Below are 55,077 nucleotides of genomic sequence, written 5' to 3'. Positions count from 1 at the left end.
TACGCGGTGCGCATGGCACGCCAGTCCACCGGGCGCCGCAAGGTGCTCTCGATGTACCGCAGCTATCACGGCTCCACCGCCACCGCGATCTCGCTGACGGGCGACCCTCGGCGCTGGGCGAACGACACGGTCGACAACGGCTCGGTGCGCTTCTTCGGCCCGTACCTGTACCGCTCCCCGTTCCACGCGGAGACCCCGGAGCAGGAGTCCGAGCGCGCGCTCGCCCACCTCGAGCAGACGATCCAGCTCGAGGGCCCGCAGACGATCGCGGCGATCATCATCGAGACCGTGGTCGGAACGAACGGCGTGCTGATCCCGCCGCCCGGATACCTGCAGGGCGTGCGCGAGCTGTGCGACCGCTACGGCATCGTCTACATCGCCGACGAGGTCATGGTCGGCTTCGGCCGCCTCGGCGAGTGGTTCGGCATCGACGCGGTGGGCGCGCAGCCCGATCTCATCACCTTCGCGAAGGGCGTGAACTCGGGCTACGTGCCGCTGGGCGGCGTGGTGATCAGCGACCGCATCGCGAAGGCGTTCGACAACGTCCCGTTCGCCGGCGGTCTCACCTATTCCGGCCACCCGCTCGCCTGCGCGGCCGGCGTCGCCACCTTCGAGGTGTTCCGCCGTGACGGCATCCTCGAGCGCGTGCGCGACCTCGGCGAGCGCGTCGTCGAGCCGACGCTGCGCTCCTGGGTCGAGAAGCACCCGAGCGTGGGCGAGGTCCGCGGGCGCGGGCTGTTCTGGGCGATCGAGCTGGTGCGCGACAAGGAGACCCGCGAGCCGCTGGTGCCGTTCAACGCGTCAGGGGCGGATGCCGCGCCGATGGCGGCTTTCGCCGCCGCCGCGAAGAAGGCCGGCGTCTGGCCGTTCACGCACTTCAACCGCGTGCACGTCGCTCCCCCGCTGGTGATCTCCGAGGAGGAGCTGGTGCGCGGCCTCGCCGCGATCGACGAGGCGCTCTCCGTCGCCGACGAGCACACCCGCTGAATCCTGCCGGATGTGCCCGGAGCCGCGCGCCCGGGCACATCCGGCGTCGCCGCGCAAGGGGCGTGACCCGACGATCTTCCCGCTGCACACTGGGTGATCCAGAGGTGAGCGCCATGGACGATGGTCCGGTCGTGGGGACGGCGGAAGGCCCGATCCGGGGACTCCGGCGTGCCCACGACCTGGCCTTCCTCGGCATCCCGTTCGCCGCGGCGCCCGTCGGCCCTCTGCGCTTCCTCGCCCCGCAGCCGGTCGAACCGTGGACCGGGATCCGCGACGCGACCGCCTTCGGCCCGACGCCGCAGCGGCGGGAGGAGCCGGGAGCGCTCATCCCCGAGCCGAGCGTGCCCGGTGCCGAGATCCTGAATCTCAACGTCTTCACCCCCGCGCTCGCGCCCGCTGCGCTCCCCGTCCTCGTGTGGATCCACGGCGGCGCCTACTCCGCCGGGTCTGCCATCGGCCCCTGGTACGACGGCCGGACCTTCACGCGAGACGGCGTCGTCACGGTGACCGTCTCCTATCGTCTGGGGTCGACGGCTTCGGTGTCATCGACGGCGCGCCCGACAACCGCGGCGTGCGCGACTGGCTGGCGGCGCTGGAGTGGGTGCATCGCAACATCGCTTCCTTCGGCGGCGACCCCGGGCGGGTGACGGTCGCAGGGCATTCGGCCGGCGGCGGCGCCGTGCTCACGCTGCTCGGGATGCCCGCCGCGCAGCATCTGTTCCAGGCGGCGATCTCGTTCTCCGGGGCGCTCGCCGACATCCCGCGCGAGATCGCGGAGCAGCGCAGCGTCCGCCTCGCCGAGCTGGCCGGCGTCCGCCCCGACCTGCGGGGGTTCCGCAGCACGAGCGAGCGCCGGCTCACCCGGCATCAGTACGAGGCGGGCCTGCTGGGCAAGAGGGGCCTCGCCGCCCTGCTCAGCCCGCTGCACGACGGGGTGCCGTGGGGTCCGGTGATCGACGGCGACCTGATCGCTCAGCCGACCGTCGAGGCGATCGCCGCGGGCATCGGCGCCGGCAAGCCGCTGCTGATCGGCGCGACGGACGACGAGTTCACCACGGCGCTGGAGACCGCCCCGCGGATCCTGCGGCACCTGCCGCGTCGCTTCACCCTGCCTCTGCTCGCGCGCGAGGGGTCGCGCCGCCGCAGCTGGCTGGCGGCGAACCGCGTGCCACGGCGGGATTCGATCGGCCTGCTCGGGCGCTTCGTCGCCGACGAGGTGTTCCGCTCCCTCGTCGTCAACGTCGCAGAGGCACGCGCCGGCGAGGCGACCTGGGCGTACCGGTTCGCGTGGGTGTCTCCCGTCCTCGGCTGGTCGTGCCACTGCCTCGACGTGCCGTTCTGGTGGGACGTGCTGGACTCCCCGCGCGTCGCCCGCATCGCCGGCCCGCACCCGCCGCAGCGCCTCGCCGACCTGATGCACGCGACGGCGGTCGCGTTCGTGCACCGGCACGATCCGGGCTGGCCGTCCTGGCGGAGCGAACCCGGCACGGCCCGGGTGTTCGGCGCCGACGACGGACCGCAGCTGACCTCGACCGAGTACGACGGCGCCCTGCCGCTGGTGTGACCGGCTCAGTCCGCCGCGTGCACCCGCTCCCCCTCCACCCAGGTGCCGAGCACCCGGGTGAGGCCGATCTCATCGGCCGGATGCGCGAACGGGTCGCGATCGAGCAGCGCGAGGTCGGCGAGCATCCCGACCGCGATCGTGCCGGTCTCGTCGAGGTGATTCACCCGCGCAGAGCCGGCCGTGTACGCGGCGAGCGCGGTGCCGAGGTCGATCGCCTGCTCGGGCAGGAACGGCGGATAGTCGCCCTCCCACTCGCTCGGCGCCGACCGGCGGTTCACGGCGACGTGGATCGCAGCCATCGGGTCGGGCGTCGACACCGACCAGTCGCTGCCGGCGGCGAGCGCGGTGCCCGCACGGAGCAGATCTCCGAACGGGTACTGCCAGGAGGAGCGCTCCTCTCCGAGGAACGGGATGGTGAGCTCGACCATCTGCGGCTCCAGCGTCGCCCACAGCATCTGCATGTTCGCCGCCACGTCGAGCGCCCTGAACCGCGGGATGTCGTCGGGGTGCACGACCTGGATGTGCGAGATGTGATGCCGGTTGCCGCTCGGCCCGTTCGCGAGGAGCGCGGCCTCGACGGCGTCCAGGCACTCGCGCACCGCCCTGTCACCGATCGCATGGAAGTGCAGCCCGAAGCCGTGCGCGTCCAGCCGCCTCGCGGCCTCCTTCAGCAGCTCCGGCTCGACGAAGGAGATCCCGTCGTCTCCACCCGGATGCCCGTGCCCGTCGCAGTACGGCTCGAGCATCGCCGCGGTGAAGTTCTCGGCCACGCCGTCCTGCATGATCTTCACGCTGCGCGCGCGGAAGCGCCCCGCGGTCCCTGAGGCCCGGCGGGCGACGATGTCGTCGATCTGCTCGAGTCCGCGCGAGCGGTCCCACCACAGCGACCCCACCACGCGCCCGGTGAGCGCCCCGGACGACCCCGCACGGAGGTAGGCGGGCAGCGGATCGCCGGCGTCCCCGTACTCGGTGCCCACGATCGCGTCCTGCCAGGCCGTGACCCCGAAGGAGTGCAGGTGCTTCTGGCCGAGCAGCAGGGCGTCCACGAGGCGCTCGGGCGGCTCGGGCGGCAGCAGCCGGTTCACGAGCCCCATCGCACCCTCGTGCAGCGTGCCGCTCGGGTTCCCGTCGGCGTCGCGCTCGATGCGGCCGTCCGCCGGATCCGGGGTGCCCCGCGTGATCCCGGCGAGCGCGAGCGCCCGCGAGTTCACCCAGGCGCCGTGGCCGTCGCGGTTGGGTAGGAAGGCGGGCCGGCCGGGGACGACGGTGTCGAGGTCGGCCGCGGTGGGCGTGCCGCCCGGGAACGCCGACATCTGCCAGCCGCCGCCGAGCACCCAGGCGTCGTCGGGATGCTCCGTGGCGTACGCGGCGATGCGGGCGAGGTACTCGTCCCGCGTGGACAGGGCCGCGAGGTCGCAGCGCAGCATGTCCAGCCCGCCCCAGACGGGGTGGACATGCGCGTCCTGGAACCCGGGCACGAGCATCCGTCCCTCGAGGTCGACGACCTCGGTCCGTGGTCCGATGAGATCGCTCAGGTCGTGGCCGACGGCGCTGATCCGGCCGCCGCTCACGGCGACGGCCGCCGCGGTGCTCCGGGCTGCGTCCGAGAGGAAGGCACGGCCCCCTCGCCGGCCCCCGGTGAAGACGATGTCGGCGTGGGTCATGTCATCCTCCTGCCATGGTGCGGGCGATGTCGGCGGCGGAGTCCCCCGCCCGCTTCAGCACCAGCGCGACCAGTGCCAGCGCCACGAGCGTGAGCAGCAGCATGATCGTGGACACGGCGGCGATCTCCGGCCGCAGTCCGGTGCGGACCGCGCCCAGGATGTACACGGGCCACGGCGTGGTGCCGGCGACCGAGACGAACGCGGCGATCACGGTGTTGTCCAGGCTCAGCGTGAACGAGAGCAGGAAGCCGGCGAGCACCGCGGGCATCGCGAGCGGCAGCGTCACCCGCCGGAAGGTCGTCAGCGGCGGCGCGTAGAGATCGGCGGAGGCCTCCTCCAGCTGCGCGTCGAGTCCGAGGAGCCTGGCCCGGACGAGATAGGACACGATCGCGACCGAGAACAGCGAGTGGCCGACCACGAGCCGCACGATGCCGTTGCCGAACAGCCCGATCCCCCAGTCCTGGCCGAGCGTGACCAGCCAGGGAAGCAGCGCGACGGCGTCGACGATCTCCGGTGTCACCGACACCAGCAGCAGGAGGGCGAGGAACCACCACACCCACTTCCCGGGGTTCCGTGCCATCGCGATGCCGGCGAGGGTGCCGAGGATGCTCGCGAGGATCGCCGCGATGAAGCCGGTCTGCACCGACACGAGCACGGCGCCCCTGATGACGTCGTTCGTCACGATCGCCGCGAAGGAGTCGAGGCCGGCATCCGTGAACGAGGTGAGCAGGCGTCCGGTGTTGAACGAGTACGCGACGACGACCGCGATCGGCAGGAACAGGAACACCAGCACGGCGATGCCCCAGATGAGGAATCCGAGGTCTCCGCGGGAGCGGGGGCTCTTCGGCCTCGTCGTGCTGCGTGCGGTGACGATGGCGCGCGTGTCGGCGGCGGTCATGCGGCACCTCCGCGGGCGAGAGGAGCGGGGTCGATCACCACGCGGTTGCGCAGCCGGAACGGGACGCCGGCCAGCCACACCAGCGCGAACGCCACGGCGGCGGTCAGCATGACGATGAGGATCAGCATCACCGCCATCGCGGAGCCCAGAGCCCAGTTCTGCGCCGTCTGGAACTGGATCGCGACCATCTGCCCGATCATGTTGCCCTTGGCGCCGCCGAGGATCGTGGCGGTGATGTAGTCGCCCATCAGCGGGATGAAGACGAGCAGGATGCCGGCGACGACGCCCGGCCGTGCGATCGGCAGGGTCACCCGGAGGAAGGTGCTCCATCTGTTCGCGCCGAGGTCCTTCGACGCCTCGCGCAGCGCGGGGGCGACCCGGTCGAACGCGACGAACAGGGGCAGGATCATCAGGGGCAGGTAGTTGTAGATCACGCCGAGGAGGACGGCGGGACGCGTGTAGAGGATGTCGAGCGGTCCGAGTCCCAGGCCCTGCAGGATGCCGGACAGCCAGCCGTTGGGCGCCAGGATGATCTGCCACCCGATCGTGCGGACGAGGAAATTGGTCCAGAACGGCACCATGACCAGGGCGACGAGCAGCCCGCGGCGGGACGGCGGCGCCTTCACCGCCATCCAGTAGGCCACGGGTCCGCCGATGGCGAGGCAGGCGAGGGTGCCGACGATGCCGATCCAGAGCGTGTTCTGGAAGGTGGCGAAGAACGTCGGCGTGAGCACCTCGAGGTACCGGTCGAAGGACAGCACGTCGTTCGCGTGGGTGCCGAAGATGCCCGGCTTGTAGCCGAAGCTGAACCAGACGACATAGCCGACCGGGATGACGAAGAAGAACAGCAGCCACGCCCAGGCGGGGAACGCCAGGGCGATGCCGGCCTTCCTACGCACCCGCGGCCGCCTTCACCTTGTTGTAGATCTCGACCACGCGGGTGAGGGCGTCGGTGACTTCGCCCTCCTCCATCGTCTCGAGCTGCTCCGGGGTGAAGAACACCATGTCCAGCAGCGGGAGCCCGGCGTCGACGGCAGCCTGCTCGATGTCCGCGACGCCGGTGTGGTAGCCGATGTAGTCCAGCTCCTGAAGGGACACCGCCGGGTCGAGCACGTAGTCGATGAAGGCGTGCGCCGCCTCCGGGTGCGGGGCGCCGACAGGGATCGCCCAGTTGTCCATCCAGATCTCGGTCTTGGGTCCGGGGAGCACCCACTGCCACCGCTCGGGCTCGCTGCTCTCCATGATGCCGAGACGCACGTCGCCGTTGTAGGCCTGCATGAGCACGTGCGAGACCTGCTGGATCGCGCCGCCGCCCGGGTACGAGTCGAACGCCTCGATGTGCGTGGCGAGCTTCCCGACGAGGAACTCCTCCGCGGCGTCGAGGTGAGCCGCGTCGGTCGTGGTCCACGGGATGTCGTTGGCCCAGAAGTAGGCGCCCGTGAGCTCGCTGGCGTCGTCGAGCATCGTGGTCTTCCCGCTGGCCTCGTTCTGCGCGGCGTCGAGGAAGTCGGCCCACGTGGTGAGCTCGCGGGTGATCACGGTCTTGTCGTAGACGAAGCCGGTCGTTCCCCACGCCTTGCAGATCGAGTACTCGTTCTCCGGATCCCAGGCCCGGCCGACGAAGGCAGGGTCGAGGTTCGCGAAGTTCGGGATGAGGTCGCGGTTGAGCTTCTGCAGCAGCCCGTTCTGCACCATCTGCTGGATGTACACGCCGGTGGGCACGACGATGTCGTAGCCCGCGCTGCCCTTGGCTGCGGTGAGCTTCGCGATCATCTCCTCGTTGGAGTTGAAGGAGGACAGCTCGATCTTGGGGCCCTGGTCCTTCGTGAACGTCTCGAGCACGTCGGGGCTGTCGTAGTCGCCCCAGGTGTAGATGGACAGGCTCTTCTCCAGCGCTCCGCCCGTCGCCGCGGGGGCCGGGGAGCCGCCCCCGCCCGGCGTGCAGGCGGTGAGGATCGCGGCGGCGGCGCCGGCGGCCGCGACGCCGAGGAATCCTCGGCGGGAGAGCTCGCGGCGGAGGAACGGGACGGCCTCGCTGCTGGCGAGGATGCGGATCGAAGGCTCGGACATCGTTGTCTCCAGGGTCGTTTCGGGTGGACGGGTCAGGCGGCCGGCGGGGCGACGTAGCCGGCGTCGGTCGCGGCTTCGTCGGCGGGGAAGAGCAGGACGTTCGCGGAATCCCACGAGCAGACCACGGCGTCGCCGACCGACAGCGGCGGCGCCTCGGGTGTCGGGCGGCGGACGATGAGGCTCCGGTCCTCGCCGATCCGCACCAGGTACTGCATGGTCTCACCGAGATGGGCGACGCCGATGACCGTGCCGCGGGCGGTGTTGACGGATGCGGGCGCGACGGCATCCGCCGACCCTTCGGCCGCGATCCGCACGAACTCGGGACGCACGGCGGCCTGCCCGCGGGTGGCCCCTGCGAGTTCCGCAGCGGTCGCCCGGACGACCGACTCCGCTGCTTCGACGGCTGCGCCGTCCGCCGACACGGGGCCGGTGAAGAAGTTCTGCTGGCCGACGAAGGCGGCGACGTAGGCCGACGCGGGACGCGCGTACACGGTGTCGGGGTCGGCGATCTGCTCCACGACGCCGTGGCGCATGATGGCGATGCGGTCGCTCATGGACAGCGCCTCGCCCTGGTCGTGCGTCACGAAGACGAAGGTGATGCCCAGACTCGACTGCAGGAGCTTCAGCTCCAGCTGCATCTCCTCGCGGAGCTGCCGGTCCAGCGCTCCGAGCGGCTCGTCGAGCAGCAGCACGGCCGGCCGGTTGACCAGCGCGCGCGACAGCGCGATGCGCTGCTGCTGACCGCCGGAGAGCTGCGTCGGTCGGCGATCGGCGAGGTGGCGCATCTGCACGAGGTCCAGGGCCTCCGCGACCCTGGCGCGGATCTCCGACTTCGGGGTCCGGCGCTGCTGCAGGCCGTACGCCACGTTCTCGGCGACGCTCATGTGCGGGAACAGCGCGTACGCCTGGAAGACGGTGTTGACCTCGCGGCGGTACGGCGGCAGGCCGAGCACGCTGCGCCCGGAGATCCGGATGTCGCCGGCATCCGGCTGCTCGAACCCCGCGATCATCCGAAGCGTGGTGGTCTTGCCGCACCCGGAGGGCCCCAGCAGGGAGAGGAACTCGCCGGGCTGCACGTCGAGGGTCACGTCGTCGACGGCCGTGGCCGAGCCGTATCGCTTCGTCACCGCGTCGATGCTGACGCCGCCGGTGATGTCGGGCATGGAACCTCCCCATCGAGATCACTGCGTCCCTGCCGGGAACACTGGGAAGTCTTGCACAGGATCAGCGCCAGGTACAGCGGATACCGAGGCGAGGTGATCAAATCGCAACGGTTTCCGTTGCAATTCCGACAGACGGCTTTCGATTATCACCGAGAACCGGGAGATCGGCGACGCCCGCGGGACTCAGACGAGGAAGCCGCGCAGCAGCGCCTCCGACCCGGCGAGGTGATCCCGCATCGCCGCCTCGGCCGCGTCGGGGCGGCCGGCGAGGATCGCCGTGACGATCTGCTCGTGCTGCTCGCCGGAGTGCTGGATGTTGCGCGGCATCAGGGGGAACGTGTCCAGCAGGGCGTTCACGGCTGCCCTGTTCTCTGCCACCAGCGCCACCAGGGAAGGGATGCCCGCAGCCTCTGCGATGGCCAGGTGCAGCAGCGTGTCGAGGCGGCGATACTCGTCGGGCCCCGCCGGAAGCGCCGCCTCATGCCGCGCCCACAGGTCGGCGCGGATCGCGGCATCCAGCGGCCGGCCGGCAGCTGCGCGCGCCGCGCCGGTCTCCAGCACCCGCCGCAGCCCCAGCACGTCATCGAGCTCGGCCGGATCCACCGCTCCCCTGCCCGACGGCTGCGGCAGCGGATCGGCGACGAAGGTGCCGCCGTACCGGCCCCGCCGCGGCAGCAGGTAGCCGGTGTCGGCGAGCTCCCTGATCGCCTCCCGTACGGTGTCGCGGCTCACGCCGAACGACGCCGCGAGCTCGCGCTCCGGCGGGAGGGATTCCCCCGGGGCGACGATGCCTAGGCGGATGGTCTGCACGAGACGCGCCACCGCGTCCTCGAGCGCGTTGCCCCGCCGCAGCGGGCGGTAGACGGCCCGGCGCACCTCGAGGAGGTCGCCGTCGCCTTCGGGGTTCTCCTTCATCCCTTCACCTTGTCACGACGGCGATGCCCCTCACAGCGGCGTGACGTAGGCGTTCGTGATGCCGCCGTCCACAACGAAGGCGCTCGCGGTGATGAAGGACGAGTCGTCGGAGGCGAGGAAGGCGACGGCGGCGGCCAGCTCCTCCGGCTCCGCGAAGCGCCCCATCGGCACGTGCACCAGGCGACGCTGAGCCCGCTCCGGGTCCTTCGCGAACAGCTCCTGCAGCAGCGGCGTGTTCACAGGGCCCGGGCAGAGCGCGTTCACGCGCACCCCCTGGCGGGCGAACTGGACGCCGAGCTCACGTGACATCGCGAGCACCCCGCCCTTGGACGCCGTGTAGCTGATCTGCGAGGTCGCGGACCCGAGGAGCGCGACGAACGACGCCGTGTTGATGATCGAGCCACGCCCGGCGGGCACCATGTGACGAAGCGCCGCCCGGCTGCACAAGTACACGCTCTTGAGGTTCACGTCCTGCACACGATCCCAGGCCGGCAGCTCGGTCGTCTCGATGGAGTCGTCGTCCGCGGGCGAGATGCCGGCGTTGTTGAACGCGATGTCGATGCGGCCGAACTCGGCGGCGACACCGTCGAAGAGCGCGTCGACCATCCCCTGGTCGGCGACGTTCACCGGACGGAACGCGCCGCCGACCTCGGCCGCAGCGGCCTCGCCGGTGACGGGATCCAGGTCGGCGATCACGACGAAGGCTCCCTCGGCGGCGAACCGCTTCGCCGTGGCGAAGCCGATGCCGCTGGCGCCACCGGTGATGATGGCGACGCGGTCCTTGAGGCGCTGGGTCAGGTCGATGGTCATGTGTTCCTCCGTGACGGGGTGTGAGCGGGCGGGGACGACGCGATCAGGGTGCATCGGTCGCGAAGAAGACGTTCTTGGTCTCGGTGAAGTGCTCGGCGGCATCAGGGCCGAGCTCGCGCCCCAGGCCCGACGCCTTCATGCCGCCGAAGGGCGTCGCGTAGCGCACCGAGGAGTGCGAGTTCACCGAGAGCACGCCGCTCTGCACGCCACGCGCCACGCGGACGGCACGCCCGAGGTTCTCGGTCCAGATCGACCCGGCGAGCCCGTACATCGTGTCGTTCGCGAGGCGGATCGCATCGGCCTCGTCATCGAAGGGCATCACCGCGACGACGGGCCCGAACACCTCCTGCTGCGCGATGCGGTCGCCGGGGCTCGCGAGCACGACCGCAGGCGCGAACCAGAAGCCGTCGCCCTCCGGGGCGCTGCCGCGGAACGCGATGTCGGCCCCGTCGAGGAACGACGACACCGTGTCGCGGTGCCCCGCCGAGATCAGCGGTCCCATGTCGGTGTCGGTGCTCGACGGGTCGCCCACCCGCCACGCGGCGACGGCCGGCTCGAGCAGCTCGAGGAAGCGGTCGTACACCGAGCGCTGCACCAGCAGGCGGCTGCGGGCGCAGCAGTCCTGGCCGGCGTTGTCGAAGACCGACCCGGGCACCCCGGCGGCCGCGCGCTCGAGATCGGCATCGGCGAACACGATGTTGGCGCTCTTCCCGCCGAGCTCGAGCGTCACCGGCTTCAGCGCACGCGCGCAGCCGGCGGCGACCTCGACGCCGACCTCCGTCGACCCCGTGAACACGACCTTGCGGACGTCCGGATGCTCGACGAGCCGCTGCCCGACGACGGAGCCCGAGCCGGTGACGACCTCGAGGAGCCCCTCGGGCAGTCCTGCTTCGAGGGCGAGCTCACCGAGACGGATCGCCGTCAGCGGGGTGAGCTCCGCCGGCTTCAGCACCACCGCGTTTCCCGCGGCGAGCGCAGGGGCGAAGGCCCATGCCGCGATCGTCATCGGGAAGTTCCACGGCACGATGACGCCGACGACTCCGTACGGATCGTGGAAGGTCACGTCGAGACCGCCCGCCACGGGGATCTGCCGCCCGGAGAGCCGCTCGGGGTCGGCAGAATAGTAGTTCAGCACCTGTGCGACGTGGGCCGCCTCCCAGCGCGCGGAGCCGATCGGATGTCCGGAGTTCTGCACCTCGAGCTGCGCGAGCTCCTCCGCCGCACCCTCGACGACGCGCGCGAACGCGCGGAGCGCATCGGCCCTGGCGACCGGCGCCAGCGCCGCCCACCGGCGCTGCGCCGCGACGGCGCGCGCGATCGCGGCATCCGTCGTCTCGGCGTCGGCTCGGGCGACGTCGCGGATGGCGGCCCCCGTCGAGGGGTTGATGACCGTGAACGCGCTCATCGCGCACCTTCCTTCCGTCGTGCGGCGAACGCACGGGCCTGTGAGACGAGATCCTCGAAGAGACGGCGATCCTCGCCGTTCTCCTCGGGATGCCACTGGACCCCGACGAGGTGTCCGCCGGAGGTGTCGACGAAGGCCTGCACGAGACCGTCGTCCGAGCGTGCGGCCGCGACGAGACCGTCGCCGAGGCGGTCGATGCCCTGGTGGTGATAGCTGTGCACCCGCACGTCACCCTCGCCCAGCACCTCGGCGAGGGCAGTGCCGGGCGAGACGGCGACCTGGTTCTCGGCGAAGACGCCTCCGCCGATCCGGTAGCGCTCGGTGCCGAGCGACTCAGGCAGATGCTGCTGCAGCGTGCCGCCGCGGGCCACGTTGACGAGCTGCAGGCCGCGGCAGATGGCCAGCACGGGGATCCGCCGCCGCTCGGCCGCGCGGAACAGGGCCAGCTCCCAGGCGTCGCGGTCGACCCGGGCGGGGTCGGTGAGCGGATGCCGCTCCTCGCCGTACAGCTCGGGGGCGACGTCCGCCCCGCCGGTGAGGATGAGGCCGTCCATGCCGGCGATCGCGGCGTCGGCGGCATCCGGATCCTGCGGGGGCAGGAGCAGCGCGATGCCGCCTGCCGCGGTCACCCCGGTCAGGTACTGCTCGGGGAGGAACGCCGCCCTGACGTCCCACACTCCCTGCTGCGCCCGTTCCAGGTAGGTCGTGACGCCGATCAGCACCGCGGATTCAGAGTCGTTCGAAACCACGGACCCGCTCCCAGTCGGTGACGGCGGCGTCGTACGCCTCGAGCTCGATGCGCGCCTGGTTCAGATAGTGGTCGACGACGTCGTCGCCGAACGCGGCTCGCGCGATCGAGGACTCGCCGAACAGCTGTGCGGCCTCCCGCAGCGTCGTCGGCAGGTGCTCCACCCCCGCCTCGTAGGCGTTGCCGGTGAGCCGCTCCGGCAGGGGCAGCTCGTTCTCGATGCCGTGGAGCCCGCCGGCGATGATCGCGGAGATGCCGAGGTACGGGTTGACGTCGCCGCCGGGCACCCGGTTCTCGACGCGCAGGGCGGAGCCCTGCCCGATCACGCGCAGCGCGCAGGTGCGGTTGTCGATGCCCCAGGCGATGCCGGTCGGGGCGAAGCTGCCCTTGGCGAAGCGCTTGTAGGAGTTGATGTTCGGCGCGTAGAGGAGGGTGAACTCCCGGAGCGTCGCGAGGATGCCGGCGATCCAGTGCTCCATCAGCGGGCTGAAGCCGTGCTCGCCGTCCCCGGCCATCACCGGCGTGCCGTTCGCGTCGCGCAGCGAGAGGTGGATGTGGCAGCTGTTCCCCTCGCGCTCGTTGAACTTGGCCATGAAGGTCAGCGCCTGCCCGTGCTGTCCGGCGATCTCCTTCGCGCCGTTCTTGTAGATCGCGTGCTGGTCGGCCGTCTCGCGCACCTCCGCGTAGCGGAACGCGATCTCCTGCTGGCCGAGGTTGCACTCGCCCTTCACGCCCTCGCAGTACATGCCGGCTCCGTCCATCCCGTTCCGGATGTCACGCAGCAGCGGCTCGAGGCGGGTGGAGGCGAGGAGGTTGTAGTCGACGTTGTAGTCCGTGGCCGGGGTGAGCCCCTCGTACCTGCGCGCCCAGGCGTCGCGGTAGGTGTTGTCGAAGACGATGAACTCGAGCTCCGTGCCGGAGTACGCGGTCCAGCCGCGCTCGGCGAGGCGGTCGCGCTGCCGGTCGAGGATCGCGCGCGGCGAGGGCCCGACGGGTTCGCCGTTCTGCCAGACGAGATCCGCCATCACCAGCGCCGTCCCGTCGAGCCAGGGGATGCGGCGGAGGGTGGCGGCGTCGGGGCGGAGGACCATGTCGCCGTACCCGCGGTCCCAGCCCGACATCGCGTATCCGTCGACGGTGTTCATGTCGACGTCGACCGAGAGCAGGTAATCGCAGGCCTCGGCCCCGTGGTGCAGGATGTCCTCCTGGAACAGCCGCGCGGATACCCGCTTGCCCACCAGACGTCCCTGGGCGTCGGCGAACGCCACGATCACCGTGTCGATCTCGCCGGCGGCGATGCCCGCGTCCAGCTGCTCGATGCTCAGGTTTCCCGACATCTCTCGCTCCCGTTCTCGTGCGGTGAAGCGATCGATCGACCGGCTTCGCCCTCAGAGTAGAACACCTCGACGTTTAAAGGTAGACGAAACCACCATTGAATGTCACAATCATGCCCAGGGTGCACCCGGCGCCTGCAAGCATGCGAACGGAGAGCGGATGTCTGAGCAGAAGAGCGAGTCCCGCAAGGTCGCTGGGGCGACCTATACACGTGCCGGCAGTGAGTACTTCGAGAAGCGGACGCTGAAGCGGTCGGCCGGAGTGTGGGGCCTGTGGGGCCTCGCCGTCGCCGCGGTCATCTCCGGGGACTTCTCCGGCTGGAACTTCGGCATCGACTTCGCCGGCTTCGGAGGGATGCTCATCGCCTTCGCGATCCTCGTGCTCATGTACTACGGCATGATCTTCTCGATCGGCGAGATGGCGGCTGCCATGCCGCACACCGGCGGGGCGTACTCGTTCGCCCGGTCGGCGATGGGACCGTGGGGCGGCCTCGTCACCGGGGCCGCCGAGACGATCGAGTACGTGGCGACCACCGCGGTGATCGTCTACTTCTCGGCCTCCTATGCGAACGGCATCACGAGCGAGCTGCTCGGCCTGGAGCTGCCGGGATGGGCGTGGTACCTCATCCTCTACGCCGTGTTCATCGCCCTGAACTCGGCGGGAGCTGCGATCTCGTTCCGGTTCGCGATCGTCGTCTCCGTGATCTCGATCGCCATCATCCTGGTGTTCTCCGCGATGGCGGCCTTCTCGGGAGCCTTCAGCTGGGACGCCCTGTGGAACATCGTCCCCGACGAGGGCCAGTCGGCCTTCCTGCCGCACGGCGTGCTGCCGATCCTCTTCGCACTCCCCTTCGCGATGTGGTTCTTCCTCGGCATCGAGGAGCTGCCGCTCGCGGCCGAGGAGTCCCACGATCCGATCCGCGACATCCCGCGCGCCGGCCTCTGGGCCCGGGGCACGCTCATCGTGACCGGCCTCCTCGTGCTCTTCCTGAACACCGGCATCCTGGGCGCCGAGGCCACCGGCGTCGCCGGAGAGCCCCTGCTCGACGGCTTCCGCGCCATCGTGGGTGACCAGGTCGCAGCCGTCCTCGCGCTGTTCGCACTGATCGGCCTGCTCGCGTCGCTCCAGGGCATCATGTTCGCGTACGGCCGCAACATGTACTCGCTGTCGCGCGCCGGCTACTACCCGCGCTTCCTGTCCCTCACCGGCACGCGCCAGACCCCCTGGGTCGCGCTCGTCGTGGGCGCCGCCATCGGCTTCGTCGCGCTGATCGTGCTCGATGTGCTCGCGGCCGTGGACGCCGAGGGCGCCGGCACCGTGGCCGGCGCGATCGTGCTGAACATCGCGGTGTGGGGAGCGGTGGTCGCCTACGGTCTGCAGCTGATCTCGTTCATGATCCTGCGCCGGAAGTACCCGAACGTGGAACGCCCCTACCGCAGCCCCTGGGGCATCCCGGGAGCGGTGATCGCCCTCGTCATCTCCGCGCTCATCTTCCTCGGATTCCTCCTGAACCCGACATTCGGCCCGGCGATCATCGCGATCGCGATCGTCTACGCGGTGATCCTCATCGGATTCGGCCTGTTCTTCCGGCACCGCCTCGTGCTCTCCCCCGAAGAGGAGTACGCCCTCTCCGGCGGCGAGCACGGCGATCCGCAGGCCGAAGGCTACGACGCCATGGAGGACGAGGTCTTCGACGGCGGGAAGTGACCGGCGGGAGCGCGACTACTTCGAATCGAAGTCGAAGGCCTTCAGCAGCTCGACGACGGCCTTGTCGCGCTCCTCCCCGCCGTGCTCGAACATGTGCGTCACGTGCGTGCGCAGATGGTTCTCCAGCAGCAGCCGGTTCAGGGATTCCAGGGAGCGCTGGATGGCACGCGACTGCGTGATGATGTCCATGCAGTACTCCTCGTTCTCGATCATCCGCGCGACGCCGCGCATCTGACCCTCGAGGATGCTCGTGCGGTGCAGCGCGCGCTTCTTGATGTCTTCGATCACGGGATCGAGCGTACTCTCGACCGCCGGGCTCCGGCCGGGCGCGGCCCGCGTGAAAGGATGACGTCATGCCGCGAACACCGATGGCGCAGCTCAGCCCCGCCGATCAGGAGCGCCTGCGCGCGCTCCGGCGCATGAAGGCGGTCGCTCTCGGTGCGCTCGGCGCGATGGCCATCACCTTCGTCATCGCCTTCGCGCTCCAGGAGCGCGTCGAGTGGCTCGCCTATCTGCGGGCCGCCGCGGAGGGCGGCATGGTCGGCGCCCTCGCCGACTGGTTCGCGGTCACCGCGCTGTTCCGCCGGCCGCTCGGGCTCCCGATCCCGCACACCGCGATCATCCCGAGCCGCAAGGACGAGATCGGCCGCACGCTCGGCGAGTTCGTCGAGACCAACTTCCTCGCCGCCGATGTCGTGCGCACCAAGCTATCGAACACCGCCATCGCGCTCCGCGCCGGCGAATGGCTCCGGGAGCCCGCGCATGCCGAGCGCGTCGGCACCGAGGGCGCCGCCGTCGCCGGCGCTGTGCTCAACGCGCTCAGCGACGACGACGTCCGCGATCTCATCACCGACCTCGCCCGCGAGCACCTCGTCGCCCCGGAATGGGGACCGCCGGCCGGAGCGTGGCTCGCCAAGATCGTCGAGGCGGACGCCCACCACGGAGCCGTCGACCTCGCCGTGGACTCCATCGCGACCTGGCTGCACCACAACGCCGAGGCCTTCTCCGGCCTCATCTCCCGGCGGCTCCCGTCCTGGGTGCCGAAGCTCGCGCACCGCTTCGTCGACGACACCGCCTACAACGAGGCGGTGCGCTTCGTGCAGGCCGTCCAGGCCGACCCGCGGCATCCGGCCCGCCTCGCGATCGACGGCTACCTCGGCCGCCTCGCCGACAATCTCCAGCACGACCCCGCGACGCGGGCGAAGCTCGAGAACGCGAAGGCCTCGCTCTTCGACAGCCCCCGTGTCGGCGCCCTGGCCGCCGAAGCCTGGAACACCGCCAAGGCAGGCCTGCTCACGGCGCTGGCCGACCCGGAGAGCGGCCTGCGCCGCCGGGCGGTCCAGGCCCTGCAGGAGGTCGGCGAGCGCCTGACCACGGATGCCGCGCTGCAGCACCGCGTCGACACCTGGGTGTCGGATGCCGCCGTCTTCCTCGTCGACCGGTACCGGCATGACATCGCCTCGATCATCACCGACACCGTCGAGCGGTGGGATCCGGCGGAGACCACCGAGAAGATCGAGCTCATGGTCGGACGCGACCTGCAGTACATCCGCCTGAACGGCACCGTCGTCGGCGCCCTCGCCGGTCTCCTCATCTTCGCCGTCGCTCACAACCTCATCCCCGGATGATCGTCCGCCGCGCTCGCACCTGAGCCCGCGCCGGGTTCCGCAGACCGACCGGGAGGCGGTCCGGGCGCAGCCGCTTATGCAACGTTGGAGATAACCCTTGCACCTCAGTTCTACATCGTTGTAGATTCGCGGCGACGGCTCATGGCCGAGCCCGAATCTCCGTCCGACGTCGAACAGGAGCATCATGCCCCGCACTCCCCGCACCTCGATCGCCCTGGCCGCCGCCGGCGCCATCGCGATCGGCTGCCTCGTCCCGGCCCCTGCCTGGGCGAAGCAGCCGACCGTACAGCCCGAACCCCCGCAGTTCCAGGACGTCACCGTCCACGACCCCTCGATCGTCACCTCGGGCGACGACATCTGGGCGTTCGGCTCGCACGGCGCCTCGGCGCACACGACCGACCTCATCGACTGGGAGCAGTACACCGTCGACCTGTCGCAGAACGCCGACAACGCCCTCTTCGAGGACATCTACACCGAGCTGGCCGAGACCTTCGAGTGGGCGCAGACCAGCACGCTGTGGGCGGCGGACGTCATCCGGCTCCCCGACGGGCGGTTCGCGATGTACTACAACGCCTGTGAGGGCTCCTCCCCGCGCTCCGCGCTCGGCCTCGCCACCTCCGACGCGGTCGACGGTCCGTACGAGAACCAGGGCATCCTCCTGAAGTCGGGCATGTCGGGAGAGTCCGAGAACCCGGGCGAGGTCTACGACGCCCGCATCCACCCCAACGCCGTCGATCCCGACGCGTTCTACGACGCAGACGGCGGCCTGTGGATGGTGTACGGCTCTTACTCCGGCGGCATCCACATCCTGAAGCTCGACCCGGAGACGGGCGAGCCCCTCCCCGACCAGGGCTACGGCACGCACCTCGTCGGCGGCAACCACAGTCGCATCGAGGCGCCGACCGTCCAGTACGACGCGGAGAGCGGCTACTACTACCTCTACCTGTCCTTCGGGGGTTTGGACGCCGGCGGCGGGTACAACGTCCGCGTCGCCCGCTCGACCTCACCCGACGGGCCCTACCTCGACGCCGAGGGCAATGACATGGCGGAGGTGAAGTCCGACCCGGACCTGCCGCTGTTCGACGACGCGACGATCCAGCCCTACGGCGTCAAGCTCATGGGAAGCCACGTCTTCACCCACGAGCTCGGCGACGCGGGCGATGCGAACGGCATCGGCTACAACTCACCCGGACACAACTCCTGGTACCAGGACCCCGAGACCGGGCGCATGTTCCTCGTGTTCCACGCGCGATTCCCCGGCAGCGGGGAGTATCACGAGGTGCGGGTGCACCAGATCTACATCAACGAAGACGGATGGCCGGTGATCTCCCCGCAGCGCTACGCCGGCGAGACCGCCGGCAAGGTCTACCGCGCGGATGTCGTCGGAGACTGGCAACTCGTGAACATGGGCAAGGACATCACCGCGGTCCCCGCTGCGTCCTCCGACATCTCCCTCACGAAGAGCGGGAAGATCACCGGTGCCGCCGCGGGCAGCTGGACCCTCGACGATGTGAACGCCGCGACGCTCGTCATCGACGGCGAGACCTACAAGGGCCGGTTCGTGCCGGTGTGGGACCCGGCCCTGGAAGCCTGGTCGACCGGGTTCACCGCCCTCTCCGCACACGGCGTCAGCGTGTGGGGACGCAAGGTGCCGACGCTCAGCGATGCGGATGCCGTCGCCGCCGTGATCGCCGCGCTGGAGCTGGGCGACACCTCCGCCGTCACCGGCGATCTCACGCTGCCGACCGAGGGAACGGGCGGCACCACGATCACGTGGACGTCATCCGACCCGGCGGTCGTCGGAGCCGACGGCACCGTCCTGCGTCCCGCGATCGGCGCCGCCGACGCGCACGTCACGCTCACCGCGACCGTCGCTTCCGGTGGCATCGCGCAGACGGCATCCTTCGAGCTCACCGTCCTCGCCCGCACGCCCGGCGTCCTCAGCGGCTCCTGGTCGTTCGAGGGAGACCTCGCCGACGGCGCGGGGCTGCACCCGGCCGCGACCCCGACCGGGGCGCGCCTGGACACCCCGGGCGGCACGGCCGCCTTCGCGGCCGACGGCGTCTCCGGCAGCGCCCTGCACCTCGACGGCTCGACCGGCGTGCGCCTGCCGGACAGCCTCATCCAGGGCTCCGAGTACACGGTCAGCCTGTGGCTGCGCCCCGACCGGCTCACCACCTACACGACGGCCTTCTTCGGCGCCGCGGGCCTCGAGTCGTGGGTCAGCCTCGTGCCACAGGGGCACAGCGGCGTCGGCGGCTCGACGATGCTCTGGTCCGGCACCCGCTGGTACGACGCCGGCACGGGGCAGACTCTGCCCGTCGGCCAGTGGTCGCATGTCGCGTTCGTCGTCGACGGCGGCTCCGTCGTCGTCTACGTCGACGGCGTGAAGCGGTTCCAGGGCACGGGGTTCCCCGACGTGTTCTCCGCAGCGGGAGCGCAGTTCGGCATCGGCGTGAACTGGTGGGACGCGCCGTTCGCGGGCGACGTCGACGAACTGAACGTGTGGAGCACGGCCCTCACCGCTCAGGACGTCGCGGAACTCGCCGAGCGCTGACGAGGCGACGGTGTCGCGGCCTGCGATTCAGCGGACCGCGACGCCGTCCTTCCAGACCTGCTCGACGAGCGGCACGCCCGGACGATAGGCCAGGTGGATGCGCGTCGGCGCCTTGAGCAGCACGAGATCGGCACGGGCGCCCGGCGCGATGACGCCGATGTCATCGCGCCGCAGCGCCCGCGCTCCCCCGGCCGTGGCGGCCCAGACCGCCTCGGCCGGCGTCATGCCCATGTCGCGCACCGCGACGGCGATGCAGAACGGCATGGACGACGTGAAGCTCGACCCCGGGTTCGTGTCGCACGCGAGTGCGACGGTGACCCCCGCGTCGATGAGACGCCGCGCGTCGGGATAGGGCTGACGGGTGGAGAACTCGACCCCCGGCAGCAGCGTGAGAACGGTGTCGGAGGCGGCGAGCGCCTCGACATCGGCGTCCGTCAGGAACGTGCCGTGGTCGATGGATGCCGCGCCCAGCTCGACCGCGAGCTGAACACCTGCACCGGGGCCGAGCTGGCTGGCGTGCAGTCGCGGTGCGAGCCCGCGGGCGATGCCCGCCTCGAGCACGCGCCGGGACTGCTCCACCGTGAACGCCCCGGTCTCGCAGAACACGTCGATCCATTTCGCGTGCGGCGCGCAGGCGTCGAGCATGGCTCCGGTGACGAGGTCGACGTACTCCTCGGCCCGGTCCGAGTACTCCGCGGGCACCACATGCGCACCCAGGAACGTGACCTCGGGCGTGACCTCGGCCGCGAGCCGCACGAGGCGCTCCTCGGTCTCGAGGTCGAGCCCGTAGCCGCTCTTGATCTCGACGGTCGTCGTGCCCTGCGCGAGCATCTCGTCGAGGAAGCCGCGCAGCCGGGCGCGCAGCTGGTCGTCGGTGGCGGCGCGCGTCGCCGCGACGGTGGAGCGGATGCCGCCGGCGGCATACTTCTGCCCCTGCATCCGCGCCTCGAACTCGGCGGCACGGTCCCCGCCGAAGACGAGGTGGCTGTGACTGTCGACGAAGCCGGGGATGACCGCGCAGCCGCCGGCGTCGTCCGTCTCCTCGGCGTGCGGCGCATCCGCTGCCGCACCGACCCAGGCGATGCGGCCGTCCTCCACGAGCACGGCCGCGTCGTGGAGGATGCCGCACGGGTCCGCCGGGGAGCCGACGTTCGTGGTCAGCTCCCCGATGTTCGTGATCAGCACGGTGCTCACAGCATCGGCACCTTGAGGCCGCGCTCGCGGGCGATGTCCTTCGCGTGCTCGTAGCCCGCGTCGACGTGACGCATGACCCCCGTGCCGGGGTCGTTGGTCAGCACGCGCTCGATCTTCTCGCCGGCGAGGGCGGAGCCGTCGGCGACGGTGACCTGGCCGGCGTGGATGGAGCGGCCGATGCCGACGCCGCCGCCGTGGTGCAGCGACACCCAGGAGGCACCCGAGGCCGTGTTCAGCAGCGCGTTGAGCAGCGGCCAGTCGGCGATCGCGTCGGAGCCGTCCTTCATCGCCTCGGTCTCGCGGTACGGCGAGGCCACAGAGCCGGAGTCGAGGTGGTCGCGGCCGATCACGATCGGCGCCGAGAGCTCGCCGGAGGCGACCATCTCGTTGAACTTCAGGCCGGCGAGGTGGCGCTCCTTGTAGCCGAGCCAGCAGATGCGGGCGGGAAGGCCCTCGAAGTGGACCTTCTCGCCGGCCTTCTCCAGCCAGCGGTGCAGGGCCTTGTCCTCGGGGAAGAGCTCCGCGATCGCGCGGTCGGTCTTGCGGATGTCCTCCGGGTCGCCGGAGAGCGCGGCCCAGCGGAACGGGCCGCGACCCTCTTCGAACTGCGGGCGGATGTACGCCGGGACGAAGCCGGGGAACTCGAAGGCCCGGTCGAAGCCGCCGAGCACGGCCTCCGCGCGGATGGAGTTGCCGTAGTCGAAGACGGCGGCGCCGGCGTCCTTGAACGCGACCATGGCCTCGACGTGCGCGGCCATGGACTCGCGCGAGCGCCGCGTGAACTCCTCGGGGTCGCGCTCGGCCTCGGCCTTCCAGTCCTCGACCGAGACGCCGATCGGAAGGTAGGCCAGCGGGTCGTGCGCGCTGGTCTGGTCGGTGACGATGTCGATCGGCACGCCACGGCGGAACAGCTCGGGGAAGACCTCGGCCGCGTTGCCCACGATGCCGACGGACAGAGCCTCGCCGGCCTCCTTCGCGGCGACGGCGCGGGCCACGGCCTCGTCGAGGTCGGTGTAGTAGACGTCGAGGTAGCCGTGGTCGACGCGGCGGGCGAGACGGGTCTCGTCGACGTCGACGATGAGGCAGGCGCCCTCGTTCAGGGTGACGGCGAGCGGCTGCGCGCCGCCCATGCCGCCGGCACCGCCGGTGAGCGAGAGGGTGCCCTTGAGGGAGTCCCTGCCGAGCGACTGCGCGACGGCGGCGAAGGTCTCGTAGGTGCCCTGCAGGATGCCCTGCGAGCCGATGTAGATCCACGAGCCGGCCGTCATCTGACCGTACATCATCAGCCCCATCTCCTCGAGGCGGCGGAACTCGGGCCAGTTCGCCCAGTCGCCGACGAGGTTGGAGTTCGCGATGAGCACGCGCGGAGCCCACTCGTGGGTGCGGAAGACGCCGACCGGCTTGCCGGACTGCACCAGCAGGGTCTCGTCGGGCTCGAGCTCGTCGAGCGTGCGGACGATCGCGTCGTACGCCTCCCAGCTGCGGGCGGCCTTGCCGGTGCCGCCGTAGACGACGAGGTCCTCGGGGTGCTCGGCGACCTCGGGGTCGAGGTTGTTCATCAGCATCCGCTTGGCGGCCTCCGCGCCCCAGCTCTTCGCGGTGCGGACGTTGCCGCGGGCGGCGCGGATCGTACGGGTCTCAGTGGTCTCAGGCATGTGCGTGCTCCTTTGCGATGCGGGCGATGGCGCCGGACTGCACGAGCGCGGTCACGGCCTCCATGTCGGGAGAGAGGAATCGGTCGGGGCCGGGGCCGGCGGCCACGGTGCGGACGAGGTCGCGGACGGCTCCGGTGGCGGGGCCGGCCTCGAGGGGCGCGCGCAGGTCGAGCGCGCGGGCGCCGGTGAGGATCTCGATCGCGAGGACGCGGCCGAGTCCGTCGATGGCGCGACGGAGCTTGCGGGCGGCGGCCCAGCCCATCGACACGTGGTCCTCCTGCATGGCCGACGACGGGATCGAGTCGACGGATGCCGGGACGGCGAGGCGCTTCAGCTCGGACACGATGCCGGCGGAGGCGTACTGGGCGATCATCAGGCCGGAGTCGACGCCGACCTCGTCGGCGAGGAACGGCGGGAGGCCGTGGTTGCGCGCCGGGTCCAGCGCGCGGTCGGTGCGGCGCTCGGACACGGAGGCGACGTCGGCGACCGAGATCGCGAGGAAGTCGAGGACCGCGGCGACCGGGGCACCGTGGAAGTTGCCGTTCGACTCGATGCGGCCGTCGACGGTGATGATCGGGTTGTCGATCACGCTGGCGAGCTCACGATCGGCGATGGTGGCCGCGTAGCCGGCCGTGTCGCGCGCCGTGCCGTGCACCTGGGGTGTGCAGCGCAGCGAGTACGCGTCCTGCACGCGGCCGTCCTCCGGGCCCTTGTGGCTGTGCACGATCGGGGAGTCGGCGAGGAAGGCGCGGAGGTTCGCTGCGGATGCCCCCTGCCCCACCTGCGGGCGCAGCGCCATGAGGTCGGCGGCGAAGACGGCGTCGGTGCCGAGCTGCGACTCGATCGACATCGCGGCGGCGATGTCGGCGGTGATGAGCAGCTCGTCGAGGTCGTGCAGGGCGAGGACGAGCGTGCCGAGCATGCCGTCGGTGCCGTTGATGAGCGCGAGCCCCTCCTTCTCGACGAGAGTGAGCGGCTCGATGCCGCAGGCTTCGAGCGCCTCGGATGCCGGGACGAGCTCGCCCGCGGCGTCGCGGACGTCGCCCTCTCCCATGGTCGCCAGGGCGATGTGGGCGAGCGGGGCGAGGTCGCCGGAGCAGCCGAGCGAGCCGTACTCGCGGACGATCGGCGTGATCCCCGCGTTCAGCAGCGCGGCGTAGGTCTCGACGACGACCGGGCGGACGCCGGTGCGGCCGGACGCGAGCGTCTGCAGGCGCAGCAGCTGCAGGCCGCGCACGACCTCGCGCTCGACCTCGGGGCCGGTGCCGGCCGCGTGCGAGCGGATCAGGCTGGCCTGCAGCTGGCGGCGACGGTCGGGAGCGATGAAGGTGGTGGCGAGCGCGCCGAAGCCGGTGGAGACGCCGTAGTGCGGGTTCGGGTCGGCGGCGAGGCCGTCGATGACGCTGCGGGTCTGCGCGACGCGCTCCAGCGCCTCGGCGGCGATGACGACAGGGGCGCCGTGCCGGACGACGGCGACGACGTCGGCGTGGCTCAGGGGCGCGGCACCGACGAGAACGGAGGGCAGATCAGTCATGATTAGATTCCACACCCCGGGGGTCGCGCGCAACAGCGGATCATGGCAACCTTTGTCTGTGATCCCAGACATTGCGGATGCGGCGGCCGCGAGCACCGGTCAGGTCCCCGCCGCCGAGAACACGCTGCGCATCCTCCGGTACCTGGCGGGGCGCCCGGCGCCCGTCGCGGCCTCGGCGATCGCGCGGGAGCTCTCGCTGCCGCGCTCCACCGTGTACCACCTCCTCACCACGCTGTCGGTGCACGGCTTCGTCCTCCACCTGAAGGAGGAGCGCCGCTGGGGGCTCGGCACCTCGGCCTTCGAGCTCGCCGGCGGCTACGCCCGCCAGCAGCCCCTCGCCCGCCTCGGCCGACCCCTGGTCGCCGCGCTCTCCGACCGCCTGGGTGAGAGCGCCCATCTCGCCGTGATGAGCGGCGGCGACGTGCTGTACATCGTCGAGGAGCGCGCCCCGCGGCGCCCGGCCCTCGTGACCGACGTCGGCGTGCGCCTGCCCGCGCATCTGACCGCGTCCGGGCGCGCGATGCTCGCCGCCCTCCCCCGCGAGCAGGTCAGGGCCCTCTACCCCTCCGCTTCCGCCTTCCCCGACCGCACCGGCCTCGGGCCGCGGAAGCCGAGCGAGCTGCGGGAGCTGCTGCGCGAGGTCCGCGCCCGCGGCTACGCGATCGAGGACAGCGAGATCGCCGACGGGCTGCGCAGCGTCGGCGCGGCCGTCCGCGACCACGCGGGCTGGCCCGTGGCCGCGGTCGCCGTGACGTGGGCGGACGACGCGCTCGACGAGGTCCGGCTCGCCGACGCGGTGCGCGAGACCGCAGCGGTGCTGGAGTCTCGCCTGAAGCGCTGAGCGGGATCGTCGCTCAGCCGTCGAGGCTCGCGGCCAGGACGGCGGCCTCGGTGCGGCTGCGCAGGCAGAGCTTGCCGAGGATGGCGCTCACGTGGTGATCGATCGTGCGCACCGAGTTGTGCAGTCGGGCGGCCATCTCGGCATTCGTCAACCCGTCGCGCAGCAGCGCGAGCACCTCGCGCTCCCGCGGCGTCAGCACGGCGAGGGGGTCGCCCGCGCGGGGTGCGCTCCGCCGAACCTCCTCCGTGATCCTGGCCACCCGAGCGACGCTGTGGGGGGACGACGCGCGCGCTGCGGCGAGCCGGAGTGCGGCATCCGCCTCGTCCCAGCGGCCGAGACCTGCGAGCAGTGCACCGAGAGACGCCTGGCAGTGGGCATACAGGAAGCCGGGTCCGGCCCAGTGCCCCATCCCGAGCTGCGTCTCCGCTTGGGCGAGCCACTGGCGGGTGCGCTCGAGGTCGCCGGTGCGCTCGCAGGCGGTCGCCAGATCGCAGACGACCTCGACCGAGGTCAGGGCGCTCCTGGCCTGGCCGCTCACGATCATCGCCATGGACTCGTCGAGGCCGGTCATGCCCTCCTCGACCCGTCCGCGGCCCACCCGGGTCGTGCCGAGATCGGCGAGCAGCTTCGCCTCGAGGTCGAGGCTGCCGGCCTGCCGGACGTCCGCCAGCGCGGCGATCCCCTCCGCCTCGCGCTCGCCGCCATCGGGGAGGAAGCAGGCCGGGAGCGGGAAGGCGGCCAGCGCGCGTTCGACCGCTCCGCCGCCGCCGGCCGCTGCCGAGCGGGCGCGCGCGAACCAGCCGTTGGCGACGTGCACCCGATCGAACGCGAAGAACTGCAGGCGCCCGAGGAACGTCGCAGCGACCGCCGCGCGCGGTTCCTTCTGCTCGGCGAGACGCAGGTAGCTGTCGGTCAGCGCCTTCTCCGCCGCATCCGTCCGCTCGGTGAACGCCAGGCAGACGCCCTGCGCGAGCAGCCGCTCCTCCGGTGCCACGGCGGTTTCGGCCTCCGCGACCTGCGCGGCAGCCGGGAAGTCGAACCGGTTGAGCGCGGCGTCGAGCGCCGGCCAGTCCGGTCCTCCGAAGAATGCGGGCATAGGCACATCCTGGCACCTGCCTGCCGGCATCCGCAGATGGGCAGAATCACCGATGCGCGCCGCACCGGGACGCGCGACCCTGGTCGGACCGGACGAGGACCGAGAGAGGGTTCGATCATGAGCACGACGATGTTCCACGCCGCCGGCGGGTACGAGCTGCTGATGGGCCGCTTCCTGCCCACCCTGGCGCCGGCTTTCGCGGACGCCGCGGGCGTGAGTGCCGGGCAGGACGTCCTGGACGTCGGATGCGGCCCTGGGGGCCTCACGGCGGAACTCGCCGCACGGGTCGGTGCCGGCCGCGTCGATGCGATCGACCCTTCCGCGCCGTTCGTCGCGGCGTGCCGCGAGCGGGTGCCCGGAGCGCGCGTCGTCGAGGGAACCGCCGAGGACCTCCCGTACCCCGCGCATCGCTTCGACACGACGCTGGCGTCTCTCGTCGTGGGGTTCATGACCGATCCCCGGCGAGGCGTTGAGGAGATGACGAGGGTCACCCGCACCGGCTGCGTGGTCGCCCTGTGCTTCTGGGACGTGCGGCGGATGCAGGCGCTCGGCCGGTTCTGGGCGGCGGCCCGTGCGGCGATCGACGCTGCGCCGGCCGACCGCTCTCTCGTCGGCGCGAGGGAGGGCGAGCTCGAAGGCCTTCTCTCCGGCGCGGGCCTCGTCGGCATCCGCTCCGGGGAGATCGAGGCGATCGCGGGCTATCGCGATCTCGACGACCTCTGGTCCGGCTACACCGCCGGCGTCGGTCCCATCGGCCAGTACGTCAGCCGTCTCTCCGACGCAGAGCGGGATCGGGTCCGGGATGCCGTGGCGGCGGGCTTCGACGATCCCTCGGCTCCGTTCGAGCTGTCCGCCGTCGCATGGTTCGCGGTGGGGCGGGTGCCGGCCCACCCCACCGCGTAGCCGATTCTCAGGAACCGCGGTGCGTGGGCTCTCCGGCGCGGTGATCAGCGGGGTCGAGCACAGCCGCGGCCCCCTCCTCACCCTCGGAGATCACCGCGTCCTCCTCGAACGACATCCGGAGGTTGCGGCGGAAGAACCGCGTCAGCGCCAGCAGCACGACGACGCCGGCCACCAGCCAGATGGCGCCGTACGTCATCGCGTCCGTCGCGAGGTTCACCCAGAGCAGGAGCGTGAGCGCGACGCCGATGACCGGGAGCACGATGTTGCGGATGATGTCGCCCGCGCTCCTGACCTCCCGGCGACGCACGGCGAAGTGGACGATGACGGTCACGTTCACGACGGTGAACGCGATCAGCGCGCCGAAGTTGATCAGCGAGAAGATGAAGTCGAGGTCTGCGAACGCGGCTCCCAGCGACACGATTCCGACGAAGATGACGGCCACAGACGGCGTGCGGAAGGTCGGGTGCACGAAGGAGAAGAGGCGCCCGACCGGACCCGTGCCGTTGCGGCCCATCACGTAGAGCATGCGCGACACGCTCGCGTGCGAGGCGAGGCTGGATGCGACCGCCGCGGCGACGGCCGCCGACACGAAGAAGATCTGGAAGACGATCCCGCCGACCGAGTTCGCGATCTCCGGCAGGGCCGTGCCCTCGAAGCCGGCGTCGACGGGGAACAGCGACTGGGTGAACCAGGCGGCGACGAAGAAGATGGCGCCGCCGAGCAGCAGGGCCAGGACGATCGCCTTCGGCACGACGTGCGTGTCCCTGGCCTCCTCCGTGTACATCGTGATCGCGTCGAAGCCGATGAACGAGAAGCACACGATGGTGGCCGCGCCGACGACCGCCATGACCTGCACGCTGGTCTGCCAGAACGGCGCGAGGCTGAACGGCGTGCCGTTGCCCGCTCCCTGCGTGAGAGCGGACCAGGCGAGCACGATGAACACCCCGATGAGCACGATCTGGAAGATGAGCAGAGTGGCGTTGACCTTCGAGGTCGAGGAGATGCTCCACAGGTTCAGCAGGGTGATGGCGGCGACATAGACGACCACCCAGATCCAGCTCGGCACGTCAGGGAAGAACGACTCGAGGTACTGCCGGACGAGCAGCGCGTTCACGAGCGGGAGCAGCAGGTAGTCCAGCAGCGCCGTCCAGCCGACCAGGAAGCCGACGTTCGGGTGGATCGTCTCGGACGCGTAGGTGTACGCGGATCCGGCCGACGGGTAGACCCGGGTCATCCGGCCGTAGCTGATCGCGGTGAACAGCATCACGACGAGCGCGAAGACGTAGGCGAGCGGCACGACACCGCCGGAGGCCTCTGACACGTAGCCGAAGGTGTCGAACACGGTCATCGGCGTCATGTAGCCGAGTCCGAGACCGACGATGGCCCAGAGGCCGAGCGAACGTCGAAGGGTCGGGTGGGCAGAGGCAGAGCCTGGAGTCATCGTTGATCCTCAGGGTGGAAGTGACGGGAGACTGCGACCCTACTGCCTCCGGGCCGCCGCCGCACGTGCCGTATTGGACAGATGTTCATCATTTTTCGCCGGTCTGTATACACCGGTGCTGTCTGTTCAACGTGCTGCTGCTGGCGTGGCCGACCGTCCTCGGCATCCGCGGAGACCGGGCGCACAGGGACGTGCGGATCCCGCCGGGCGGATTCGCGCGGGCTCGTGAACAGCGACGGAGGACCCACGAGAAGAGCCCCCGGGCTTCGCTCGGGGGCTCTTCTCTTTCGGTGGACCTAAGGGGATTCGAACCCCTGACCTCCTCGATGCGAACGAGGCGCGCTACCAACTGCGCCATAGGCCCTTGAACCTCAACTACGTTATCACGCCGGAGAGGCAGCTCGCGCCGCGCCGGTCACCCGGCGGCGCGGCGGGCGAGGAGCTCGCGCACGTGCGCCTCGATCTCGGCGTCGTCGACGAAGCCCATCTTGGCGTAGGGGGTCGAGGCGGCGGGGGCGGGCAGCTGCACCGGCTCCGGCGGTGCCATCCTCTCGGCGCGAGCCCGGAGCTCGGCGAGGCGTGCAGCCTTGCGAAGCTGCTCCTGCGCGTCCCTCTCGGCGAACGCGGTCTGCGCCCGCGAGCCGGCCATCGAGACGAGCGGTTCCGGCAGAGGCCTCGGCGTCCAGGTGGCGCTCCCCTGGTCGTGGAGTTCGGGGGCGACGCGCGGCGCGGCCGGTGCCTCCCTCATGACCGGTCGGCGCATGGCGCGCGCCGCCACGGACGCCATCCGCTGGAGGGTCGCGCCTGCGAGCAGCACCGCAGCGCCGCCGACCCAGATCAGGGTCTGCGTCCCGGCTGCGATGAGCTGCCAGACCCCGAGCCCCGCGAGAGCCAGTCCGACGACGAGGATGCCGGTCGCGGCGATCCGCACCCGTCGCCGGGCACGCGCCTGACGCACGACCGGGTCCGCCCGCGTCGCGGCGAGCTCGGCACGGAGCCTGGCCAGCTCAGCCGCCTCCTTCTCGGACTGCACCTTCTTCGCCAGCTTCTGCTGGGCGAGCGCGGTGCGGGCGTTCAGCTCGAGGCGCACCTCTCCCGGCGTCTCACTGGTCTCCGCGAGCACCCGCAGCGCCTGATTCAGGCGCACGGCGTTCCGCTCGGCCGCGTTGTACTGGAAGCGCCCGCGCCAGGACGGCAGCAGATAGAGCATCCACAGGAGCACGGCGACGAGGACGATCACTCCCCCGCTCAGAACCGGCCCATCCATACCGACAACGGTAAGGGAACACGGGGCACGGCCGGGGACGACGGGTCGCGTGTCGCGGCGCCCGGTGCTTCCCGGTTCAGATCGCGAGCCGGTCGGCGGGCGGGATGGTCGCTGCGTCGGGCGGTACCTGACCGCTCAGCCAGCGTGCGAGCACCCCCTGCGGCACGTCCTCCGTCGTGAGGGCGAAGGCATAGTGGTCGCGCCAGTCGCCGTCGATGTGGATGAACCGGCGCCGCAGGCCCTCGTACCGGAAGCCGAGCTTCTGCACGACGCGCAGGCTCGCGGCGTTCTCCGGACGGATGCAGATCTCCATGCGGTGCAGCCCGTACTCGACGAAGCACGCGTCCGTCGCCATCGCGACGGCCGTCGGTGTGATCCCCCTGCCGGCGAACCGCTCGCTCACCCAGTAGCCGATGGTCGCCGAGCACAGCGAGCCGCGGGCCACGCCCCAGACGTTGAGCTGCCCGGCGATCTCCCCGTCGTACTCCATGACGAACGGGTACCCGGCGCCGTCGCGGTACTGCTGCAGCAGGCGCTTGATGCTCAGGCGCATGTCGAAGGAGACGGCCCCGTGCGGGACCGTCGCCTCCCAGCGCTGGAGCCAGGCCCGGTTGGTCAGCAGCTCATGCTGCAGAGCGCGGGCGTCCCGCGTGCGCACGAGGCGCAGTTCGACCGGCCCGTGTCGCATCCCCGCTCCCGTCTCCATCCGCAGACCCCGTCACGCGTCCGCAGGCTACAGCCGAGCCGCGAACTCCTTGAGCCAGGGACGGAGCTCGGCGCCGAGATCCTCCCGGTCGGAGGCGAGTTGCACGATCGCCTTGATGTAGTCCACGCGGTCGCCGGTGTCGTATCGACGGCCGCCGAAGACGACGCCGACGACGCCGGGGCCGTCGGGCGCTGCGGCCAGCTCCTGCAGCGCGTCGGTCAGCTGGATCTCGCCGCCCTTGCCGGGCTCCGTGCGCTCGAGGATCTCGAAGACGGATGCCGGCAGCACATAGCGGCCGATGACGGCGAGGTTGGACGGGGCGTCCTCCTGCGCCGGCTTCTCGACGAGCCCGGTCACCCGCACGGCGTCCGAGCCCTCGATCGGCTCGACGGCGGCGGCTCCGTACATGTGGATGCTGGACGGATCGACCTCCATGAGGGCGATCACGGCGGCGCCGGTGCGCTCATGCTCGGCGATCATGTCGGTCAGCAGCGGGTCGCGGTCGTCGATGAGGTCGTCGCCGAGCAGCACGGCGAAGGAGCTGTCCCCGACGTGCGTGCGCGCGCGCAGCACGGCGTGGCCGAGTCCCTTCGGCTCTCCCTGACGGACGAAGTGGATGTCGGCGAGATCGCTCGACTGGACCACACGGGCGAGGCGGCCGGTGTCGCCCTTCTCCGAGAGCTTCACCTCGAGCTCCGGCACGGAGTCGAAATGATTCGAGATGGCGTTCTTGTTGCGCCCGATGATCACCAGGATGTCGTCGATGCCCGCCGCCACCGCCTCCTCGACCACGTACTGGATGGCGGGCTTGTCGACGACGGGGAGCATCTCCTTCGGCATCGCCTTCGTCGCGGGCAGGAATCGCGTACCCAGCCCCGCTGCGGGAATGACAGCCTTGATCTTGTGGTCGCTCATCCTCTCAGCCTACCCGTGGCGGTCCCCCGTAAACTCGGAGCCATGTCGAATGACGTAGAGCACGCCAAGCGCGCCCTCCGCGCGGAACTCCGCGAACGGCGGGCCCTGCTCTCCGAGGCGCAGCGGGAGGCCGCGGCGAACGCCATCGCGGCCCGGCTCGACGAACTGGTCGACGCCACGGGTGCTCGCTCCATCTCCTGCTTCCTCTCCACCACCACCGAGCCGGGCACGAGGGGATTCGTGGACCGTGCCGTGCGCCGCGGCATCCGCGTGCTCCTCCCGATCACCCGTGCTGACGGCCTGCTCGACTGGGCGGTCGCCGGCGACGGCGACGACGTGATCGAGGGCATGTTCGGCCTCCCCGAGCCGACCGGCGAGGTGCTCAGCCCGATGGCCGTGAACGACGTCGACCTGATGATCATCCCCGCCGCGGCCGTGGATCGCACCGGGATGCGGATGGGCTGGGGGCGCGGCTACTTCGACAAGACGCTCGGCTCCATGGAGAAGTGCCCGCCCGTCTATGCCGTCGTCTATGATTCCGAGATTCTCGACTCCCTGCCCCGGGAGGTGCACGACCAGCCGGTGACCGGCGTCGTGACCCCGACGCAGACACTGCTCCTGTCGCCGACGCGACGCTGAACCGAGGAACGCCATGCCCACCTATGCCTACGCCTGCACGTCGTGCGGCCACCAGTTCGACGCCGTCCAGAGCTTCTCCGAGGATGCGCTGACCACCTGCCCCGAGTGCGGTGGAGCGCTGCGCAAGCAGTACGGCTCCATCGGCGTCACCTTCAACGGATCCGGCTTCTATCGCACCGACTCGCGGGCGAAAAACGGCGGGTCGAAGGATGCTTCGGCATCATCGAAGTCGGATGCGTCGACGAGCGCCAAAAAGGCTCCCGCGGCGTCTCCGGCCTCGACCTGAGGTCCTGACCTATTGGGGGTACCCGTGATCAAGGGGTTCAAGGAGTTCATTCTCCGCGGCAATGTCATCGATCTGGCAGTCGCGGTCGTCATCGGCGCCGCGTTCACCGCGATCGTCAACGTCATCGTCGAGCAGCTCATCAACCCGCTCATCGGGCTTCTGTTCAAGGCCGAGAGCCTCGACAAGGCACTGGTGCTGACCGTGGGCGATGCCAGCTTCGGCTTCGGCGCCATCATCGCCGCGATCATCAACTTCCTGGCTGTCGCGGCTGTCGTGTACTTCGTGTTCGTGTTCCCGATGAACAAGTTCAAGGAGCGCGCCGAGGCGAAGAAGGGCACTCCGGAGGAGGAGCCCGCCGCGGCCACCGAGACCGAGCTGCTCGCCGAGATCCGCGACCTGCTCGCGAATCAGCGCAGCGCCTGACGGCATCCGCCAGCCGAGAAGCCCGGTCCCTCATCGGAGGTGCCGGGCTTCTCTGCGCGCACGTCAGTAGTGCGGAGGGACGTCCTGCCGCAGGCGATCGTCGTTCGGCCCCTTCGGACCGGATGCCGGCGCGGACGGAGCCTCCTCAGCGCCGGGGACGGCGGCCTCCGGCTCCGTGTCGGTTCCGGGCACCGGGGTCAGCCGCGCCCGGCGGGATCCGGGAACCCGGACGACGCGCTGGCGCGGCTCGTCCTCACGCATCGCCGGGGTCGACGATGTCGATCGGCTGCGTGTCCTCCTCTGCCCGCGGTGCGGACGGAGAGATCCCCAGGACTGCGGCGATCCTCGTGGCGGCGGTCGCCGGGTCGCTGTAGAGGTCGAAGGCGTGCACGCGCACGTAATGCCAGCCCAGGCGGCGCAGGACGTGCGGTCGCAGGCGCAGCGTCTCGCGCAGCGACTCCCCTCGGGACTCCGGATCGGACTCGATGACCACGGCCTTGCCGTCGTGCTGGGCCACCAGCGGGAGCAGACCGCGGTAGTCGACGTCGACGGAGGCGCCGAGGCGACGGAGCTCCCTGGCGAGCGCGAGGGTCAGCGGATCGGCGAGGTCCTCCAGCCGGGCGTCGCGAGCACGCGCCGCGAGACCGCCGAGGATCGACATGAGCGTGGCGGCCCCGTATTCGAGGCGACCGTCGTCGAATGCCGACGGCCGGATCGACGACACGATCACCATCGAGCGGCGGGCCCTGGTCATGCCGACGGTGAGCAGCCGCTCGCCGTCCGGGGTCGACAGGTCGCCGAAGTCGCTGAGCACCCGGCCGTGCTTGGTGAGACCGAAGCCGAGGGAGAAGATCACACGATCGCGGCTCTCCGCGACAGACTCCTCGAGGGTGAGCACGGCGAAGGGCTCCGCCGTGTCGCGGCCGACGAAGTCCGCGACGTCGGAGCGCCCGGCGAACGCCGATGTGACCGCAGCGCGCACGCGCTCGGCATGGCGGGCGCTGGCCGTCACCACCATGAGCGACTCGTCGGGCCGGTGCACGGCGTGCTCGACGACGAGGGTGACGACCCTGGCAACCTCCGCCTCCGGGCTCTCCACCGCCCCCGACACGGGATCCGGCGTGCCCACGCCGCCCTCGACGTAGTCGACGGTGAGGCTGCCTCGACCCAGATAGGAGCCTGCCCACGGGAGGGAGACGATCTCCCCGCCGTAGAACGCGTCGTTGATGAGCTCGGCGAGATCCTCCCCGCCCGCGCGATAGCTCCGGGTCAGGGTCATCACCGGGAGCAGCTCCGAGAGGCGCTCGAAGACGGAGACCGGATCGAACGGCACCTCGGGCTCCCAGTCGTCGGCGGGATCGACGGCGACGTGGAACGGGGTGGGGCGCTGGGTGACCGGATCTCCGAAGGCGACGACCTGCCGCGCGCGACGGATCGCCGGCGCCGCCTCAGCCAGGTTGATGGCCGCGGCATCCACCAGGAGAACGGTGTCGAACTCGACGGAGTCCGGGATATCCGGGACGAGATAGGGCGACGAGATCCACACCGGCGCCAGCACGTTCACGAGAGCGGGTGCGGCGGCCACGATCTCCGCAGTGGTCGCCGTCGCCTGCTTGAGGGCGCTGCGCAGATGCCGGGCCTCGGTCGGCTCGTCCACGATCGCGATGCGCCACTGGTTCGCGAGCTGCCAGGCGAGCAGCGGCCCTGCCATCGCGGCGTGCGCCTCGTCGACGAGACGGAAGTCGCGCTCGAGCCGGTCGACGACGGCCGTGTTGGCCCCGAGCAGCGCACGGTTGTCCTGCAGAGCGCGCTCCAGGAGCGACTGCCACCAGGCGAACTCCAGCTCGTCCCCGACCTGCGCCTCGGAGACGTGGCGGACGGAGAGCTCGGCGAGCAGCGGCTCCAGCCCGAGCTCGGCCAGGCGGTCGCGCAGCTCAGCGCGCTCGACGAGATTGTCGAACACATCGGACTTCGCCGCGAGACCGGCGAGCGTCCGCACCAGACGTGCGACGGGGAGGGAAGCCAGCGGCTCACGACGGCCCAGCGCGGCATCCAGCTTGGCGAGCTCGGCCTCCACCCGCTGCCAGGCGACGTACACGTCGGCCAGACCGAGCGGGATCTCCGGGGCGACCCCCGCATCGACGCAGCGCTGCCACTGCGTCCGCTGCGCCTGGATGCGCAGCAGGGCCTCGTGCATCTCGCTCACGTGCACACCCGGGCGGACGTACTCCTTCGCGAGCCGCCGGAGCCGACGGCGGTTCGCCCCGGACATCCCCGGGGAGTCCCGGCGTGAGCCGTGCGCCTGGATGAGCTCGCCGAGAGGGCGCTCGAACACCGTCGGGCTGAAGCGGTCGAGGGAGTCGCGGATGCCCTGCAGGAGCCGGAGGTACTCGCCCAGCTCGTGGATCGTCGCGAACGGACGCATGTGGGTCTGCGCGATCAGCGCGTATCCGCGCTCGAGCAGGGCAGGGACGCTGGTCGAGTGCAGCCGAGCGGCGAGGCCGTGCGCGGCCTTCGCCGCCTCGGTGCTGGAGAAGGTGACCCCGTACCACGGGGAGTCGTCGGGGCCGAAGCGGAACTCGCCGAGCCGCGCGGCGTGCGCCATCATCTCCGCCGCGCCCGACCGGTCCCCGGAGAGGCGGCGCAGCGTCTCGGCGCTCAGGCGCGCCGTGGTCGACGGCGGGTTCGGGGCGGAGGCGAGCCTGGTCAGATGGCGCGTGGCGTCGAGGACGGAGGCGCCGGTGCCCGCGACCGGGGAGGTGAGCGCCTGACGGTAGTCGCGGAGCACGGCGCGCAGTCGCACCAGCGCGTCGTCGACGTCGCTCACCTTCGGCGCGGTCGCCTTCTCGTTGCGCCCGATCGCCCTGACGAGGTCGCGCCGGGTCGTCGCCGGGGAGACGGCGAGGCTGTCGAGCCCGATGCCGGTGAGCCGATGGCGCACCCCGTCGAGCGTCGAGCGCCGAGCCGACACCACGAGCACGCGCTTGCCCGCCCGGACCAGCTCGCCGAGCGCGTTGATCGCGGTCTGCGTGCCCCCGGTTCCGGGCAGCGTCGCGACGGTCAGCGAATGACCGGCCGCGATCCGGGCGAGCACCGCCTCCTGCTCGGCATCCGCGTCCAGCAGCAGGTTGTCGGATGCCGGGGCGCGGTCGTCCGGTCCGGTGTGGTGCGGCTCCGGGCGCCTGGCGGAGACCTGCTCCCTGTCGCCGACGTGACCGGCGAGCGCGTTCAGGACCAGGTGATCGAGGTTGCGGCCGTCGCGCGCCATCGCCCCGCCCACGTCGGCGAACGTCGAGACGACCAGGCGCGGCTGCACAGAGAACGTGTCGATGGAGCGCGTCGTCGCGCGCAGGCTGTCGATCACCGGCTGCGGCTTGAAGATGCCCCCGTCGTAGGCGAGGGCGGCGAGCCCGGCCGCGTCGATGACGAGGCCGAAGTGCTCGCGGGCGATCCGCACCAGTTCGGGGTTGACCTCGAAGACCCCCTGGAGCTTCAGCTCGAAATCGGAGTGGTGACGGCGGATCGCGAGCGGGCGCAGCAGCACGGGAGCGGCGAAGTCCGCTCCCCCGATACGCCATCCGGCGACGCCGACGGCGAGGTGCACGGCCTCGATGCCGCGGACCGTGCGCAGCTCGGTGTTCTTCGCGGTGATCCGCTCCGCGGCCAGGCGCGCGGTGCGCAGCCCGACCTCGTCGCGGAAGAGGTTCGACAGGAGGGTCGACTTCCCGGTGATGAACTGCGGAAGGCTGCCGGGGTGGGCCTTGGAGATGTCGATGCCCGACTCGACCGTGTCGCGGAACGTGATCAGCGGCGACGCCCCGCCGAGATCGGCGGCCTCCGCGCGGAGGCGGGTGCGCTCGGCTTCGGCCGCGTGGGCGACATCGACCCCGGTGCCGGACTCGTGCAGCTCGCCGAGGGTCACTGCGGCGTCCGTCGCCGCATCATCCGCAGCCTTGCCATCACGTCGCCACACACTTCACACACTAGGCGCGCGGCGGCGTTCGTGCCGGTATCCCGGGCGGGTTTCACCGGATTTCCGCCCCTGAACAGCCTTCGAACGTCTCCCGCGACTCCTCCTGCACAGGACCGGACGACGCCGGCCTCTCCCCCGAACGCGTGCTCGCCGCCTCCCGGCGCCGGCTCCACCCGTCAGGATGGAGCCATGACCTTCCGCTACGACTTCGCTCCGACCCCCTTCGGCGATGCGCTCGCGGTGTTCTCGGACGAGGGGATCGTGCGGTTCGATCTCTCCGAATCCGAGGATCCGTCTGTTCCCTGGCTTCTGGAGGGCGTGGCCCGCCGGCTGCACAGCGTGCCGGAGCCCGACCCCGGGGCGGCCGACGAACTCGCGCATCTGCTCGACGACTACTTCGAGGGCGTGCCGGTGCGCTTCGACGAGCATGTGACCCTGGACTGGCGCCTCGCCGAAGGGTTCGCGCGGACCGCACTGCAGACGATCGCGACGATCGGATGGGGCGAGACGCTCAGCTACGGCGAGGTCGCCGTGCTCGCGGGCCACCCCGGTGCCGCGAGGGCTGTCGGCACGGCGTGCCGGCTCACCCCGTTCTCGATCATCGTCCCGGTGCACCGGGTGGTGCGCTCCGACGGGACGCCGGGACACTACGGCGCGCATCCGGAGCGCAAGAGGTTCCTGCTCGACCTCGAGTCGCAGGGCCGGCGGCGAACCGGCTGACAGAAGGCGGGGACCCCGGCGAGTAGGCCGCCGGGGTCCCCGTGACTCAGCCGCGAGGGCTCAGCCGATCAGGCTCTGCCGGTCAGTGCTCGACCGCCTTCTCCGCGCCGAAGCCGGTCAGCGAGCGCACCTCCATCTCGGCCGCGAGCTGCGGAGACTCCTGCTGACTGCTGGTGATCGTGCCCAGCCAGCCGAGCAGGAACCCGAGCGGTATCGACACGATGCCCGGGTTGTTCAGCGGCCAGACCGCGATGTCGATCCCCGGGATCATCGACGTCGGAGAGCCGGAGAACACGGGCGACAGGACGATCAGGACGATCGCCGCGCCGAGGCCGCCGTACATGCTCCAGACCGCGCCCTGCGTGTTGAACCGGCGCCAGAACAGCGAGTACAGGATCGTCGGCAGGTTGGCGGATGCCGCCACCGCGAAGGCGAGGGCCACGAGGAAGGCGATGTTCTGCCCCTGCGCGCCGATACCGCCGACGATCGCCAGGATGCCGATCACGATCACCGTGCGACGCGCGACCCGCACCTCCCCGTTCGGGTCGGCCGCGACCGGCTCGCCCGCGGCGTCCCGACGGCCCTTCTGGATGACGTTGGCATAGATGTCATGCGCGAACGACGCGGCCGCCGTGATCGTGAGGCCCGCCACCACCGCGAGAATCGTCGCGAATGCGACCGCGGAGATGAAGCCGAGGAGGACCGGCCCGCCCAGGTAGAGCGCGAGCAGCGGCGCTGCCGAGTTCGGTCCTCCGGGAGCGGCGGCGATGACGTCGGCACCCACGAGAGCGCCGGCGCCGTAGCCGAGCACCAGGGTCAGCAGGTAGAACCCGCCGATCAGCCAGATGGCCCAGACGACCGAACGCCGCGCCTCCTTGGCGGTGGGCACCGTGTAGAACCGCATCAGCACGTGCGGCAGGCCCGCGGTGCCGAGGACCAGAGCCATGCCCAGCGACAGGAAGTCCCAGGGATTCGCGCCGTACTGCAGTCCGGGGCCGAGGATCGCATCGCCCTTGTCGGAGTTCGCGACGGCGGCCCCGAGCAGCGTGTTCAGGCTGAAGCCGTTGATCGCCAGCACCCACAGCGTCATCGCGATGGCGCCGCCGATGAGCAGGAACGCCTTGACGATCTGCACCCAGGTGGTGCCCTTCATGCCGCCGATGAGCACGTAGACGATCATCAGCACGCCGACCACCGCGATGACGACCGACTGCCCGATCCGCCCCTCGATGCCCAGGAGCAGGGACACCAGGCCGCCGGCCCCGGCCATCTGGGCGAGCAGGTAGAAGAAGCAGACGGCGAGGGTGGTGATCGCCGCAGCCATCCGCACCGGGCGCTGCTTGAGCCGGAACGACAGCACATCGGCCATCGTGAACTTGCCGGTGTTGCGCATGAGCTCGGCGACCAGCAGGAGCGCGACCAGCCAGGCCACCAGGAAGCCGATCGAGTAGAGGAAGCCGTCGTAGCCGTTGATCGCGATCGCGCCGCAGATCCCGAGGAAGGACGCCGCTGACAGGTAGTCGCCCGCGATCGCGAAGCCGTTCTGCGGGCCGGTGAAGGAGCGCCCAGCCGCGTAGTAGTCGGCCGCGGTCTTGTTGTTTCGGCTGGCGCGGATCACGATGAACAGCGTCACCGCCACGAATGCGCCGAAGATCGAGATGTTGAGGATGGGGTTGCTCTCGATGGCGACGGGATCCGTCGCCGTGTGCACGATGCTCATGCCTGTCCCTGCGCCTTCTCGAGTTCTTCGCGGATCTCGGTCGCGATCGGATCGAGCTTCCGGTTCGCGAATGACACATATCCCATCGTGATCGCGAACGTCGTGACGAATTGCCCGAGCCCGAGGAGCAGTCCGATTGTGATATCCCCCCACACGCGCTGCGACATGAAATCCGTCGCGAATGCGGCGAGCAGGACATACACGAAATACCAGATGAGGAAGAAAGCGGCGAGCGGGAAGATGAATGACCGCTGCGTGCGTTTCAGTGTGCGGAATCGAGCGGATTCCTCGACGGCGATGTAGTCGATCGCCTCCGTCGTCCGGGCGGGATTGTGTTCGCTCATGGGGCCTCCTTGCCGCATGTCTGCTGTCCTCCCCGGGGTCGCCGGGCGAGTGGTAGGGTCGACGCTACGAAACGGGGAACGGTGCCGTCACCCCCGAAAGTAGGTAGTCGTGAGCACACCGGCCGGGATGGAGCCCGAGACCGAGCTCGTCGCCCATGCGGTGCGCGAGCTGGCCCAGCGCACCCGCTTCCCTGTGACCTTCGGCGGCCTCATCGAAGAGGGCGTCGTCAACGTCACGAGCATCGTCGGCAACCGCACGCATCGCCTGGACGGCCTGCGCGTGCGTCCGGAGCGCGGCCTCGGCGGCAGGGCGATGATGGAGCTGCGCCCGCGGATGACCAGTGACTACGGGTCCTCGCAGCAGATCACCCACGACTACGACGTGTTCGTGCTCGGCGAGGGCCTGCGCACGCTGCTCGCCCTGCCGATCGTGGTCGGCGGGCGACCGCGCGGCGTGCTCTACGCGGGCGCCTGGGAGGAGACTCCGGTCGGCGGGGTCACGACGGCCCCCGCCATGCAGGTCGCGCAGTCGGTCGCAGACGAACTCCGCATCCGCGACGAGGTCGCCCGCCGGCTGCGCGCCGCCTCCCCGGCGGCGGATGCCGTGGCGCCGCAGCAGCGCGAGGAGCTGCGAGAGAGCTTCGCCGAGCTGCGCAGCATCGCCGCATCCATCGACGATGCCGACCTGCGCGCCCGCATCGCGCAGGTGGAGAGCCGCCTGGTGTCGCTCGCCGGCGACACTCCGGCGGCGATGACCGGCCCCGTGCCCACCGTGCACCTCTCCCCCCGGGAGACCGACGTGCTCGCGTGCGCGGCGCTCGGCGCGACGAACTCCGAGATCGCGGCGCAGCTCGGACTGCGCGAGGGCACCGTGAAGGCGTACCTCGGCACGGCGATGTCCAAGCTCGACGCGTCGACCCGGCATGCCGCGGTCACGAAGGCACGGCGGCTGGGGCTGCTCCCCTGACCCCTGCCCAGGCGGTGCCCAGCCGCATCCGCTAGCATCGGGAGCGGCCGGCATACCCCGGCCCCGGACGAGGCAGGCCAGTACCCGGTGAGCGCAAAGACTGGTCCGAGAGGACCGTCATGTCGTGGGTCATCCTGATCATCTCCGGAGTGCTCGAGGCAGTGTGGGCGACAGCGCTCGGCAAGTCCGAGGGCCTCACCAAGCTCTGGCCGAGCGTCATCTTCGTCGGCGGGCTGGTGCTGTCCATGCTCGGCCTCGCCTTCGCGATGCGCGAGATCGCGACGGGAACCGCGTACGCGGTGTGGGTGGGTATCGGTGCGGCGCTGACCGTCGCGTGGGCGATGATCACCGGCGACAGTGAGATCTCCTGGCCGCGCATCCTGCTCCTCATGGGTCTCGTGGGCTGCATCGTCGGACTCAAGCTCATCGACCCCGGTCACGAATAGCCGCCTTGTCGCAATTCCGCCGCGGCACTATTGTCAATTCCATGGCGAGAAGAATTGTGCACCAGCTGGTCGACGATATCGATGGCAGCGTCCTGGAAGTCGGCGAAGGCGAGACTGTGCATTTCTCGCTGAATGGCACCTCCTACGAGATCGACCTGAATGCCGAGCACGCGGAGGAAATGCGCAAGGCATTCGAGCCCTACATCTCGGCGGGTCGGCGCGCCGGCTCGGCAGGCGCCGTCCGAGCGAGCGCCCCGCGTAAGCGCCCAGGGCGCAATCCCGAGGTCGCGGCGATCCGCGCCTGGGCCAACGACAACGGCTACACGCTGTCGGAGCGCGGGCGCATCCCCGCTCCCGTCGTCGAGGCGTACAACGCCGCGCACTGATTCACTCGGGCGCCTCGGCGCCCTCCTGCGCCCAGGGCTCGTCACGCAGCGTGATCTCCTGGGTCATGTCCGTGAGGAAGCGGATCACCACGTCGCGCTCATCCGCGGAGAGCCGGGCGGCTGCGTAGAACCTCTTCGCCTGCTGACGCCCCACCGTCTCCATGGCGGCCTGGCGCGTCTCCGCGGTGATGGAGATCGCGAGCGCGCGCCGATCGGTGGGGTGCGGCGCGCGCCGGATGTGCCCGCCCTTCTCCAGCCTGTCCAGCAGCTTGGTCGTCGACGCCGTCGAGATACCCAGATGGCCGGCGATGCCTGACGGGGTCGCGATGAGACCCCTGTTCGCGCAGACGATCAGGTAGTGCAGTGCGCGCATGTCGGTCTCGTTGAGCCGCATGTAGCGACGCGACGCCAGCGAGAGCCTCTGCTCCGCGTCACGCAGGTCGCCGAGCGCGCCCATCAGCACGGCGATCTGCCGCAGCGCCTCCGGCTCCACTCCGGTGCGGTCTATCAGCGTGCTCCGGGGATCGCTCGCGTCGACGTCGTAGATCGCCGAGTGGGTGAGCCCGTCGGGGGAACGACGCTCCTCCGCGCTGGACGAATCCGACGCGACCTCGCGGAAGGGGGTGGCGTCGGGTCCGGTATCCATGCGATCATGCTACACACCAATTACTTCATGCTAAGTTGACTATTAGCTAAGCTAACTATTAGAGGAGTCCTGGTGATCGACGATGTGACGCTCCTGGCCGCGGACGGTTCGCCGATCGGGTCGATGCGCAAGGATCTGGTCCACTCCTCCGCGACCCCTCTGCACCTCGCGTTCTCCTGCCACGTCTTCGACGATGACGGGCGGATGCTGGTGACCAGGCGCTCGCTCGGAAAGCGCACCTGGCCCGGTGTCTGGACCAACAGCTTCTGCGGGCATCCGCGTCCCGGCGAGCCGATCGTCGATGCCGTCCGCAGGCACGCGCTCTCGGAGCTCGGCGGCCGTCTCCGGAAGATCGAATGCCTGCTGCCCGACTACCGGTACCGTGCGACCGACGCAAGCGGCGTCGTCGAGAACGAACTGTGCCCTGTCCACGTGGCGCAGATCGACGGCGACATCGCCCCCGCCCCGGGCGAGGTCCTCGAGTGGGCGTGGACCACTCCTTCTGATCTCAGCACGGCACTCGCCGCGGCGCCGTTCGCCTTCAGCCCGTGGCTCCGAGAGCAGCTTCCGCTGCTGCGGGCGATCGGCGCGGCATGAGCGCCCCCGTGCTCGACGTCACCGCCGACGTGCGCGCGAGGGTCTCGCAGACGCTGCGTCGTCAGCTCGCCGAGCGGACCCCGTCGGAGCACGCCTACGGCCCCGAGTTCACCCGCCTCTGGCAGCTCGCCGCCGAGCACGCGGCAGGCGGCAAGCTGCTGCGGCCGCTCCTCCTCGTCGAGACCCACGCCGGCCTCGCGCAGCGCGGCGCAGAGGATGCCCCCGATCCGGGGGTGCTCCAGGTCGCCGCCCTGGTCGAGCAGCTCCACTTCGCCTTCCTGCTCCACGACGACGTCATCGACGGCGATCTGCGCCGACGCGGGACGGCGAACCTCATCGGCGTCCTGAGCGGGATCGGCTCCGCCGCGGCCGGCCACGTCGACGAGCGCGGGCGGGAGCTGCACTGGGCGCGCAGCAGCGCTCTGCTCATGGGAGATCTCCTCCTCTCCTCGGCCCTCCTCGGCTTCGCCCGCGCCGATCTCCCCGCCGGGGCCCGCACCCGTCTGCTCGCCCTCGTCGATCACACCGTGACGGAGACGGTCGCGGGAGAGCACGGCGACGTGGGGCTCGCCGACGGGATGATCCCGCCGGATCTCCCGGCGATCCTGGCGACGACCGCCCGCAAGACGGCGACGTACTCGTTCGAGCTTCCGCTGCGCTGCGCCGCGATCCTCTCCGGAGCCTCGAAGGCGACGGAGACGACCCTCGGCGCGATCGGCCGACGCGTCGGCCTCGCCTATCAGCTCCAGGACGACCTCCTCTCGGCGTTCGGCGAGCACTCCGAACATGGCAAGGACCCCTTCTCCGACCTCCGCGAAGGCAAGCAGACGGCGATCATCGCGTTCGCCCGGATGACAAGCGCGTGGCCGCGCATCGCCACCCGGTTCGGCGCTCCGGATCTCGGGCCGGACGAGGGCGGGGAGATGCGCGAGCTCCTGCGGGAGTGCGGGGCCGAACGGTTCGTCCGCCGGCTCGTCGACGAGGAGTTCGCCGCCGCCACGGCCATGGCGACGGAAGCGGAGCGGTCCGGCCGCATGCCTGGCGCCGCTCTGGACGCCGTGCGGACGCTGCTCGCACGTCTCGAAGGACGCAGGTCATGACCGGCACGGCGCCGGCGATCGCCGATGACGCCCTCGCACGATTCACCCGAACCGCGGAGGCGGCATCCGCGGACGTCATCCGCGCCTACTCCACCTCCTTCGGACTCGCGACCCGTCTGCTCGGTGCACGTCATCGGCAGCACGTGCGCAACATCTACGCGATGGTGCGGGTCGCGGACGAGATCGTCGACGGGGTGGCCGCCGCGGCCGGGCTCGACCCTCAGGCGCAGTCGGAGGCTCTCGCCGGCTACGTCGATGACACGCACCGCGCGATGAGTCAGGGGTACAGCAGCAACATCGTGCTGCATGCGTTCGCGCGAACAGCCCGTGAGGCAGGCATCGACGAGACCCTGACACAGCCGTTCTTCGACTCGATGGCCGCGGATCTCGACGGCGCGGAGGAGCCTCGGCATCTGAAGAGCTACGACGCCGAGCAGCATCGGCGGTACGTCTTCGGCTCGGCGGAGGTCGTCGGCCTGATGTGCCTGCGCGTGTTCCTGCGGGCGGAGCGGCCGGGACCGGCCGATCTGGCATCCATGGAGCACGGCGCCCGGCAGCTCGGCGCGGCCTTCCAGAACGTGAACTTCCTGCGCGACCTGACCGACGACACGGAACGGCTGCACCGCGACTATCTGGGCGGCGCCGGACGCCTCACCGACTCCGGACGCGACGCCTGGGTGGAGACGGTCCGCGGCCAGCTGGCCGACGCCCGCCGCACGATCCCCCTGCTCCCGCGGGACTGCCGAGCCGCCGTGAGAACCGCGCACGATCTGTTCGAAGCACTCACCCGCCGGGTGGAGCGCACGCCCGCTGAGGCGCTCTGTCGCGAACGCGTGCGCGTGCCGGACACGCTCAAGGCGGCCCTCGCGCTGCGCGCCGTGCTCGCGACCGCGGGGCGGCCGTCATGAGCCGCATCGTGGTGATCGGCGCCGGCGTCGCAGGTCTCGCCACGGCAGGCCTGCTCGCACGCGACGGGCATGAGGTCCTCGTCCTCGAGCGCGCCGGAGCGATCGGAGGCAGAGCGGGCAGTCTCGAGCGGGGCGGGTTCCGCTTCGACACCGGACCGTCGTGGTACCTGATGCCGCAGGTCTTCGAGCACTTCTTCGCCATGATGGGAACGACGAGCGCCGAACAGCTCGAGCTCGTTCCCCTGGATCCCGGGTACCGGGTCTTCACGCCGCCTCGCCGGGACGCCCCGAACACCGTGGACGTGCGCCCCGGTCGCGCCGCGGCATCACGGCTGTTCGAGTCCCTGGAACCCGGGGCGGGCGCCGCCCTGCAGGCCTACCTCGACTCCGCCGGCCGCGCCTCCGCCCTGGCGATGCAGCACTTCCTGTACAACCCGTACACGCGCCTCTCCTGGCTCCGCCACCCCGACGTCCTCCGCGCCGCACCGGATCTCGTGCCGCTCCTCCTCTCGCGGCTCCGGTCGTACGCCGGGCGCCGTTTCCGGCATCCGGTGCTGCGGCAGATCCTCGGATACCCGGCCGTGTTCCTGGGAACCGATCCGCGCACCGCACCGGCGATGTACCACCTCATGAGCGCACTCGACCTCGACGAGGGCGTGCTCTACCCGCAGGGCGGATTCCATCGCGTCATCGAGCGCATCGGGGCGCTCGCGACGGGTGCCGGGGCCGAGATCCGCACCGGCGCCGAGGTCACCGCCATCCTCACGGACCACGCGCACGGCCGCACCAGGGCCGCCGGCGTCGAGTGGGTGGATGCGGACGGCTTGCGGCATCGCGAGGAGGCTGACGCGGTCGTGTCGGCCGCCGACCTGCACCACACCGAGACGGAGCTGCTGCCGGCGTCCCTGCGCACCTACCCGGAGCGGTGGTGGCGGCGGCGCACGAGCGGACCCGGCGGGGTGCTCGTCATGCTCGGCGTGCGCGGGGCGCTGCCCCAGCTGCCGCACCACTCGCTGTTCTTCACCGAGGACTGGGACGCGAACTTCGACGCGATCTTCGGTCCCCGCCCTTCCGTGCCGGACCCCGCCTCGGCGTACGTGTGCCGGCCGAGCGCCTCGGACCGTGACGTCGCGCCGTCCGGCTTCGAGAACCTCTTCGCGCTGGTGCCCGTGCCGGCGGATCCCGCGATCGGTCACGGCGGAGCGGACGGTGCGGGCTCCCCCGCGGTCGAGCGCGCCGCGGACGCCGCCATCGACCTCGTCAGCGCGTGGGCGGGGATCCCCGATCTCCGCGACCGGATCGTGGTGCGCGAGACGCGCGGGCCGGCGGACTTCCGCGACGACCTCCGCTCCTGGCGCGGCGGGATGCTGGGACCGGCGCACACGCTGGGGCAGAGCGCCATGTTCCGGGCCGGGAACGCGTCGCGGCGCGTGCGGGGCCTGTACTACGCGGGCGGAACGACGTCGCCCGGTGTCGGCGTGCCGATGTGCCTGATCAGCGCGGAGCTGGTCCTGAAGCGCCTGCGCGGAGACCACTCGGCCGGACCGCTCGCTCCGCGCCCTGCCGGTCGGAAGGCGCAGGCGCGATGACCGGGTTCGTGCATCTCGGCCTGCTACTGATCGGCTCCGGCTGCCTGCTGCTGCTGGACCGCCGCTTCCGGCTGTTCTTCTGGCGCGATCCCGCGGCGGCGCTCGTCGTCACCGCGATCGGGCTGGCGTTCTTCCTCGCCTGGGACGTCGCGGGGATCGCGGCCGGGGTCTTCCTCCGGGGGGAGTCGGCGATCGCCACCGGGCTGGTGCTCGCCCCTGAGTTTCCCATCGAGGAACCCGTGTTCCTGCTCTTCCTCGTCCAGTGCACCATGGTCGCCTACACGGGTGCCGCTCGGGTCCTCGGCAGCGGATCGCGAGGAGGGCAGGCATGACCGCCTATCCGATGCTCGCCCTCTGGTTCGCCGGCGGGGCCGCCGTCGCTGCGACCGTGCTCTGGGCGCCCGCCCGAGAACGCCCGCGCGGTGGAGCCGTCGTCGCTACGGCTCTCGTGCTCCTGGCTCTGACGGCCGTCTTCGACAACCTGATGATCGCGGCCGGGCTCTTCCACTACGAGGAGCAGCACCTGCTCGGCGTGCGGATCGGTCTCGCTCCGATCGAGGACCTCGCGTACCCGCTCGCAGGAGCACTCCTCCTGCCCGCCGTCTGGTCCCGGCTGCGCGGGCGGCGGAAGCCGGAAGGAGACCCCTCTTGAGCGCGCCGTCGCGAGCTTCCTCGCTCGTGCGGGACGCGGGGCTGCTGATGCTCTCCTCCCGCCCGGTCAGCTGGATCAACACCGCCTTCCCGTTCGGCGCCGCGTACCTCCTGTCGACGAGGGAGCTGGACGCGACCGCCGTGGTCGGTGTCCTCTACTTCCTCGTGCCCTACAACCTCGCCATGTACGGGATCAACGACGTCTTCGACTACTCCTCGGACCTCGCCAACCCGCGCAAGGGCGGAATCGAGGGAGCGCTCCTGCCGCCCCGGCTCCACCGCATCACGATCGGCGCTGCGGCACTGACCAACCTCCCGTTCCTCGTCTGGATGGTCGCGACCGGGAACACGGCATCCACGATCGCCCTGGCCGTCAGCATCGGCGCGGTGATCGCGTACTCCGCCCCCGGCCTGCGCTTCAAGGAGCGGCCGTTCCTGGACTCCGCCACCTCCAGCATCCATTTCGTCTCCCCCGCCGTGGTCGGCCTCACCCTGGCAGGCTCGGAGCCGGCCCCGGCCGTCGTGATCGTCCTCATCGCCTTCTTCCTCTGGGGAGCCGCGGCGCATGCCTTCGGGGCCGTGCAGGACGTCGGGCCGGACCGGTCCGCCGGGATCGCCTCGATCGCCACGGTCATCGGCGCCCGCGCCACGGTGCGTCTCGCCCTCGGACTGTGGACGGTGGCAGGACTCGCGATGCTCGCCACCGGATGGCCCGGGATGCTCGGCGCCGTGCTCGCGCTCCCCTACATCGTCAATGCGGCGCCGTGGCGCGACGTCGCGGACGAGGATGCCGCCGACACCAACAGGGCATGGCGCCGGTTCATCGCCCTGAACTACCTGTCCGGCTTCCTCGCGACGATGATCCTCATCCTCGCCTGGTTCTCCTGATCCCCTCCCGAAAGGATGCCGATGCCCGGCCCCCTCCCCGTCCTCGAGCCTCAGCCCCGCGAGCGCAGCAGACGCCGCTCCTGGGCGCGTGTCCTCCTCCCCGCCGCTCTGATCGTCATCTGGCTCGCCGGGGCCTCCTTCGGCGGCCCGCTGTTCGGCAAGGTCGACGAGGTGTCCTCGAACGACCGCACGGCATACCTGCCGGAGTCGGCGGACGCCACGCAGGTGCAGAAGGAGCTCGGCGAGTTCAGCGACGACGACGCGATCCCGGCGGTCGCGGTCTTCGTCGGCGACGGTGAGCTGTCGGCGGCGGACCTGGAGGCGATCGCGGATGCCGTCGCGGGCGCCACCGAGGTCGAGGGCGTCGAGGACGAGGTGTCCCCGGCGATCCCTTCGGAGGACGGTGTGGCGGTGCAGGCGTTCATCCCGATCAGCGGTGACGCCGATCTCGGCGACACCGTGTCCGCACTCGGCGCGCACCTGCGCGAAGCCGCGCCCTCCGGAGTCACCGTCCAGATCACCGGCCCGGCCGGCTTCAGCGCCGACCTCGTCGCCGGCTTCGCCGGCATCGACGGCCTGCTGCTCGGCGTCGCCCTGCTCGCCGTGCTCGTGATCCTCGTGCTGGTCTACCGGTCGCTGCTGCTGCCCGTGATCGTGCTGTCCACCAGCCTGTTCGCGCTCTGCGTCGCCCTGCTCTCTGTCTGGTGGCTGGCGAAGGCCGAGATCCTGCTCCTCAGCGGTCAGACGCAGGGCATCCTGTTCATCCTCGTGATCGGCGCGGCGACCGACTACTCGCTCCTGCTCGTGGCGCGGTTCCGCGAGGAGCTCCGCCACGTCCAGGACAAGGGAGCCGCGCTGCGCTCCGCGTGGAGGGGCGCCTTCGAGCCCGTCGTCGCCTCCGGAGGCACGGTGATCGCGGGGCTCCTCTGCCTCCTGCTCAGCGACCTGAAGTCGAACAGCACCCTGGGCCCGGTCGCGGCGATCGGCATCGCGTTCGCCATGCTCGCCGCGCTCACTCTGCTCCCCGCGCTGCTGCTCCTGTTCGGCCGTGCCGCCTTCTGGCCGCGCCGCCCGGACTTCGCCCCGGGCACGGTCGCCGCCGAGGACGGCATCCGTCCGGCGGGGCTGTGGGCACGCCTCGCCCAGGCGGTCCGCCGGCGTCCGCGCCTCATCTGGATCGCCACGACCGCCGTGCTGCTCCTCGGATCCGCCGGCCTGACGCAGCTGAACGCCGACGGCGTGCCGCAGTCCGAGCTCGTGCTCGGCGCCTCGGAGGCTCGCGACGGGCAGGCGGCACTGGGCGCGCATTTCCCCGGCGGGTCCGGCAGCCCGGTGTACGTCCTCGTCGACGAGGAGCGGATGCCGGACGCCGCTGCCGTTCTGCTCGACGATGACGGCGTCGACGCTGTCTCGATCGCATCCTCCGGCTCCCCCAGCGGCACCGCACCGGTCACCGCGGACGGCATCGGCGCGGTGGGAGCCCCGGGCACCCCCATCCCCGAGCCGACCGTCGCCGACGGCCGAGTGCTGCTGCAGGCGACGCTGATGGATGCCGCCGACTCCGACGCCGCGGCATCCACGGTGCGCGAGCTGCGCGATGCCCTCGATCCCCTCGGCGCCCTGGTCGGCGGCGTCACCGCGACCTCCGTCGACACGAACGACGCGTCGATCCACGACCGGAACCTCATCATCCCGGTCGTCCTCGGCGTCATCCTCGTGATCCTCATGCTGCTGCTGCGCTCGATCCTCGCACCCGTGCTGCTGATCCTCACCACGGTGCTGTCGTTCGGCACCGCCCTGGGAGTCTCGGCCGTCGTGTTCAACGGCATCCTCCGGTTCCCCGGTGCAGACCCCGCCGTTCCCCTGTACGGCTTCGTCTTCCTCGTGGCGCTCGGCATCGACTACAACATCTTCCTCATGACGCGCGTGCGCGAGGAGGCGACGCGGCACGGCACGCGCGACGGCATCCTGCGCGGGCTGGCCGTCACCGGCGGGGTGATCACCTCGGCCGGCCTCGTGCTGGCGGCGACCTTCGCCGCGCTCTCGGTGATCCCGATCCTCTTCCTCGTCCAGCTCGCCTTCATCGTGGCGTTCGGCGTTCTGCTCGACACGTTCGTCGTGCGGTCGCTGCTCGTGCCGGCCTTGTCGTACGACATCGGGCGCGCCGTGTGGTGGCCGTCGAAGCTCTGGCGCCGGGGAGAGGACTGAGCGAGAGGCTGGGGTGCCCTCGACAGGATTCGAACCTGCGACCTGCCCTTTAGGAGAGGGCTGCTCTATCCTGCTGAGCTACGAGGGCGTTCTCCCCCAGTCTACGGGAGACGCTTCGGTGGTCCGTTCACGCGGCGAGGGCGAGATACGGCTCCCACCGTGGGTCGCTGCGCTCGGTGCCCCGCACTGTCCATGCAGTGCCGTGCGGCGGGCGCGGGGTGATCCGCAGCTCCCATCGCATCTCCTGCGGCGTGCGGTCGCTCTTGACGTTGTTGCACCGCAGGCAGCAGGCGACGAGGTTCTCCCAGGAGTCCGCGCCGCCACGCGACCGCGGCAGCACATGGTCGATGGTGGATGCCGCCTTGCCGCAGTATCCGCAGCGGTGGTTGTCCCGCCGCAGCACGCCGCGTCGCGTCACTGGCACGCGGCGGCTGATCGGCACGCGCACGTAGCGGGAGAGGACGATGACCGCAGGCCGATCGTAGACGCCGTGGGTGCCCCAGACGGGGTCGTCCTCCACGCGCTCGATCACCGTCGCCTTGTCGTTCATGACGAGGACGAGGGCTCGTTTGAAGGACACGATCGCGAGCGGCTCGTATCCGGCATTCAGGACCAGTGTGCGCATCTTCATCCTCTCGATCCGCCGGGACGGCTTCCCGGCACTCTCGACTCACACGAGGTCGCGCGGACGGCAGAGCGTTCGCAGGGACGAAAAAAGGCGCTGTCTACAGACAGCGCCTCTCACGCACGGCAGCACCGTGGCGTCCCTGCGGCCGATGCTGAAGGACGTGACGACCGAGGGCATCCATGGTTCGGATGCTCGATATTCGCTCCATCAGCCTCTCCCGCCTGTGCGACAACGGGTTCAGGCTAACCCATCAGCGACACGTCGGGGCGAAACTCCCGGTGAACAGCCGAAGGCGTGTCAGGGAGCGGAGGATGCGACGAGGATCAGCCGGCGTTCGCTGCGAGCCAGGCGGCGGGCTCCATGAGGCCGCCGTTGACCCAGACCTCGAAGTGGAGGTGGTTCGCGGTCGAGCGCCCGGTGCTGCCGACGAAGCCGATGAGCTGGCCGGCCTCGACCGTCTGCCCGGCCTCGACCTGGCGCGATCCGTAGATCATGTGCCCGTAGGTGGTCTGCACGCGCTGACCGCCCACGACGCTGTCGAGCATCACGCAGACGCCGTAACCGCCGATGCTCTCGGCGGATGCGCGGACGACACCCGCAGCCGCCGCGTAGATGGGCGTGCCGGCCGGCGCGAGCATGTCGATGCCGTTGTGCCCGCCGCCGATCGTGCGGCTGACACTGTAGGAGCCCTGCGGGAGGGGGTAGCGGACCTCACCCGAGCCCGGGGAGACGAGCGCGTAGTTGCCGATGTCGAAGCCGGCGGTCGACGCCACGGCCGCGGCGCGGGCCGCAGCGGCCTCCTCGGCCTTCTTCTTGGCGATCTCGTCCGGCGTCGTCGCCGTGAAGGTGCCGCGGTTCAGCGGCGCGGCCGTCGCCTCGGAGGCCACGACGAGCGACTGCGCGTCGACGGCGGCGAGCTGCTGGACCGTGGTGGCCGTCTCGTCCGGCTTGCTGCTGGCGTAGGCCGGCAGAGCGATGGCGGCGACGAGGGCACCGACCGCCCCGAAGATGGCGACCGAGCGGAGGGGCTTCACGATCTTGCGGGAGCCGGCTCGCGCACCCGTCCTGCGGGCGACTGCTCGATCTTCGATTGTCTTCGCGGGCGACTCGATGTCTTTGACCAAGATGTGATCCTCCTGCGCCTGCGCGCTTCGGGTAGCGCTGGCTCGTCGGCACTCTGCTCTCGTGGCACGTATGTAGCTCGGGTACTTTGTGCGTTTCATGCCGGGAAGACGACGAGCCTGAAAGGCGATCTTCACGGTCATCGCCAGCGGGCTTCTTCGCGGGCGACCTGTCCGAGGTTACCGGAAGATAACGATCGTGTCACCCTGCGAACCTGGCAAAACGCGGAGAACCACCCGCCGGCGCCGGAAGACGGCGCCGGGGATCAGGCGGGCTCGCCCACCAGGAAGATGTGCGACGCGAGCTCGACGGGCAGCTCGAGGCCCTCGTCCTTGCCCTCCATCTGGATGAGGACGTAGCCCTCGCTGTATCGGTAGTCGCCCTTCGCACCGGGGACGACACCGGCGTCGCGCAGCTGCTCGAGCAGTTCCGGGTCGACCTGCGCCGGCTCGGCGAGACGGCGCACCGTGCCCTCGATCGGCTCGCCGGCCGCGTTCAGCTTCTGCACCAGGCCGATGACCCCCTCGTCGAACGTCCGCGCCGGCACGTCGCCGAGCTGGTCGAGTCCGGGGATCGGATTCCCGTAAGGCGACTCCGTGGGGTGTCCGAGGAGTTCGACGAGACGGCGCTCGACCTGCTCGCTCATGACGTGCTCCCAGCGGCAGGCCTCCTCGTGGACGAACGCCCAGTCCAGCCCGATCACGTCGGAGAGGAGACGCTCGGCCAGGCGGTGCTTGCGCATCACGTCCACAGCCTTGCGGCGGCCGGCATCCGTCAGCTCGAGCGTGCGGTCCTCGGAGACGACGACGAGGCCGTCGCGCTCCATGCGCCCGACGGTCTGCGACACCGTGGGCCCCGAGTGGCCGAGGCGCTCGGAGATGCGCGCGCGCAGGGGCACGATGTTCTCCTCCTCGAGCTCGAGGATGGTGCGGAGGTACATCTCCGTGGTGTCGATCAGGTCGGTCATCTGGCCCTCCGGGTCTTCTTAGGCAAGCCTACCTTCCCCGGCCGACGTCGGCGCTTCACACGGGGAAACCAGGCAGGACGCGCACCCTAGAATCGACCCATGGCGATCGAGATTCCCCGAGACCTCCTGCCCGCTGACGGCCGCTTCGGATGCGGCCCCTCGAAGGTGCGCCCCGAGCAGCTGGATGCGCTGCTCGCCGCCGGCGCGAGCCTGCTGGGCACCTCGCACCGCCAGGCCCCGGTGAAGAACCTGGTCGGCAGCGTCCGCGAGCAGCTCGCCGCGCTCTTCCGCCTCCCCGAGGGCTACGAGATCATCCTCGGCAACGGCGGCTCCACCGCGTTCTGGGACGCGGCGGCCTTCGGCCTCATCGAGCGCCGCAGCCAGAACCTCGTGTTCGGCGAGTTCGGCGGCAAGTTCGCCGCCGCGGCGGCCGCCCCGTGGCTCGAGGCACCGGACGTCCGCAAGGCCGAGCCGGGATCGCGCCTGCCCGCCGAGATCGTGGAGGGCGTCGACGTCTACGCCTGGCCGCACAACGAGACCTCGACCGGCGTCTCGGCCCCGGTCGAGCGGGTCGCCGCCGAGGGCGCTCTGACCGTCATCGACGCGACCAGCGCCGCCGGCGGCATCGACTTCGACGTCGCGCAGGCGGACGTGTACTACTTCGCGCCGCAGAAGAACCTCGGCTCCGACGGCGGCCTGTGGTTCGCCGCGGTGTCACCCGCAGCCATCGAGCGCATCGAGCGGATCGCTGCATCCGGCCGGTACATCCCGGAGTTCCTCAGCCTGAAGAACGCCGTCGACAACTCGCGCCTGAACCAGACCCTGAACACCCCGGCCCTGACGACCCTGCACCTGCTGGACAGCCAGCTGCGCTGGATCCTCGGGAACGGCGGGCTCGCCTGGGCCGCGGCGCGCACCGCCGAATCCTCCGGCGTGCTCTACGACTGGGCGGAGGCGACCGCCGTCGCGACCCCCTTCGTCACCGATCCCGCTCACCGCTCCCCCGTCGTCGCGACCATCGACTTCGACGACACCGTCGACGCCGCCGCGATCGCGAAGACGCTGCGGGAGAACGGCATCGTCGACACCGAGCCGTATCGCAAGCTCGGCCGCAACCAGCTGCGCGTCGCCACCTTCGTCTCGATCGAGCCCGACGACGTCCGTCAGCTCACCCGGGCGCTCGATCACGTCCTGGAGAACTCCGGCAGCTGACTTCGGCTCGGGGATTGTGAAGAGGGGCCGCGCGATGCGCGGCCCCTCTTCACATCCCCCGGCTCGCCGGGGCGCGTGCGGTCACTCCTCCTCGGAGTCGCTCCCGGTCTCGTCGTCGTCGGTCTCGTCGTCGGACTCGTCGTCCTCGTCCTCGTCAGACTCGTCATCGTCCTCATCGGACTCGTCATCGTCGTCGGTCGCCGAGTCGTCGAGCTCGTCGATGTCGACGCCGTCGAGGTCGCCGGCGTGCAGCGTCCTGGGCTCGTCCCCCTCGGTCTCGTCATCGAGCTCGTCGAGATCGTCGAGTTCATCCTCGGAGTCGTCCAGAAGGTCGTCGAGGTCCTCGGCACCGTCCTCGATCTCGGCGAGCGCATCCGCTGCGGCATCCGCGTCGCCGGCGGCCGCGGCGGCCTGCTCGGCGAGCTCGGCCTGGTGCGCACGGTACTCCGCCAGCCTCTCGGCCCACGGCACCCACTCGGGCGCCAGCAGTGCGCCGTCGCCGGGGAGCAGCTCGACCTCGAGGACGGTCGGGTCCTCATCGTCCACGCGCGCCACCGTCACGGTCCAGTACCAGCCCGGGTACCCGGGGAGCCTGTTCTCGAAGCGCAGCGAGACGGGGCCGCCCTCCTCGACGAGGTAGCCGGCGGCCGGACCGATCGTCGACGCCGGAGTGATCTCGCGCAGAGCGGCCAGCGCGAGATCGTGGGCGTCCAGCAGACGCCGGTCGGCGTCAGGCTTCGAGGTCATCGGCGACCTTGCGCAGGACGGCCGCGATCTTGCGGCCGTGTCCGGACGAGGGGTAGCGGCCGCGACGGAGATCGCCGCCGATGCCGTCGAGGAGCTTGACGAGGTCCTCGACGATGATGGCCATGTCGTCTGCGGGCTTGCGCTTCGCCTTCGCCAGGCTCGGCGGAGCCTCGAGGACTCGCACCGAGAGGGCCTGCAGTCCGCGCTTGCCGTCGGCGACCCCGAACTCCACGCGCGCGCCGGTCTTCACCACGGTGCCCGCAGGCAGCGCCGAGGCGTGCAGGAAGACGTCCTGGCCGTCATCGGTGGCGATGAAGCCGAAACCCTTGTCTTCGTCGTAGAACCTGACCTTGCCGGTGGGCATGGGAGAAACCTCGCTGAGTCGGTGTGGAGCTGGACGGCGCGCAGAAGCGGCCGTCTCCAGCCTACCGGTCGGCGACGCACTAGGCTGAGACGGATGAGCACGCAGAGTCCGGAACCGGAGGTTCCCGTCCGTCCACTGGACCGCATCCTCGCCTTCACCGCGCTCGGACTCGCCGCGGCCTCGATCCTGTGCTTCTTCGCCATCATCATCGGAACCGCGGCCGGGATGGAGCAGAAGGACTTCGCCGAGGGGGCCTGGCCGTTCGTCGCCGGCATCCCGTACTGGGGCCTGCCGCTGGCGTTCGTGATGATCATCTCGCTCCTCGTGATGAGCTTCATCCGGAAGGGTCGCGCGGGATCGCGGCGCTGAGGACCCCGGCATGAGCACGCACGCCCGCCCTCTGGCCGAATGGCTGGCCGCGGCGAGCGATGACGAGCTGAGCGCACTGTTCGCGGCCCGCGGGGTGCGAGCGGATGCCGCCTGGCAGGACTTCTTCGACGCGGCGGAGGCGCTGCTGGAGCCGGGTTCGCTGTCGCGGGTGCT

The 55,077-nt window shown here is 70.8% G+C and carries 55 protein-coding genes, 2 tRNA genes and 1 riboswitch (2 of these 58 running past the window's edge); of the genes, 26 read left to right on the top strand and 31 right to left on the bottom strand.

The genetic code is table 11. The features are described 5' to 3' along the window. The 3 genes from G6G98_RS15820 to G6G98_RS15815 form a co-directional block, all read left to right on the top strand. Positions 1 to 987, top strand: the 3' portion of a protein-coding gene (locus G6G98_RS15820) for an aspartate aminotransferase family protein (RefSeq protein WP_067354935.1). Its footprint begins 399 nt before the window's first position; the window shows 987 of its 1,386 coding nt (coding positions 400–1,386); its start codon lies beyond the left edge, outside the window; it ends in the stop codon at positions 985 to 987. A 113-nt stretch (positions 988 to 1,100) separates the two neighbouring features. After that, positions 1,101 to 1,634 carry a carboxylesterase family protein gene (locus G6G98_RS17245; protein ID WP_067354932.1) on the top strand — a complete coding sequence of 178 codons (534 nt, stop codon included), beginning with the start codon at positions 1,101 to 1,103 and terminating at the stop codon, positions 1,632 to 1,634. After that, the gene (locus G6G98_RS15815; RefSeq protein WP_067354929.1) at positions 1,559 to 2,551 is read left to right on the top strand and encodes a carboxylesterase family protein; all 993 of its coding nucleotides are present in this window, start codon (positions 1,559 to 1,561) and stop codon (positions 2,549 to 2,551) included. Before G6G98_RS17245 ends, G6G98_RS15815 begins: the two co-directional genes overlap by 76 nt. A gap of 5 nt (positions 2,552 to 2,556) precedes the next feature. Here the strand turns inward: G6G98_RS15815 and G6G98_RS15810 are convergent, their stop codons facing one another. The 10 genes from G6G98_RS15810 to G6G98_RS15765 form a co-directional block, all read right to left on the bottom strand. After that, on the bottom strand, positions 2,557 to 4,215 hold the full coding sequence (locus G6G98_RS15810; protein ID WP_067354926.1) for an amidohydrolase: 1,659 nt from the start codon (positions 4,213 to 4,215) through the stop codon (positions 2,557 to 2,559). A gap of 1 nt (position 4,216) precedes the next feature. Further along, positions 4,217 to 5,113, bottom strand: coding sequence for an ABC transporter permease (locus G6G98_RS15805; RefSeq protein ID WP_067354923.1), 897 nt, complete (start codon positions 5,111 to 5,113; stop codon positions 4,217 to 4,219). Beyond that, the gene (locus G6G98_RS15800; protein WP_164234455.1) at positions 5,110 to 6,012 is read right to left on the bottom strand and encodes an ABC transporter permease; all 903 of its coding nucleotides are present in this window, start codon (positions 6,010 to 6,012) and stop codon (positions 5,110 to 5,112) included. The genes G6G98_RS15805 and G6G98_RS15800 overlap by 4 nt, the downstream gene beginning before the upstream one ends. After that, positions 6,005 to 7,183, bottom strand: coding sequence for a polyamine ABC transporter substrate-binding protein (locus tag G6G98_RS15795; RefSeq protein ID WP_067354917.1), 1,179 nt, complete (start codon positions 7,181 to 7,183; stop codon positions 6,005 to 6,007). Before G6G98_RS15795 ends, G6G98_RS15800 begins: the two co-directional genes overlap by 8 nt. Positions 7,184 to 7,215: 32 nt before the next feature. After that, positions 7,216 to 8,346: an ABC transporter ATP-binding protein gene (locus G6G98_RS15790; protein WP_164234454.1), complete on the bottom strand. Its 1,131-nt coding sequence runs from the start codon at positions 8,344 to 8,346 to the stop codon at positions 7,216 to 7,218. A 183-nt stretch (positions 8,347 to 8,529) separates the two neighbouring features. Continuing rightward, the gene (locus G6G98_RS15785) at positions 8,530 to 9,261 is read right to left on the bottom strand and encodes a FadR/GntR family transcriptional regulator (protein WP_164234453.1); all 732 of its coding nucleotides are present in this window, start codon (positions 9,259 to 9,261) and stop codon (positions 8,530 to 8,532) included. 30 nt (positions 9,262 to 9,291) lie between these two features. Further along, positions 9,292 to 10,071, bottom strand: coding sequence for a 3-oxoacyl-ACP reductase (locus G6G98_RS15780; protein WP_067354910.1), 780 nt, complete (start codon positions 10,069 to 10,071; stop codon positions 9,292 to 9,294). Positions 10,072 to 10,114: 43 nt separating this feature from the next. Further along, on the bottom strand, positions 10,115 to 11,476 hold the full coding sequence (locus tag G6G98_RS15775; protein ID WP_164234452.1) for an aldehyde dehydrogenase family protein: 1,362 nt from the start codon (positions 11,474 to 11,476) through the stop codon (positions 10,115 to 10,117). Beyond that, on the bottom strand, positions 11,473 to 12,225 hold the full coding sequence (locus G6G98_RS15770; RefSeq protein ID WP_067354897.1) for a gamma-glutamyl-gamma-aminobutyrate hydrolase family protein: 753 nt from the start codon (positions 12,223 to 12,225) through the stop codon (positions 11,473 to 11,475). The genes G6G98_RS15775 and G6G98_RS15770 overlap by 4 nt, the downstream gene beginning before the upstream one ends. Then, positions 12,206 to 13,561 (bottom strand): glutamine synthetase family protein, encoded by a 1,356-nt coding sequence (locus tag G6G98_RS15765; RefSeq protein WP_164234451.1) that lies wholly within the window; start codon positions 13,559 to 13,561, stop codon positions 12,206 to 12,208. The genes G6G98_RS15770 and G6G98_RS15765 overlap by 20 nt, the downstream gene beginning before the upstream one ends. Positions 13,562 to 13,718: 157 nt before the next feature. Here G6G98_RS15765 and G6G98_RS15760 point away from each other — a divergent pair, with 157 nt between their 5' ends. Further along, the gene (locus G6G98_RS15760) at positions 13,719 to 15,266 is read left to right on the top strand and encodes an amino acid permease (RefSeq protein ID WP_164234450.1); all 1,548 of its coding nucleotides are present in this window, start codon (positions 13,719 to 13,721) and stop codon (positions 15,264 to 15,266) included. Positions 15,267 to 15,281: 15 nt separating this feature from the next. On the opposite strand, the gene G6G98_RS15755 is transcribed toward G6G98_RS15760, so the two are convergent. Further along, positions 15,282 to 15,554, bottom strand: a complete 273-nt coding sequence (locus tag G6G98_RS15755; protein WP_067354886.1) for a metal-sensitive transcriptional regulator — start codon at positions 15,552 to 15,554, stop codon at positions 15,282 to 15,284. Between the two features lie 65 nt (positions 15,555 to 15,619). Between G6G98_RS15755 and G6G98_RS15750 the strand changes: the two genes are divergently transcribed. Next, entirely contained in the window at positions 15,620 to 16,894 is a 1,275-nt protein-coding gene (locus G6G98_RS15750) for a DUF445 domain-containing protein (protein WP_164234449.1), read from the top strand. 184 nt (positions 16,895 to 17,078) lie between these two features. Next, complete coding sequence (locus tag G6G98_RS15745; protein WP_164234448.1) at positions 17,079 to 19,451, top strand: LamG-like jellyroll fold domain-containing protein; 2,373 nt, start codon at positions 17,079 to 17,081, stop codon at positions 19,449 to 19,451. Between the two features lie 27 nt (positions 19,452 to 19,478). Here the strand turns inward: G6G98_RS15745 and hutI are convergent, their stop codons facing one another. From hutI to hutH, 3 genes are read right to left on the bottom strand one after another with little or no spacing between them, the layout of a single operon-like run. Then, positions 19,479 to 20,645, bottom strand: coding sequence for an imidazolonepropionase (gene hutI, locus G6G98_RS15740; RefSeq protein ID WP_164234447.1), 1,167 nt, complete (start codon positions 20,643 to 20,645; stop codon positions 19,479 to 19,481). After that, entirely contained in the window at positions 20,642 to 22,300 is a 1,659-nt protein-coding gene (gene hutU, locus G6G98_RS15735; RefSeq protein ID WP_164234446.1) for a urocanate hydratase, read from the bottom strand. The genes hutI and hutU overlap by 4 nt, the downstream gene beginning before the upstream one ends. Then, positions 22,293 to 23,834 (bottom strand): histidine ammonia-lyase, encoded by a 1,542-nt coding sequence (gene hutH, locus G6G98_RS15730; RefSeq protein ID WP_067354872.1) that lies wholly within the window; start codon positions 23,832 to 23,834, stop codon positions 22,293 to 22,295. Before hutH ends, hutU begins: the two co-directional genes overlap by 8 nt. 52 nt (positions 23,835 to 23,886) lie before the next feature. Here hutH and G6G98_RS15725 point away from each other — a divergent pair, with 52 nt between their 5' ends. Continuing rightward, positions 23,887 to 24,675: an IclR family transcriptional regulator gene (locus G6G98_RS15725; protein ID WP_243842148.1), complete on the top strand. Its 789-nt coding sequence runs from the start codon at positions 23,887 to 23,889 to the stop codon at positions 24,673 to 24,675. A 13-nt stretch (positions 24,676 to 24,688) separates the two neighbouring features. Here the strand turns inward: G6G98_RS15725 and G6G98_RS17085 are convergent, their stop codons facing one another. Then, positions 24,689 to 25,771 (bottom strand): helix-turn-helix transcriptional regulator, encoded by a 1,083-nt coding sequence (locus G6G98_RS17085; protein ID WP_208321515.1) that lies wholly within the window; start codon positions 25,769 to 25,771, stop codon positions 24,689 to 24,691. Between the two features lie 117 nt (positions 25,772 to 25,888). Between G6G98_RS17085 and G6G98_RS15715 the strand changes: the two genes are divergently transcribed. After that, positions 25,889 to 26,674 (top strand): class I SAM-dependent methyltransferase, encoded by a 786-nt coding sequence (locus tag G6G98_RS15715; RefSeq protein ID WP_208321514.1) that lies wholly within the window; start codon positions 25,889 to 25,891, stop codon positions 26,672 to 26,674. A 7-nt stretch (positions 26,675 to 26,681) separates the two neighbouring features. Here G6G98_RS15715 and G6G98_RS15710 read toward each other — a convergent pair whose 3' ends face one another. The 5 genes from G6G98_RS15710 to galU form a co-directional block, all read right to left on the bottom strand. After that, positions 26,682 to 28,115 (bottom strand): APC family permease, encoded by a 1,434-nt coding sequence (locus tag G6G98_RS15710; RefSeq protein WP_067354860.1) that lies wholly within the window; start codon positions 28,113 to 28,115, stop codon positions 26,682 to 26,684. Positions 28,116 to 28,406: 291 nt separating this feature from the next. After that, a tRNA-Ala gene (locus tag G6G98_RS15705) sits at positions 28,407 to 28,479 on the bottom strand. Between the two features lie 51 nt (positions 28,480 to 28,530). Then, complete coding sequence (locus G6G98_RS15700) at positions 28,531 to 29,382, bottom strand: hypothetical protein (RefSeq protein WP_067354858.1); 852 nt, start codon at positions 29,380 to 29,382, stop codon at positions 28,531 to 28,533. A gap of 76 nt (positions 29,383 to 29,458) precedes the next feature. Then, positions 29,459 to 30,070 (bottom strand): GNAT family N-acetyltransferase, encoded by a 612-nt coding sequence (locus G6G98_RS15695; RefSeq protein ID WP_067354855.1) that lies wholly within the window; start codon positions 30,068 to 30,070, stop codon positions 29,459 to 29,461. Between the two features lie 45 nt (positions 30,071 to 30,115). Continuing rightward, positions 30,116 to 31,003 (bottom strand): UTP--glucose-1-phosphate uridylyltransferase GalU, encoded by an 888-nt coding sequence (galU, locus tag G6G98_RS15690; RefSeq protein WP_067354850.1) that lies wholly within the window; start codon positions 31,001 to 31,003, stop codon positions 30,116 to 30,118. A 42-nt stretch (positions 31,004 to 31,045) separates the two neighbouring features. On the opposite strand from galU, the gene G6G98_RS15685 reads away from it, so the two are divergent. Genes G6G98_RS15685 through mscL form a run of 3 tightly spaced genes read left to right on the top strand, consistent with a single transcriptional unit; the run spans position 31,046 to position 32,351 of the window. Then, on the top strand, positions 31,046 to 31,642 hold the full coding sequence (locus G6G98_RS15685) for a 5-formyltetrahydrofolate cyclo-ligase (protein ID WP_067354848.1): 597 nt from the start codon (positions 31,046 to 31,048) through the stop codon (positions 31,640 to 31,642). Between the two features lie 13 nt (positions 31,643 to 31,655). Beyond that, a complete protein-coding gene (locus G6G98_RS15680; RefSeq protein WP_067354845.1) occupies positions 31,656 to 31,928 on the top strand; it encodes an FmdB family zinc ribbon protein in 273 nt (90 codons plus the stop codon). 24 nt (positions 31,929 to 31,952) lie between these two features. Then, entirely contained in the window at positions 31,953 to 32,351 is a 399-nt protein-coding gene (gene mscL / locus G6G98_RS15675; protein WP_067354842.1) for a large conductance mechanosensitive channel protein MscL, read from the top strand. A gap of 63 nt (positions 32,352 to 32,414) precedes the next feature. Here mscL and G6G98_RS15670 read toward each other — a convergent pair whose 3' ends face one another. Then, positions 32,415 to 32,612: a hypothetical protein gene (locus G6G98_RS15670; protein WP_164234444.1), complete on the bottom strand. Its 198-nt coding sequence runs from the start codon at positions 32,610 to 32,612 to the stop codon at positions 32,415 to 32,417. Next, a complete protein-coding gene (locus G6G98_RS15665) occupies positions 32,605 to 36,324 on the bottom strand; it encodes an AAA family ATPase (protein ID WP_164234443.1) in 3,720 nt (1,239 codons plus the stop codon). Before G6G98_RS15665 ends, G6G98_RS15670 begins: the two co-directional genes overlap by 8 nt. A gap of 189 nt (positions 36,325 to 36,513) precedes the next feature. On the opposite strand from G6G98_RS15665, the gene G6G98_RS15660 reads away from it, so the two are divergent. Further along, a complete protein-coding gene (locus G6G98_RS15660) occupies positions 36,514 to 37,044 on the top strand; it encodes a methylated-DNA--[protein]-cysteine S-methyltransferase (protein ID WP_067354826.1) in 531 nt (176 codons plus the stop codon). Positions 37,045 to 37,126: 82 nt separating this feature from the next. Here the strand turns inward: G6G98_RS15660 and G6G98_RS15655 are convergent, their stop codons facing one another. Both G6G98_RS15655 and G6G98_RS15650 read right to left on the bottom strand, forming a co-directional pair. After that, the gene (locus G6G98_RS15655; protein WP_067354819.1) at positions 37,127 to 38,764 is read right to left on the bottom strand and encodes a solute symporter family protein; all 1,638 of its coding nucleotides are present in this window, start codon (positions 38,762 to 38,764) and stop codon (positions 37,127 to 37,129) included. Continuing rightward, positions 38,761 to 39,108, bottom strand: a complete 348-nt coding sequence (locus tag G6G98_RS15650; RefSeq protein WP_067354816.1) for a DUF485 domain-containing protein — start codon at positions 39,106 to 39,108, stop codon at positions 38,761 to 38,763. Before G6G98_RS15650 ends, G6G98_RS15655 begins: the two co-directional genes overlap by 4 nt. Before the next feature lie 109 nt (positions 39,109 to 39,217). Between G6G98_RS15650 and G6G98_RS15645 the strand changes: the two genes are divergently transcribed. The 3 genes from G6G98_RS15645 to G6G98_RS15635 all read left to right on the top strand — a co-directional run bounded on the left by G6G98_RS15645 (position 39,218) and on the right by G6G98_RS15635 (position 40,907). Further along, positions 39,218 to 40,075 carry a LuxR C-terminal-related transcriptional regulator gene (locus tag G6G98_RS15645; protein WP_067354813.1) on the top strand — a complete coding sequence of 286 codons (858 nt, stop codon included), beginning with the start codon at positions 39,218 to 39,220 and terminating at the stop codon, positions 40,073 to 40,075. Between the two features lie 41 nt (positions 40,076 to 40,116). Next, positions 40,117 to 40,184, top strand: a riboswitch (guanidine-III (ykkC-III) riboswitch). Between the two features lie 10 nt (positions 40,185 to 40,194). Next, complete coding sequence (locus tag G6G98_RS15640; RefSeq protein ID WP_067354810.1) at positions 40,195 to 40,521, top strand: DMT family transporter; 327 nt, start codon at positions 40,195 to 40,197, stop codon at positions 40,519 to 40,521. Positions 40,522 to 40,562: 41 nt separating this feature from the next. Beyond that, complete coding sequence (locus G6G98_RS15635; protein WP_067354809.1) at positions 40,563 to 40,907, top strand: histone-like nucleoid-structuring protein Lsr2; 345 nt, start codon at positions 40,563 to 40,565, stop codon at positions 40,905 to 40,907. Between the two features lies 1 nt (position 40,908). Here G6G98_RS15635 and G6G98_RS15630 read toward each other — a convergent pair whose 3' ends face one another. Beyond that, positions 40,909 to 41,553 carry a MarR family winged helix-turn-helix transcriptional regulator gene (locus G6G98_RS15630; protein ID WP_084788375.1) on the bottom strand — a complete coding sequence of 215 codons (645 nt, stop codon included), beginning with the start codon at positions 41,551 to 41,553 and terminating at the stop codon, positions 40,909 to 40,911. A 75-nt stretch (positions 41,554 to 41,628) separates the two neighbouring features. Between G6G98_RS15630 and idi the strand changes: the two genes are divergently transcribed. The 8 genes from idi to G6G98_RS15590 are packed head-to-tail and all read left to right on the top strand — an operon-like array spanning position 41,629 to position 49,494. Next, positions 41,629 to 42,150: an isopentenyl-diphosphate Delta-isomerase gene (gene idi, locus G6G98_RS15625; protein WP_084788388.1), complete on the top strand. Its 522-nt coding sequence runs from the start codon at positions 41,629 to 41,631 to the stop codon at positions 42,148 to 42,150. Continuing rightward, positions 42,147 to 43,250 carry a polyprenyl synthetase family protein gene (locus G6G98_RS15620; protein ID WP_067354799.1) on the top strand — a complete coding sequence of 368 codons (1,104 nt, stop codon included), beginning with the start codon at positions 42,147 to 42,149 and terminating at the stop codon, positions 43,248 to 43,250. Before idi ends, G6G98_RS15620 begins: the two co-directional genes overlap by 4 nt. Beyond that, positions 43,247 to 44,158, top strand: a complete 912-nt coding sequence (locus G6G98_RS15615) for a phytoene/squalene synthase family protein (protein WP_067354796.1) — start codon at positions 43,247 to 43,249, stop codon at positions 44,156 to 44,158. Before G6G98_RS15620 ends, G6G98_RS15615 begins: the two co-directional genes overlap by 4 nt. After that, entirely contained in the window at positions 44,155 to 45,747 is a 1,593-nt protein-coding gene (gene crtI / locus G6G98_RS15610) for a phytoene desaturase family protein (protein ID WP_067354794.1), read from the top strand. The genes G6G98_RS15615 and crtI overlap by 4 nt, the downstream gene beginning before the upstream one ends. Further along, on the top strand, positions 45,744 to 46,079 hold the full coding sequence (locus G6G98_RS15605; protein WP_164234442.1) for a lycopene cyclase domain-containing protein: 336 nt from the start codon (positions 45,744 to 45,746) through the stop codon (positions 46,077 to 46,079). Before crtI ends, G6G98_RS15605 begins: the two co-directional genes overlap by 4 nt. After that, a complete protein-coding gene (locus G6G98_RS15600; RefSeq protein WP_067354788.1) occupies positions 46,076 to 46,399 on the top strand; it encodes a lycopene cyclase domain-containing protein in 324 nt (107 codons plus the stop codon). The genes G6G98_RS15605 and G6G98_RS15600 overlap by 4 nt, the downstream gene beginning before the upstream one ends. Then, positions 46,396 to 47,286, top strand: a complete 891-nt coding sequence (locus G6G98_RS15595) for a prenyltransferase (protein ID WP_347877971.1) — start codon at positions 46,396 to 46,398, stop codon at positions 47,284 to 47,286. Before G6G98_RS15600 ends, G6G98_RS15595 begins: the two co-directional genes overlap by 4 nt. 21 nt (positions 47,287 to 47,307) lie before the next feature. Then, on the top strand, positions 47,308 to 49,494 hold the full coding sequence (locus tag G6G98_RS15590; protein WP_208321513.1) for an MMPL family transporter: 2,187 nt from the start codon (positions 47,308 to 47,310) through the stop codon (positions 49,492 to 49,494). Between the two features lie 14 nt (positions 49,495 to 49,508). Here G6G98_RS15590 and G6G98_RS15585 read toward each other — a convergent pair. The 4 genes from G6G98_RS15585 to G6G98_RS15570 form a co-directional block, all read right to left on the bottom strand. Continuing rightward, positions 49,509 to 49,582 (bottom strand) — tRNA-Arg (locus G6G98_RS15585). Positions 49,583 to 49,621: 39 nt separating this feature from the next. Next, positions 49,622 to 50,119 (bottom strand): HNH endonuclease, encoded by a 498-nt coding sequence (locus G6G98_RS15580; RefSeq protein WP_067355168.1) that lies wholly within the window; start codon positions 50,117 to 50,119, stop codon positions 49,622 to 49,624. A 326-nt stretch (positions 50,120 to 50,445) separates the two neighbouring features. Beyond that, positions 50,446 to 51,246 carry a M23 family metallopeptidase gene (locus tag G6G98_RS15575; RefSeq protein WP_164234441.1) on the bottom strand — a complete coding sequence of 267 codons (801 nt, stop codon included), beginning with the start codon at positions 51,244 to 51,246 and terminating at the stop codon, positions 50,446 to 50,448. Positions 51,247 to 51,509: 263 nt separating this feature from the next. Then, on the bottom strand, positions 51,510 to 52,211 hold the full coding sequence (locus tag G6G98_RS15570) for a metal-dependent transcriptional regulator (protein WP_067354783.1): 702 nt from the start codon (positions 52,209 to 52,211) through the stop codon (positions 51,510 to 51,512). Positions 52,212 to 52,310: 99 nt separating this feature from the next. Here G6G98_RS15570 and serC point away from each other — a divergent pair, with 99 nt between their 5' ends. After that, the gene (gene serC / locus G6G98_RS15565; RefSeq protein ID WP_067354782.1) at positions 52,311 to 53,423 is read left to right on the top strand and encodes a phosphoserine transaminase; all 1,113 of its coding nucleotides are present in this window, start codon (positions 52,311 to 52,313) and stop codon (positions 53,421 to 53,423) included. A gap of 81 nt (positions 53,424 to 53,504) precedes the next feature. Here serC and G6G98_RS15560 read toward each other — a convergent pair whose 3' ends face one another. Beyond that, positions 53,505 to 54,170: a DUF3027 domain-containing protein gene (locus G6G98_RS15560; protein WP_067354779.1), complete on the bottom strand. Its 666-nt coding sequence runs from the start codon at positions 54,168 to 54,170 to the stop codon at positions 53,505 to 53,507. Then, positions 54,154 to 54,534, bottom strand: coding sequence for a cold-shock protein (locus G6G98_RS15555; RefSeq protein WP_067354777.1), 381 nt, complete (start codon positions 54,532 to 54,534; stop codon positions 54,154 to 54,156). The genes G6G98_RS15560 and G6G98_RS15555 overlap by 17 nt, the downstream gene beginning before the upstream one ends. Before the next feature lie 93 nt (positions 54,535 to 54,627). Between G6G98_RS15555 and G6G98_RS15550 the strand changes: the two genes are divergently transcribed. Both G6G98_RS15550 and G6G98_RS15545 read left to right on the top strand, forming a co-directional pair. Continuing rightward, entirely contained in the window at positions 54,628 to 54,903 is a 276-nt protein-coding gene (locus tag G6G98_RS15550) for a multidrug ABC transporter ATPase (RefSeq protein ID WP_067354774.1), read from the top strand. Positions 54,904 to 54,913: 10 nt separating this feature from the next. Continuing rightward, a protein-coding gene (locus G6G98_RS15545; protein ID WP_067354769.1) for a helicase-associated domain-containing protein crosses the window boundary here: on the top strand, positions 54,914 to 55,077 show its start. 1,537 nt of this gene lie beyond the right edge of the window; 164 of the gene's 1,701 nt are visible here — the first part of the coding sequence; it begins with the start codon at positions 54,914 to 54,916; its stop codon lies off the right edge, out of view.

The organism is Microbacterium hydrocarbonoxydans, assembly GCF_011752045.1.
GTDB lineage: Bacteria > Actinomycetota > Actinomycetes > Actinomycetales > Microbacteriaceae > Microbacterium.
Note: the sequence above shows the minus strand (reverse complement) of the source record. Positions and strands in the feature narration are given on the sequence as shown.

Excerpts from the sequence above, each read along its gene's own strand:
- G6G98_RS17245 (WP_067354932.1), top strand. The coding sequence starts at position 1,101 with ATGGACGATGGTCCGGTCGTGGGGACGGCGGAAGGCCCGATCCGGGGA.
- G6G98_RS15810 (WP_067354926.1), bottom strand. The coding sequence starts at position 4,215 with ATGACCCACGCCGACATCGTCTTCACCGGGGGCCGGCGAGGGGGCCGT.
- G6G98_RS15805 (WP_067354923.1), bottom strand. The coding sequence starts at position 5,113 with ATGACCGCCGCCGACACGCGCGCCATCGTCACCGCACGCAGCACGACG.
- G6G98_RS15795 (WP_067354917.1), bottom strand. The coding sequence starts at position 7,183 with ATGTCCGAGCCTTCGATCCGCATCCTCGCCAGCAGCGAGGCCGTCCCG.
- G6G98_RS15790 (WP_164234454.1), bottom strand. The coding sequence starts at position 8,346 with ATGCCCGACATCACCGGCGGCGTCAGCATCGACGCGGTGACGAAGCGA.
- G6G98_RS15785 (WP_164234453.1), bottom strand. The coding sequence starts at position 9,261 with ATGAAGGAGAACCCCGAAGGCGACGGCGACCTCCTCGAGGTGCGCCGG.
- G6G98_RS15780 (WP_067354910.1), bottom strand. The coding sequence starts at position 10,071 with ATGACCATCGACCTGACCCAGCGCCTCAAGGACCGCGTCGCCATCATC.
- G6G98_RS15775 (WP_164234452.1), bottom strand. The coding sequence starts at position 11,476 with ATGAGCGCGTTCACGGTCATCAACCCCTCGACGGGGGCCGCCATCCGC.
- G6G98_RS15765 (WP_164234451.1), bottom strand. The coding sequence starts at position 13,561 with ATGTCGGGAAACCTGAGCATCGAGCAGCTGGACGCGGGCATCGCCGCC.
- G6G98_RS15760 (WP_164234450.1), top strand. The coding sequence starts at position 13,719 with ATGTCTGAGCAGAAGAGCGAGTCCCGCAAGGTCGCTGGGGCGACCTAT.
- G6G98_RS15750 (WP_164234449.1), top strand. The coding sequence starts at position 15,620 with ATGCCGCGAACACCGATGGCGCAGCTCAGCCCCGCCGATCAGGAGCGC.
- G6G98_RS15745 (WP_164234448.1), top strand. The coding sequence starts at position 17,079 with ATGCCCCGCACTCCCCGCACCTCGATCGCCCTGGCCGCCGCCGGCGCC.
- hutU (WP_164234446.1), bottom strand. The coding sequence starts at position 22,300 with ATGCCTGAGACCACTGAGACCCGTACGATCCGCGCCGCCCGCGGCAAC.
- hutH (WP_067354872.1), bottom strand. The coding sequence starts at position 23,834 with ATGACTGATCTGCCCTCCGTTCTCGTCGGTGCCGCGCCCCTGAGCCAC.
- G6G98_RS17085 (WP_208321515.1), bottom strand. The coding sequence starts at position 25,771 with ATGCCCGCATTCTTCGGAGGACCGGACTGGCCGGCGCTCGACGCCGCG.
- G6G98_RS15715 (WP_208321514.1), top strand. The coding sequence starts at position 25,889 with ATGAGCACGACGATGTTCCACGCCGCCGGCGGGTACGAGCTGCTGATG.
- G6G98_RS15710 (WP_067354860.1), bottom strand. The coding sequence starts at position 28,115 with ATGACTCCAGGCTCTGCCTCTGCCCACCCGACCCTTCGACGTTCGCTC.
- G6G98_RS15700 (WP_067354858.1), bottom strand. The coding sequence starts at position 29,382 with ATGGATGGGCCGGTTCTGAGCGGGGGAGTGATCGTCCTCGTCGCCGTG.
- G6G98_RS15695 (WP_067354855.1), bottom strand. The coding sequence starts at position 30,070 with ATGCGACACGGGCCGGTCGAACTGCGCCTCGTGCGCACGCGGGACGCC.
- galU (WP_067354850.1), bottom strand. The coding sequence starts at position 31,003 with ATGAGCGACCACAAGATCAAGGCTGTCATTCCCGCAGCGGGGCTGGGT.
- G6G98_RS15685 (WP_067354848.1), top strand. The coding sequence starts at position 31,046 with ATGTCGAATGACGTAGAGCACGCCAAGCGCGCCCTCCGCGCGGAACTC.
- G6G98_RS15680 (WP_067354845.1), top strand. The coding sequence starts at position 31,656 with ATGCCCACCTATGCCTACGCCTGCACGTCGTGCGGCCACCAGTTCGAC.
- G6G98_RS15670 (WP_164234444.1), bottom strand. The coding sequence starts at position 32,612 with ATGCGTGAGGACGAGCCGCGCCAGCGCGTCGTCCGGGTTCCCGGATCC.
- G6G98_RS15660 (WP_067354826.1), top strand. The coding sequence starts at position 36,514 with ATGACCTTCCGCTACGACTTCGCTCCGACCCCCTTCGGCGATGCGCTC.
- G6G98_RS15655 (WP_067354819.1), bottom strand. The coding sequence starts at position 38,764 with ATGAGCATCGTGCACACGGCGACGGATCCCGTCGCCATCGAGAGCAAC.
- G6G98_RS15650 (WP_067354816.1), bottom strand. The coding sequence starts at position 39,108 with ATGAGCGAACACAATCCCGCCCGGACGACGGAGGCGATCGACTACATC.
- G6G98_RS15640 (WP_067354810.1), top strand. The coding sequence starts at position 40,195 with ATGTCGTGGGTCATCCTGATCATCTCCGGAGTGCTCGAGGCAGTGTGG.
- G6G98_RS15635 (WP_067354809.1), top strand. The coding sequence starts at position 40,563 with ATGGCGAGAAGAATTGTGCACCAGCTGGTCGACGATATCGATGGCAGC.
- G6G98_RS15630 (WP_084788375.1), bottom strand. The coding sequence starts at position 41,553 with ATGGATACCGGACCCGACGCCACCCCCTTCCGCGAGGTCGCGTCGGAT.
- G6G98_RS15620 (WP_067354799.1), top strand. The coding sequence starts at position 42,147 with ATGAGCGCCCCCGTGCTCGACGTCACCGCCGACGTGCGCGCGAGGGTC.
- G6G98_RS15615 (WP_067354796.1), top strand. The coding sequence starts at position 43,247 with ATGACCGGCACGGCGCCGGCGATCGCCGATGACGCCCTCGCACGATTC.
- crtI (WP_067354794.1), top strand. The coding sequence starts at position 44,155 with ATGAGCCGCATCGTGGTGATCGGCGCCGGCGTCGCAGGTCTCGCCACG.
- G6G98_RS15605 (WP_164234442.1), top strand. The coding sequence starts at position 45,744 with ATGACCGGGTTCGTGCATCTCGGCCTGCTACTGATCGGCTCCGGCTGC.
- G6G98_RS15600 (WP_067354788.1), top strand. The coding sequence starts at position 46,076 with ATGACCGCCTATCCGATGCTCGCCCTCTGGTTCGCCGGCGGGGCCGCC.
- G6G98_RS15590 (WP_208321513.1), top strand. The coding sequence starts at position 47,308 with ATGCCCGGCCCCCTCCCCGTCCTCGAGCCTCAGCCCCGCGAGCGCAGC.
- G6G98_RS15580 (WP_067355168.1), bottom strand. The coding sequence starts at position 50,119 with ATGCGCACACTGGTCCTGAATGCCGGATACGAGCCGCTCGCGATCGTG.
- G6G98_RS15570 (WP_067354783.1), bottom strand. The coding sequence starts at position 52,211 with ATGACCGACCTGATCGACACCACGGAGATGTACCTCCGCACCATCCTC.
- serC (WP_067354782.1), top strand. The coding sequence starts at position 52,311 with ATGGCGATCGAGATTCCCCGAGACCTCCTGCCCGCTGACGGCCGCTTC.
- G6G98_RS15560 (WP_067354779.1), bottom strand. The coding sequence starts at position 54,170 with ATGACCTCGAAGCCTGACGCCGACCGGCGTCTGCTGGACGCCCACGAT.
- G6G98_RS15555 (WP_067354777.1), bottom strand. The coding sequence starts at position 54,534 with ATGCCCACCGGCAAGGTCAGGTTCTACGACGAAGACAAGGGTTTCGGC.
- G6G98_RS15550 (WP_067354774.1), top strand. The coding sequence starts at position 54,628 with ATGAGCACGCAGAGTCCGGAACCGGAGGTTCCCGTCCGTCCACTGGAC.